The 57671-nt window shown below is 68.0% G+C and carries 54 protein-coding genes and 2 tRNA genes (2 of these 56 cut by a window edge); 37 read left to right on the top strand and 19 right to left on the bottom strand.

What is annotated here, in order from left to right:
* Positions 1-177, bottom strand: partial view of a mechanosensitive ion channel family protein gene (locus EV651_RS00475; RefSeq protein ID WP_238156564.1) — the 5' portion only. It extends 552 nt beyond the left edge of the window; only the first 177 of its 729 coding nucleotides appear in the window; it begins with the start codon at positions 175-177; the stop codon falls past the left edge of the window.
* 103 nt (positions 178-280) lie between these two features.
* Between EV651_RS00475 and EV651_RS00480 the strand changes: the two genes are divergently transcribed.
* The 7 genes from EV651_RS00480 (at position 281) to EV651_RS00510 (ending at position 6170) form a co-directional block, all read left to right on the top strand.
* Positions 281-1285, top strand: a complete 1005-nt coding sequence (locus EV651_RS00480) for a DUF2157 domain-containing protein (protein WP_133780781.1) — start codon at positions 281-283, stop codon at positions 1283-1285.
* Positions 1286-1338: 53 nt separating this feature from the next.
* On the top strand, positions 1339-3456 hold the full coding sequence (gene malQ / locus EV651_RS00485; protein ID WP_166658451.1) for a 4-alpha-glucanotransferase: 2118 nt from the start codon (positions 1339-1341) through the stop codon (positions 3454-3456).
* Positions 3457-3573: 117 nt separating this feature from the next.
* Positions 3574-4173, top strand: coding sequence for a lytic polysaccharide monooxygenase (locus tag EV651_RS00490; protein WP_133780783.1), 600 nt, complete (start codon positions 3574-3576; stop codon positions 4171-4173).
* Between the two features lie 81 nt (positions 4174-4254).
* The gene (locus EV651_RS00495; protein ID WP_133780785.1) at positions 4255-4758 is read left to right on the top strand and encodes a hypothetical protein; all 504 of its coding nucleotides are present in this window, start codon (positions 4255-4257) and stop codon (positions 4756-4758) included.
* Between the two features lie 141 nt (positions 4759-4899).
* The gene (locus tag EV651_RS00500; RefSeq protein ID WP_133780787.1) at positions 4900-5190 is read left to right on the top strand and encodes a hypothetical protein; all 291 of its coding nucleotides are present in this window, start codon (positions 4900-4902) and stop codon (positions 5188-5190) included.
* Positions 5177-5578: a DUF5130 family protein gene (locus EV651_RS00505; RefSeq protein ID WP_238156565.1), complete on the top strand. Its 402-nt coding sequence runs from the start codon at positions 5177-5179 to the stop codon at positions 5576-5578. Before EV651_RS00500 ends, EV651_RS00505 begins: the two co-directional genes overlap by 14 nt.
* Position 5579: 1 nt before the next feature.
* Entirely contained in the window at positions 5580-6170 is a 591-nt protein-coding gene (locus tag EV651_RS00510) for a GNAT family N-acetyltransferase (protein WP_133780791.1), read from the top strand.
* Here EV651_RS00510 and EV651_RS00515 read toward each other — a convergent pair.
* Positions 6152-6775 carry a hypothetical protein gene (locus tag EV651_RS00515; protein ID WP_133780793.1) on the bottom strand — a complete coding sequence of 208 codons (624 nt, stop codon included), beginning with the start codon at positions 6773-6775 and terminating at the stop codon, positions 6152-6154. The genes EV651_RS00510 and EV651_RS00515 overlap by 19 nt on opposite strands.
* A gap of 370 nt (positions 6776-7145) precedes the next feature.
* On the opposite strand from EV651_RS00515, the gene EV651_RS00520 reads away from it, so the two are divergent.
* Genes EV651_RS00520 through EV651_RS00530 form a run of 3 tightly spaced genes read left to right on the top strand, consistent with a single transcriptional unit; the run spans position 7146 to position 10363 of the window.
* Entirely contained in the window at positions 7146-8504 is a 1359-nt protein-coding gene (locus tag EV651_RS00520; RefSeq protein ID WP_166658483.1) for a substrate-binding domain-containing protein, read from the top strand.
* Between the two features lie 37 nt (positions 8505-8541).
* The gene (locus EV651_RS00525; protein ID WP_133780797.1) at positions 8542-9474 is read left to right on the top strand and encodes a carbohydrate ABC transporter permease; all 933 of its coding nucleotides are present in this window, start codon (positions 8542-8544) and stop codon (positions 9472-9474) included.
* Between the two features lies 1 nt (position 9475).
* Positions 9476-10363 (top strand): carbohydrate ABC transporter permease, encoded by an 888-nt coding sequence (locus tag EV651_RS00530; RefSeq protein WP_133780799.1) that lies wholly within the window; start codon positions 9476-9478, stop codon positions 10361-10363.
* Positions 10364-10389: 26 nt separating this feature from the next.
* Here EV651_RS00530 and EV651_RS00535 read toward each other — a convergent pair whose 3' ends face one another.
* Positions 10390-10920, bottom strand: coding sequence for a hypothetical protein (locus EV651_RS00535; protein ID WP_133780801.1), 531 nt, complete (start codon positions 10918-10920; stop codon positions 10390-10392).
* A gap of 79 nt (positions 10921-10999) precedes the next feature.
* Complete coding sequence (pepN, locus tag EV651_RS00540) at positions 11000-13573, bottom strand: aminopeptidase N (protein WP_133780803.1); 2574 nt, start codon at positions 13571-13573, stop codon at positions 11000-11002.
* 111 nt (positions 13574-13684) lie between these two features.
* On the opposite strand from pepN, the gene EV651_RS00545 reads away from it, so the two are divergent.
* The 13 genes from EV651_RS00545 (at position 13685) to EV651_RS00605 (ending at position 23892) form a co-directional block, all read left to right on the top strand.
* Complete coding sequence (locus EV651_RS00545; RefSeq protein ID WP_133780805.1) at positions 13685-14299, top strand: DsbA family protein; 615 nt, start codon at positions 13685-13687, stop codon at positions 14297-14299.
* An 81-nt stretch (positions 14300-14380) separates the two neighbouring features.
* Positions 14381-15148 carry a hypothetical protein gene (locus EV651_RS00550; RefSeq protein ID WP_133780807.1) on the top strand — a complete coding sequence of 256 codons (768 nt, stop codon included), beginning with the start codon at positions 14381-14383 and terminating at the stop codon, positions 15146-15148.
* Between the two features lie 10 nt (positions 15149-15158).
* Positions 15159-15626: a ribose-5-phosphate isomerase gene (locus EV651_RS00555; RefSeq protein WP_133780809.1), complete on the top strand. Its 468-nt coding sequence runs from the start codon at positions 15159-15161 to the stop codon at positions 15624-15626.
* A gap of 156 nt (positions 15627-15782) precedes the next feature.
* Positions 15783-16610, top strand: a complete 828-nt coding sequence (locus EV651_RS00560; protein ID WP_133780811.1) for an Fpg/Nei family DNA glycosylase — start codon at positions 15783-15785, stop codon at positions 16608-16610.
* 63 nt (positions 16611-16673) lie between these two features.
* The gene (locus EV651_RS00565) at positions 16674-17768 is read left to right on the top strand and encodes a PP2C family protein-serine/threonine phosphatase (RefSeq protein ID WP_133780813.1); all 1095 of its coding nucleotides are present in this window, start codon (positions 16674-16676) and stop codon (positions 17766-17768) included.
* Positions 17769-17892: 124 nt separating this feature from the next.
* Complete coding sequence (locus EV651_RS00570) at positions 17893-18813, top strand: hypothetical protein (protein WP_133780815.1); 921 nt, start codon at positions 17893-17895, stop codon at positions 18811-18813.
* A 180-nt stretch (positions 18814-18993) separates the two neighbouring features.
* Positions 18994-20037 carry a hypothetical protein gene (locus EV651_RS00575; protein ID WP_133780817.1) on the top strand — a complete coding sequence of 348 codons (1044 nt, stop codon included), beginning with the start codon at positions 18994-18996 and terminating at the stop codon, positions 20035-20037.
* A gap of 45 nt (positions 20038-20082) precedes the next feature.
* Complete coding sequence (locus EV651_RS00580) at positions 20083-20742, top strand: class F sortase (RefSeq protein WP_133780819.1); 660 nt, start codon at positions 20083-20085, stop codon at positions 20740-20742.
* Between the two features lie 11 nt (positions 20743-20753).
* Entirely contained in the window at positions 20754-21215 is a 462-nt protein-coding gene (locus EV651_RS00585) for a hypothetical protein (RefSeq protein ID WP_238156566.1), read from the top strand.
* 17 nt (positions 21216-21232) lie between these two features.
* A complete protein-coding gene (locus tag EV651_RS00590; RefSeq protein ID WP_133780821.1) occupies positions 21233-21652 on the top strand; it encodes an SRPBCC domain-containing protein in 420 nt (139 codons plus the stop codon).
* 49 nt (positions 21653-21701) lie between these two features.
* The gene (locus EV651_RS00595) at positions 21702-22142 is read left to right on the top strand and encodes a nitroreductase family deazaflavin-dependent oxidoreductase (RefSeq protein WP_133780823.1); all 441 of its coding nucleotides are present in this window, start codon (positions 21702-21704) and stop codon (positions 22140-22142) included.
* Between the two features lie 176 nt (positions 22143-22318).
* A complete protein-coding gene (locus tag EV651_RS00600) occupies positions 22319-23041 on the top strand; it encodes a phosphatidylcholine/phosphatidylserine synthase (RefSeq protein WP_133780825.1) in 723 nt (240 codons plus the stop codon).
* Complete coding sequence (locus EV651_RS00605; protein WP_133780827.1) at positions 23041-23892, top strand: hypothetical protein; 852 nt, start codon at positions 23041-23043, stop codon at positions 23890-23892. The genes EV651_RS00600 and EV651_RS00605 overlap by 1 nt, the downstream gene beginning before the upstream one ends.
* Here the strand turns inward: EV651_RS00605 and EV651_RS00610 are convergent.
* A complete protein-coding gene (locus tag EV651_RS00610) occupies positions 23889-25040 on the bottom strand; it encodes an AAA family ATPase (protein WP_133780829.1) in 1152 nt (383 codons plus the stop codon). The genes EV651_RS00605 and EV651_RS00610 overlap by 4 nt on opposite strands.
* A 107-nt stretch (positions 25041-25147) precedes the next feature.
* Between EV651_RS00610 and EV651_RS00615 the strand changes: the two genes are divergently transcribed.
* Together EV651_RS00615 and EV651_RS00620 are read left to right on the top strand one after the other, a co-directional pair.
* The gene (locus tag EV651_RS00615; protein WP_133780831.1) at positions 25148-26080 is read left to right on the top strand and encodes an NAD(P)-dependent oxidoreductase; all 933 of its coding nucleotides are present in this window, start codon (positions 25148-25150) and stop codon (positions 26078-26080) included.
* Positions 26080-27006 carry an RNA polymerase sigma-70 factor gene (locus tag EV651_RS00620; protein WP_133780833.1) on the top strand — a complete coding sequence of 309 codons (927 nt, stop codon included), beginning with the start codon at positions 26080-26082 and terminating at the stop codon, positions 27004-27006. The genes EV651_RS00615 and EV651_RS00620 overlap by 1 nt, the downstream gene beginning before the upstream one ends.
* 43 nt (positions 27007-27049) lie before the next feature.
* Here the strand turns inward: EV651_RS00620 and EV651_RS00625 are convergent, their stop codons facing one another.
* From EV651_RS00625 to EV651_RS00645, 5 genes are all read right to left on the bottom strand, one after another.
* Positions 27050-28936: an ABC transporter ATP-binding protein gene (locus EV651_RS00625; RefSeq protein ID WP_133780835.1), complete on the bottom strand. Its 1887-nt coding sequence runs from the start codon at positions 28934-28936 to the stop codon at positions 27050-27052.
* The gene (locus EV651_RS00630) at positions 28933-30597 is read right to left on the bottom strand and encodes an ABC transporter ATP-binding protein (protein WP_238156567.1); all 1665 of its coding nucleotides are present in this window, start codon (positions 30595-30597) and stop codon (positions 28933-28935) included. The genes EV651_RS00625 and EV651_RS00630 overlap by 4 nt, the downstream gene beginning before the upstream one ends.
* 312 nt (positions 30598-30909) lie before the next feature.
* Positions 30910-32139: an MFS transporter gene (locus EV651_RS00635; protein ID WP_133780839.1), complete on the bottom strand. Its 1230-nt coding sequence runs from the start codon at positions 32137-32139 to the stop codon at positions 30910-30912.
* A gap of 63 nt (positions 32140-32202) precedes the next feature.
* The gene (locus EV651_RS00640; protein ID WP_238156568.1) at positions 32203-33999 is read right to left on the bottom strand and encodes a hypothetical protein; all 1797 of its coding nucleotides are present in this window, start codon (positions 33997-33999) and stop codon (positions 32203-32205) included.
* Positions 33992-35053 (bottom strand): AAA family ATPase, encoded by a 1062-nt coding sequence (locus EV651_RS00645; protein ID WP_133780841.1) that lies wholly within the window; start codon positions 35051-35053, stop codon positions 33992-33994. Before EV651_RS00645 ends, EV651_RS00640 begins: the two co-directional genes overlap by 8 nt.
* A 139-nt stretch (positions 35054-35192) precedes the next feature.
* On the opposite strand from EV651_RS00645, the gene EV651_RS00650 reads away from it, so the two are divergent.
* Together EV651_RS00650 and EV651_RS42885 are read left to right on the top strand one after the other, a co-directional pair.
* Positions 35193-37055, top strand: a complete 1863-nt coding sequence (locus EV651_RS00650; protein WP_133780843.1) for a hypothetical protein — start codon at positions 35193-35195, stop codon at positions 37053-37055.
* 343 nt (positions 37056-37398) lie between these two features.
* A complete protein-coding gene (locus tag EV651_RS42885; RefSeq protein WP_202870141.1) occupies positions 37399-37638 on the top strand; it encodes a nitric oxide synthase oxygenase in 240 nt (79 codons plus the stop codon).
* A 268-nt stretch (positions 37639-37906) separates the two neighbouring features.
* Here the strand turns inward: EV651_RS42885 and EV651_RS00660 are convergent.
* Positions 37907-37977 (bottom strand) — tRNA-Gly (locus EV651_RS00660).
* Between the two features lie 110 nt (positions 37978-38087).
* Here EV651_RS00660 and EV651_RS00665 point away from each other — a divergent pair.
* The 6 genes from EV651_RS00665 (at position 38088) to EV651_RS00690 (ending at position 44499) form a co-directional block, all read left to right on the top strand.
* Positions 38088-38160: transfer RNA gene (locus tag EV651_RS00665), tRNA-Pro, on the top strand.
* A gap of 78 nt (positions 38161-38238) precedes the next feature.
* Positions 38239-39639: a trigger factor gene (tig, locus tag EV651_RS00670; protein WP_133780847.1), complete on the top strand. Its 1401-nt coding sequence runs from the start codon at positions 38239-38241 to the stop codon at positions 39637-39639.
* A 387-nt stretch (positions 39640-40026) separates the two neighbouring features.
* Complete coding sequence (locus EV651_RS00675) at positions 40027-40650, top strand: ClpP family protease (RefSeq protein ID WP_133780849.1); 624 nt, start codon at positions 40027-40029, stop codon at positions 40648-40650.
* Positions 40651-40679: 29 nt separating this feature from the next.
* The gene (locus tag EV651_RS00680; RefSeq protein WP_133780851.1) at positions 40680-41291 is read left to right on the top strand and encodes an ATP-dependent Clp protease proteolytic subunit; all 612 of its coding nucleotides are present in this window, start codon (positions 40680-40682) and stop codon (positions 41289-41291) included.
* 212 nt (positions 41292-41503) lie between these two features.
* On the top strand, positions 41504-42802 hold the full coding sequence (clpX, locus tag EV651_RS00685; RefSeq protein WP_133780853.1) for an ATP-dependent Clp protease ATP-binding subunit ClpX: 1299 nt from the start codon (positions 41504-41506) through the stop codon (positions 42800-42802).
* A 104-nt stretch (positions 42803-42906) separates the two neighbouring features.
* The gene (locus EV651_RS00690; protein WP_133780855.1) at positions 42907-44499 is read left to right on the top strand and encodes an alpha/beta hydrolase; all 1593 of its coding nucleotides are present in this window, start codon (positions 42907-42909) and stop codon (positions 44497-44499) included.
* Here the strand turns inward: EV651_RS00690 and EV651_RS00695 are convergent.
* The 7 genes from EV651_RS00695 to EV651_RS00725 are packed head-to-tail and all read right to left on the bottom strand — an operon-like array spanning position 44462 to position 53156.
* Entirely contained in the window at positions 44462-45763 is a 1302-nt protein-coding gene (locus EV651_RS00695; protein ID WP_166658453.1) for an aspartate aminotransferase family protein, read from the bottom strand. The two genes, EV651_RS00690 and EV651_RS00695, sit on opposite strands and share 38 nt — an antisense overlap.
* Before the next feature lie 29 nt (positions 45764-45792).
* Positions 45793-47160, bottom strand: a complete 1368-nt coding sequence (locus EV651_RS00700) for a hypothetical protein (RefSeq protein WP_133780859.1) — start codon at positions 47158-47160, stop codon at positions 45793-45795.
* Positions 47157-47963, bottom strand: coding sequence for an amidohydrolase family protein (locus EV651_RS00705; RefSeq protein WP_133780861.1), 807 nt, complete (start codon positions 47961-47963; stop codon positions 47157-47159). Before EV651_RS00705 ends, EV651_RS00700 begins: the two co-directional genes overlap by 4 nt.
* Entirely contained in the window at positions 47960-48718 is a 759-nt protein-coding gene (locus EV651_RS00710) for an amidohydrolase family protein (protein WP_133780863.1), read from the bottom strand. The genes EV651_RS00705 and EV651_RS00710 overlap by 4 nt, the downstream gene beginning before the upstream one ends.
* Positions 48711-50828: a heparinase II/III family protein gene (locus EV651_RS00715; RefSeq protein WP_133780865.1), complete on the bottom strand. Its 2118-nt coding sequence runs from the start codon at positions 50826-50828 to the stop codon at positions 48711-48713. Before EV651_RS00715 ends, EV651_RS00710 begins: the two co-directional genes overlap by 8 nt.
* Positions 50825-51859 (bottom strand): Gfo/Idh/MocA family protein, encoded by a 1035-nt coding sequence (locus EV651_RS00720; RefSeq protein ID WP_202870104.1) that lies wholly within the window; start codon positions 51857-51859, stop codon positions 50825-50827. Before EV651_RS00720 ends, EV651_RS00715 begins: the two co-directional genes overlap by 4 nt.
* A gap of 1 nt (position 51860) precedes the next feature.
* Positions 51861-53156 carry an ABC transporter substrate-binding protein gene (locus tag EV651_RS00725; protein WP_133780867.1) on the bottom strand — a complete coding sequence of 432 codons (1296 nt, stop codon included), beginning with the start codon at positions 53154-53156 and terminating at the stop codon, positions 51861-51863.
* Between the two features lie 190 nt (positions 53157-53346).
* Here EV651_RS00725 and EV651_RS00730 point away from each other — a divergent pair, with 190 nt between their 5' ends.
* The 4 genes from EV651_RS00730 to EV651_RS00745 all read left to right on the top strand — a co-directional run bounded on the left by EV651_RS00730 (position 53347) and on the right by EV651_RS00745 (position 57522).
* Positions 53347-54228 carry a carbohydrate ABC transporter permease gene (locus EV651_RS00730; RefSeq protein ID WP_133780869.1) on the top strand — a complete coding sequence of 294 codons (882 nt, stop codon included), beginning with the start codon at positions 53347-53349 and terminating at the stop codon, positions 54226-54228.
* Positions 54228-55076, top strand: a complete 849-nt coding sequence (locus EV651_RS00735) for a carbohydrate ABC transporter permease (protein WP_133780872.1) — start codon at positions 54228-54230, stop codon at positions 55074-55076. Before EV651_RS00730 ends, EV651_RS00735 begins: the two co-directional genes overlap by 1 nt.
* A 104-nt stretch (positions 55077-55180) precedes the next feature.
* Positions 55181-56698, top strand: a complete 1518-nt coding sequence (locus EV651_RS00740; RefSeq protein ID WP_133780874.1) for a hypothetical protein — start codon at positions 55181-55183, stop codon at positions 56696-56698.
* Positions 56695-57522 (top strand): fumarylacetoacetate hydrolase family protein, encoded by an 828-nt coding sequence (locus EV651_RS00745; protein ID WP_238156569.1) that lies wholly within the window; start codon positions 56695-56697, stop codon positions 57520-57522. The genes EV651_RS00740 and EV651_RS00745 overlap by 4 nt, the downstream gene beginning before the upstream one ends.
* 91 nt (positions 57523-57613) lie before the next feature.
* Here EV651_RS00745 and EV651_RS00750 read toward each other — a convergent pair whose 3' ends face one another.
* On the bottom strand, positions 57614-57671 hold the 3' end of the coding sequence (locus EV651_RS00750) for an SDR family oxidoreductase (protein WP_133780876.1). 794 nt of this gene lie beyond the right edge of the window; the window shows 58 of its 852 coding nt (coding positions 795-852); the start codon falls outside the window, past its right edge; it ends in the stop codon at positions 57614-57616.

Consider the following 57671-nt stretch of genomic DNA (forward strand, 5'->3'; position numbering starts at 1 on the left):
GTTGCCGGTGCGCCGGGCGAACCGCCGGATCACCTTGTGCAGCAGCCAGCGGAGCACGAAGAAGCCGATGATCAGGCCGGCGATCCGGGCGGGCACGACCACGACCTGGTCGGTCACCTCCAGCTTGCCGTCGTTGCCGGTCCGGAAGAACGTCGGAAACGAGTCTGGCAGGCTCACCAACGGTGAAAACAGGGGGTGACTGGTCAAGGACACAAGGTAGCTGGTCAGAATAGGCATCTCGCCGCCTGATGTTAGTGGGCAGACAAGGAGACGGAAAAGCATGTCGAGCCGGCTGGACGACGAGCTTTCCAGGCTCGTGAGCGCTGGTGTGTTGCGCCAGTACCAGGCCGACTCGATCCGGGATGCTGCCGACGCGGAGATCGACGCGGCGCTCGCCGACCCGGGCCGGCCGCGCCCGCCGCAGGAGCCTGAGGGGCCTGCGCCGGCCGACGCGGAGCCGCCGCCCGCGGTGGGCCACACCAGTGCGCTGGTCGAGGTGTTCGGCTACATCGGCGGCGCACTGCTGCTCGGTGCGGTCGCGCTCCTGACCTTGGCGAACTGGGGTGAGATGGGTCGCGCCGCGCGGATCACCACCGGTGCGGCGGCCGCGGTCGCCCTGCTCGGTTCGGCCGTGGTGCTGGCGCTGCTACGGCGGCGGGAGCAGCTGAGTTCGGCGCTCGCCGCCCTGGGGTGTTGCGTGGCCGGGTTCGCGACGTTCGTGGCGATCGAGGGGGAGGCCGGGCGGGTCGTCGGGGTGGCGGTCGCGCTCGCGCTGGCTGCCGGTGGATTGTGGTGGCTCAAGCAGCCTTCGTTGCTTGTGGCAACGTTTGGGATCCTGGCCGTGGGTGTGTTGGTGATCACGGCAGATGTCCTCACTCCGGACACCGGATCGGCCGCCAACAGCGCAGGGATCGCTGGGACCGGTTTCATCCTCGTGGCGTTCGTGTTCGCGATGCTGGGTCTGGTCCGCGATCAGGTGACGTCGTGGTCACTGGCCGGAGCGGCCATGTTCAGCTCCTCGATCTGCTGGCTGGTGCAGGAGCGCGGCGAGATCATGGCGCTGGCTGTCGGTACGGCGGGACCGGCGGCGTTGCTGGTCGCGTACGGGCGGACACGGCGTTCGGCGTACGCCGTGGTGGCCTGCTCGATCCTCCTCGTCATCTGGCCGACCGCCCTGTATCAGCTGACCGACAACCTGGCCGGCGTGGCCATCGGCCTCGTCGTAGCCAGCGGAGTCCTCCTGCTCGCCGTACTGATGCTGAGCCGCCGCCCGTCGAACGAGTAACGCAACGCGCGCCGTTTGGCCGTTGGCGTGGTTGATGCGGCAGACTCGCTGGGGTGACTGCTCCCACTCCGGACCTTGTCGAGCTAGCGGTCGCCCATGGCGTGGCGACGGAGTACTGGAACTGGCAGGGCGAGCATGTGATCGTCTCCAGTGAGGTCGTGGCCGACGTGCTCGCGGCACTCGGTGTGGACGCGTCGACACCGGAGAAGGCAGCCCTGGCGCTGGCGGAGCATCAGCAGGCGCGCTGGCGTCGTACGTTGCCTGCCACAGTGGTGATGCGGGAGGGCTGGACCCCGTGGTTCGCCGTACACCTGCCACACGGGTCGTCCGCGGAGGTGTGGGTCGACCTCGAGGACGGCGGTCAGCGGCGGGACATCCCGCAGCAGGACCGCTGGGTCGAGCCGGAATGGGTCGACGGCGTACAGGTCGGTGAGGCGACGTTCCAGCTGCCGGGGGACCTGCCGCTCGGTTACCACCGGCTGTGTGCGCGGATCGGTACCAACCCGGAGATTTCGGTCAGCACGCTGATCGTCACGCCGGCGAAACTGGAGCCGGAGAACCTGCACCGCACCTGGGGCTGGGTGCTGCAGCTGTACTCCGTTCGCTCCCGGCGCTCCTGGGGCATCGGCGATCTGCACGACCTGGCCGACCTGGCTGCCTGGTCGGCGCATGATCTGGGTGCCGGTTTCGTACTGGTGAACCCGCTGCACGCTGCGGAGTTGGCGGGCCGCATGGAGCCCTCGCCGTACCTGCCGGCGTCGCGGCGGTTCGCGAACCCGATCTACCTGCGCATCGAGGACATCGAGGAGTACGGCGACCTAGCCCCGGCGGAACGGGATCGGGTCCGGACGCTGGCCCTGCAGGCGCGGGCGCTCAGTGAGGACTCGACGGCGCTTGACCGGGACACGGTGTGGGCGGCGAAGCGTGAGGCACTACAGGTGCTGTTCCGCGTACAGCCGTCGGTCGGGCGGATTGCGGAGTACGGCGCGTACTGCGACCGGGAGAGCCAGGGGCTGATCGACTTCGCCACCTGGGCCGCGATCGCCGACGTCCACGGGCCGGAGTGGAGCAAGTGGCCCGAGGAGCTGCAGGAACCGGCGACACCGGAGGTCGTTGCCTTCCGCAACGAGAACCCGGATGCGGTGGAGTTCCACTGCTGGCTCCAGTGGCAGCTCGACGAGCAGCTCGCGCGGACACAGGCCCGTGCGAAGGCGGCCGGCATGTCCCTGGGCGTCGTACACGACCTGGCCGTCGGTGTGCATCCGGACGGCGCGGACGCGTGGGCGCTGCAGAACGTGCTGGCGCCGAACATCCATGTGGGTGCGCCGCCGGACGCGTTCAACCAGCAGGGGCAGGACTGGTCGCAGCCGCCGTGGCGGCCCAACGCGCTGGCTGAGACCGGGTACGCCGCCTGGCGGGACCTGGTGCGTGCGGTGATGCGGCACGGTGGCGGGTTGCGGATCGACCACATTCTCGGGATGTTCCGGCTGTGGTGGGTGACGTCGCCGGAGCGGCCTACCGAGGGCACCTACGTGCGGTACGACCACGAGGCGCTGATCGGCATCCTGGTGCTGGAGGCGCAGCGGGCCGGCGTGACGGTGATCGGCGAGGACCTGGGCACCGTAGAGCCCTGGGTGCGGGACTACCTGACCGAGCGCGGCATTCTCGGTACGTCGGTGTTGTGGTTCGAGCGGGATGCCGACGGGAAGCCGCTGGCGCCGGAGCGGTGGCGGGAGCTGTGCCTGGCCACTGTCACGACCCACGACCTGCCGCCGACGGCCGGGTACCTCGCAGGCGATCACGTGGAGCTGCGGAACCGTCTTGGTCTGTTGACTCGCCCTGTGGAGGAGGAGCTCGCGGTCGACGAGGCGGACCGTGACGCCTGGCTCAACGCGCTCCGCGAACGCCATCTGCTCAGCAACACCGACGGCGACGTCGCGCGGATCGTCGAGGCCCTGCACCGGTACGTCGCCCACACGCCGGCCAAGCTCGTCGGTGTCGCGCTGACGGATGCGGTCGGGGAGCGGCGTACTCAGAACCAGCCCGGCACCACGGACGAGTACCCGAACTGGCGGGTGCCGCTCGGCGGGCCGCAAGGCGAGCCCCTGCTGATCGAGGACCTGCCGAACAACCAGCGCCTCCGTCGGCTGATCGGCTCGCTGAATATCTAGCGTTCCGTATTCACCCGCTCACGAACCGTTGACAATAGATTCGAACGGTTGTTTTCTATTGAGCAGGAGAGGCGCCCTTCCTTCACTGTCCACCGCCCCAACAGTGCAGGAGTTCGCATGCTGCGACAACGGAAACTCAGCATGGCCGGAATTGCCGTCGGAGCATTCGCCCTGACGGTGTGTACGTCGGTTCCGCTCGCCTACGGCCACGGGTACACCACCGGGCCGGTCAGCCGGGCCAAGAACTGTCAGGACGGGGTCGTCGCGAACTGCGGGCAGATCCAGTGGGAGCCGCAGAGTGTCGAGGGCCCCAAGGGGTTCCCGCAGAGCGGGCCAGCGGATGGGAAGCTCTGCTCGGCAGGGCTCGGTCAGTTCGCTGAGCTCGACGACCAGCGCGGCGGGGCCTGGCCGGCCACGCAGCTCCAGGGTGGCCAGGGATTCACGTTCTCGTGGCACCTGACCGCGGCGCACTCGACCACCGACTTCAAGTACTACATGACCAAGCAGGGCTGGGATCCGACGCAGCCGCTGACGCGGTCCGCACTCGACCTGAATCCGTTCCTCACGGTCTCGATGAACGGCGCCCGGCCGCCGAGCGACGTGTCGCACCCGGGAACGATCCCGACCGGTCGGTCCGGGCGGCACATGATCCTTGCGGTCTGGACCATCGCCGACACCGCGAACGCCTTCTACCAGTGCTCGGATGTTAATTTCTGATTCAACCTGAGGTTTCGCCAATAACTTTCTTGGGCAGTGCACTCCTTGAAATAACCGCCCCATATTTCAAGGAGTGTCCCCATGAAGTCATTGCTTCGTCGCGTCGCCGTACCTCTCGTCGCCGTCGTCGTCGGCCTGCTGCCCGGCGTGGTGGCGGTCGAGCAGGCGTCCGCCCTGACCAAGCTGACGCACTCGCAGGCGACCTCGATCTTCCGGGCCGCCGGCATCACCTGGTCGTCCAGCGGTGGCTGCTCCGACCGCTACAACTCCACTTGTACGTCGTTCGAGCAGATCAACGACAGCACCGTGTACGGCGTGCGCACGCTGAAGACCTCCAGTGGGTGCGCGGTCAACATCACCGGTGGTACCGAGGTGGGCCACGCCAGCGGCACGTACAGCCACTGGAACGGGTACAAGGTCGACATCTCGAAGTACACGTGTGTCGGGAACTACATCCACAACACGTTCACCCGGATCGCGAACCGCGGCGACGGCGCCGCCCAGTGGCGCTCGGGCGCCGGCAACATCTACGCCGACGAAGGAAGCCACTGGGACATCACCTACTACAACTGCGGCGGCTGCTGACAAGAACAACAAGCACCGCGCTCCGCGCGGGTTGTGGTGGAGGACTGCGGCGGCTGCTAGCCGCTGTGCTTGTTGGGAGGGGTTGCTGCTTGTGGCGGCCCCTCCTGCAGGGTCAGGTGTGGAGGTACTAGGCTTCGGGCCGTGATTGTCGAATTGTCCGGGCACTCGTTGCTGGTGTTCGTCGGGATTCCTGTGCTGGTCATCGCCGTGCTGGCGCTGCTGGTGTTCGCGTCGTCGATCGCGAACGGGCCGCGGTACCGCCCGGGCCTGTCGTGGTGGGCCCCGCCGGTCTGGATCAACGGACCGTCGGCGACCAAGCCGGACCCGGCCAACCTGCCCGAGCTGCCTGAGCTGAACAGCGCGCCCGGTTCCACCGCGACTGCCGCCACCGGCGTCGCCCGCACGCTCGGAGGCGCAAGTGCCAGCTGGTGACGCATTCACCCCGGACCAGCTCTACGACATCGAGAAGGCCGTCCGGTACGCCGAGGAGACCTCCGGCCTGCACTTCTCGGTGTACGTCGGCGGCGCGGACTCGGAGACCCGCCCGTTCGCCATCGAGCTGCTGAACGAGCTGGACGACCCGGACCGCTCGGTCCTGGTGTACGTCGACCCGGCCGGCCGGCGTCTCGAGATCGTCATCGGCGAGCTGGCCAAGCGGCAGCTGTCGGACTCGTCCGCGGGTCTGGCCGCACTCACGATGCAGACGTCGTTCGCCACCGGCGACCTGACCGGCGGCCTCGTCACCGGTGTGCAGCAGCTGGGCACGCACGCGCATCAGCCGCCGATGCTGCACGCCAACGACGAGGCGCACAAGCTCTGACGTGCCTGCCCTGGAGCCGCATCGCATCGACCTGGGCGACGTAGTACTCCGCCCGTTCGTGGCGTCCGACGAGCCCGCGGTGGCGCTGGCCCTGCAGGACCCGGGGATCCTGCGCTGGACCGCGGGTACGGCAGTGATCAGCTCACCCGCCGACAAGCGTGCCCGCCGCTGGCTGGAGCCCCGCATCGACGGCTGGGCGCGCGGCAACGCGATCTTCGCGATCGCCGACGCCGAGACCGATCAGGTGATCGGCAACGTGGCACTCCGGGACGTCCACCGCGTGCCCGACCAGGCCGTCGCGGCGTACTGGGTGAGTCCGCTGGCCCGTGGCCGCCGGCTGGGCGCCCGCGCGCTCGACGCGGCCGCGCGGTGGGCCTTCACGAGCGGCCTACGGCTGCACCGCATCTCGCTCGACCATTCACTGGTCAACGAGGGGTCGTGTCACGTCGCACTGCGCGCCGGGTTCCAGTTGGAAGGCGTGATGCGCGACTACTACGTCGAGGTGACGGGGCAGCGCCATGACTCGCACCTGCACGCCCGGCTGGCGACGGACCCAGCACCTTACCTAGGAACTCAGCCTGCTGGTTCGTAGGTCGGGCAGGCGCTCTGGTACGCCGCCTGCGTGCGCGGATCCAGGCACAGGTTGAGGATCTGCTCCGAGGACGTGCCCGGGCCGAGGTACACCACCCAGGTGCCGGTGACCGGCGCCAGCGAGCTGTTGGTGATGCCCGGGTAGTGACCGTCGACCAGCATGGCCTTCGCCGGGATACCGGCCCGCGTGATCTTGGCTGCGGTGTCCTTGGCCGTCTCACCCGCGTCGGCCGGGTACTTGTCCAGCATCGCGATCCACTGGCCGTGCTTGAACTTCGGCGAGGTCGGACCGGTGTTCACAGGCGGCGGTGTGGTCGGCTGAGCCTTCGTCGTCGGGTTCGGCGCCGCAGCGGACACCGGCGGCTTGCGGTCCGCCTTCGTGGCGCTCCCAGTGGCGCTGGTGGTCGGCTCGGCCGGTGCGGCGGCGCCGTTGTCGGTGCCCGAACCCATCCGGAGCCCGTCGGCCGGCGAATCCGACGCCGTACCGCGGGTGAGGATGAACGCGAACACCGCGACCATCGCCAGGCCGGCCACGATGGCCGCTCCGATGGCACTGTGCGAACGCTGTGCGCGTGCGCGTGGCTTGCGGTGGTCGACGCGTGTCACGGCAAGGGCCCCTCCCCAGACACCCTGGATGGATATATCCGGTGCAGCTTAAACCCAAGGGCGGAAGAAATGAGGCTCTTTCACGTGGCGAGAATCTCCTTCTCCACAAGGGAATCGCGTACCGCGTATGCCGTCTCACTGCCCGTCGACAAACAATCGCTTGAACTCACAGGGAGCGGTCGAGCCGCCACTGTTCGGAGCCAGGGCTTACGTTCCGGTTCACCGATCGAACGGAGAAGTACCTGTCGTCCGGCTTGGCCCTCCGCCCAGCCGGGTACCTGCGGGTGCACAGCGGCATGGAGCAAATGTGGGCACTCACCTGGTGGTGCGTGAACGCCTCCTGATCGCGTCCTCACTTCGGAGGTGGCGCATGGGTAGGCAGGATCAAAATGGCTGGCGGCCGACACCTTCGATGTCCCGCCGGAGCCTCCTGAAGGGTGCGGTTGCTGCGGCGGGCGGATTGACGGTGGCCGGCTGCAGCACGCTGAGCGCCGGCCTGGCCGGCTCCGACGTCGCACCGGGCACCGTCGACTACTGGAACCTGTTCGGTGGCGGCGACGGGGTCCGGATGCAGCAGATGCTCGACCAGTTCCAGCAGACGCATCCGGCGCTCGGACTGCAGGCGGTCACCCTGCAGTGGGGCAATCCCTATTACACGAAGCTCGCGCTCGCGACGGTCGGTGACAAGCCACCAGATGTGGCGGTTTCCCACCTGTCACGGGTCCCGACGCTCGTCAGCGCCGGCTTGGTGCAGAGCCTTGAGCCGTCCGATCTCGAGGCGCACGGCATGACGCCCGACAAGTTCAGTCAGAGCGCGTGGGAAGGCTGCCAGGTCGACGGCAAGACCTATGCGATCCCCCTCGACACCCATCCGTTCGTGCTGTTCTACAACACCGACATCTGCAAGAAGGCGGGCCTGCTCGGCGCCGACGATCAACTGGTCTCCTTGAACAGTCCGGATCGGCTGGTCGATGCTCTGACCAAGGCGAAGCAGGTCTCCGGCGCGTGGGGTGGCGTGACCGCGGTGAACGGGGACACGGCCACGAACTGGCGGATGTTCCAGTCCTGGTACGCGCAGCTCGGCGGAGAGGTCCTCAAGAACGACGGGACCGAGGTCGTCCTGGACGACGACAAGGCGCTGCGGGTCCTCGAGTACCTGAAGCGCTTGTCGGTGGACACCAAACTGATGCCGAGCAGTGTCGACTACCAGGGCGCCGTCGCGCTCTTCGCCAGCGGCAAGGCCGGGTTCTACATGCAGGGTGAGTGGGAGATCACGACGTTCCAGACGGCCAAGACGCCGTTCTCCATGACGCTGTTCCCGAATGTGTTCGGCGGTGACAGGTACGCCGTGCAGGCCGACCGGCACACGCTGATCGTGCCCAACCACGGGGGACGCGAGCCTCGACGTACGGACCGAGCACTTATTCTTGTCCGATCGCTCCTCGACCAGAGCCTCACCTGGGCCAAAGGCGGCCACGTGCCGGCTTGGCTGCCGGTCAAGGACGGCACTGAATACAAGGCCCTCCGCCCGCAGTCCAACTACGCCTCTGCCGCGGACGCCGCGGTCCTCGACCCGCCGGCCTGGTACTCCGGATCAGGTTCGAACTTCGAGATCGTCGTCGGCTCGGCCGTCGCCACGGTGCGCAGCGGTCAGGCCGCACCGGACGCCGCACTCAAGAAGCTCAGGCAGGACCTTCAGGTTCTCGCCGACACCCCGCCGCCCACGTGATGCGCGGCCGCCTCCATCCAGCACAGGAGGACCTGTCATGACAACTCAGACAATCGCCCGGCCGGAGACAGCCGAGCCGGCCGCCCCGACCCCGCGGCCTCGTGGGCAAGGCCGGGAGGCCTGGTGGTTCCTTGCGCCGTTCCTGGTGCTCTACGCCCTCTTCGTGATCGGGCCGATGCTGTATGCGCTCGTCATGAGCTTCTTCAACTCGAGCCTGGTCAGAGGGGGCCTCGGCAAGTTCCTCGGCCTCCGCAACTACGCAGAGGCCTTGAGCAGCGACGCTTTCTGGTCGTCGTTGTGGCACACGATCTGGTTCACGATCCTGACGACCCCACCGCTGGTCGTGCTGGCGTTCGTCTTCGCGCTGCTGGCCGACCGCATGGGTCGCAGCCGCTGGTTCTTCCGCTTCGCGTTCTTCGCCCCGTACGTCGTCCCCTCGGCCGTCATGGCACTGATCTGGACCTGGATCTACACCCCGGCGATCGGGCTGGCGAGTGACTGGTTGACCAGGATCGGAGTGACACCGCCGGACTGGCTCGGCGACCCCAAGTGGGCGATGATCTCGATCGCCGTCGCCACCGTGTGGTGGACCTTGGGGTTCAACTTCGTGCTCTACCTCGCCGGTATGCAGGACATCCCCCGCGATCTCTACGAATCCGCGTCGATCGACGGTGCCGGACCGTGGCGGCAGATCACCGGCATCACGATCCCGATGCTCGGGCGGACCACGACCCTGGTCGCCGTCCTGCAGGTGATCGCGTCACTGAAGATCTTCGACCAGATCTTCATCATGACCCAGGGCGGACCGGACTTCAGTACCCGTCCGGCCCTGGAATACCTCTACGACGTCAGCTTCACGGACCTCCGAACCGGCTACGGCGCCGCCGTGTCGATGCTGTTCTTCGTCGTCGTGCTGATCGTCTCCTTCGTCTGGCTTTCGATCGTCCGCCGGCAGGAGAGGAGCGCCTGAGATGGCCACGGATACTGCTGCCACCGTCGGGACGCGCGCAGCGCCCGCCCGATCGGCCGCGTACGACCGCCGGTACAGGTTGTTCAACTGGATCTGCTTCGCTGTGCTGCTCGTCTTCGCGCTCATGTGGCTGGTGCCGTTGGCGTGGGCGATCGACACGTCGCTCAAGCCCAACGCCGAGACGACGAAGGTTCCTACGACCTGGTTCATCGAGAACCCGACGTTCGAGTCGTACCGGACGACGCTGAACCAAGGGGACATGCCGAAGTGGCTGGCTTCGAGCTTGATCACGTCCGTCGCGGTCGCGGCGGGAACCGTGATCACCGCGAGCATGGCTGCCTACGCACTGTCCCGCCTGCGGTTCCGGGGCCGTCAGTTCGTCTTCGTACTCATCCTGGCCGGCATCATGATCCCCGGCCAGGTGCTCATCGTGCCGCTGTTCCGCGAAATGGACGCGTTGCGCCTGCTGAACACCTACTGGGCCGTGATTCTGCCCCAGATTCCGACGGCGATCGCCGTGTTCATTTTCAAACAGTTCTTCGACGGACTCCCCAAGGAACTGGAGGAGGCGGCCCGGGTGGACGGCGCGTCAGCCTGGCATGTCTACAGCCGGCTCGTCCTTCCGCTCGCGCGCCCGGTGATCTCCGCGGTCGCGATCTTCACCTTCATCTGGGCCTGGAACAACCTGCTCTGGCCGCTGCTGGTGCTCACCAACCCGAACCTGATGACGGTCCCGGTCGGTCTGGCCACGGTGCAGGGCACCTACGGGATCCGGTACGCCGATGTGATGGCCTCGTCGGTCCTCGGTGGGCTTCCCCTGCTCGCGGTCTTCCTGCTCTTCCAGCGCAGGATCGTCGAAGGAATCGCAGGAACCGGCCTGAAGGGATGACGCTGCCGCGGAACGTCGCCCGGAAACTAGGTGCCGGAGGGGATGCCGTTGGGGTGCGGTTCCGGGCGGGTGTCCAGGGCGTCGTCGAGCCAGGAATCGACGTCCACGTCGGCGGACAGGATGTGCTTGACGTACGACGCGCGCTCGTGGCTGAGCACCTCCAACTCCCACACGCACGGAGCAGCGCCGATCGGAGCCGGCCGGAGGTCGTCGGCGTCCATGCCGCTGAAGATGCTCAGGCGGGACTGGAAGTCCTTCGCCCAGCTCTGCACCACCAGGTAGACGCCGTCGTCGCCGAGGTGCAGTACGACGACGCCCAGTCCGACGGACCCCATCGCGTCGTCGAACTCGAGTTGCCGCGTGGCAGTTGTACGGGCGATATCGACCATCTGGTCGTCCCACTGCCGTCCGCGTGCTGTGACGACGTACGGCTTCACGAGGCGGTTGGCGTAGCGCCAGGGCATCAGCGGGGTGACTGGACGCGGTCGGTACGCGTCTGCGAGTCCGGTCAGCGCAACAGCTGCCGCACCGGCCAGGGCGGGGTCAGAGGCGGGCACCGGTCCAGTCTTACCGCACTGCGAGGTTCAACGCGACAGGGCCGGTCTCGGATGAGACCGGCCCTGTCGGAGACGTCGATCAGGCGACGCTGTCCTGCGCCTGCGCGGCGATCGCGCGGGTCAGGTCCGCCTGGGCCTCGGTGACGTACCGGAGCGTCGGAGCATCCACGGACGACGACTCCGCGGCCAGCCAGCCGGTCAGCGCGTCCAGCGCCGTCTGGTCGGCCAGGTGCCGCGGCGACAGGTACACGAGCACGTTCTCGCCCATCGATGAGCCCAGCCGGGTGTACACGTCCTTGGCCGCGTTCAGGTACTTGTCGACGTACGGCCGCAGCAGGTCCTCCTGGCCCGGCTGCTGGAAGCCGAGGATGGTCCGGAACTGGGTCTCGTTCGGAGTGTCCTCGGACTCGACGGCGATCCGCCAGGCCTCTTCCTTCGCCTCCGCGGTCGGCCGGGCGGCGCGCGCCTGGGCGGCCCGCTCCTGACCGGTGATCGTGGTGTCGCGGGTCAGCTCGTCGTCGATCTCGGCCGCACCGATGCGGCCGAGCCGGGACAGTGCAACGATCAGCGTCCAGCGCAGGTCGGTGTCGACGGCCAGACCCTCCGGCAGGTCGCGACCCTCCAGCCACCCGGCGAGCCGGTCGGCGCCGGCGTCCGAGAACACCGCCGAGCTGTAGGCCCGGACGAACGCGAGCTGGTGGTCGCTGCCCGGCTCGGCGTCGGTGACGAGACCGGCCAGCGCCTCCTCGAACTGCGCGCGCAGGGCGGGCCGGTTCTGCGGGGCGGCGTACTGGTTGATGGCGCTGCTCGCCTGGTTGAGCAGGGAGCGGACACCGGTCAGGTCGGTCTCGGCCCGGATGCCGCGCAGCACGATGCCGACGTACTGGCTGGCCGGCATCTCCGCGTCCCGGGTCATGTCCCACGCCGAACCCCAGGCGAGCGCCCGCGGCAACGACTCGGTGAGCTGGTCGATCGACTCCACCAGCGTCGCCCGCGACCGCTCGTCCAACCGGATCTTCGCGTAGGTGAGGTCGTCGTCGTTCAGCAGCACCAGGTCCGGCTGGGTCGCGCCGGTGAGCTCGGGGAGCTCGGTCCGCGGCCCGTCGATGTCCACCTCGAACCGCTCGGTCCGGACCAGGCCCTCCTCGGTACGCCGGTACAGGCCGACCGCGAGCCGGTGCGGCCGCAGGACCGGGAACTTCTCGTTCGCGGTCTGCTCGATCGCGAACGAGGTGAACGCGCCCTGGTCGTCGACGGCGAAGTCGGCGCGCAGGGTGTTCACCCCGGCGGTCCGCAGCCACCGCTCGGTCCAGTCGTCGAGGTCGCGGCCGGACGCCTTCTCCAGCGGCTTCAGCAGGTCGGCCAGCTCGGTGTTGCCGAACGCGTGGTCGTGGAAGTACTCCTTCAGTGCGGTGACGAAGGTCTCCTCACCGACGAACGCGACCAGCTGGCGCAGCGTCGACGCGCCCTTGGCGTAGGTGATGCCGTCGAAGTTCACCTCGACCGCGTGGAAGTCGATCATGTCCGCGGCGATCGGGTGCGTCGACGGCAGCTGGTCCTGCCGGTACGCCCAGTTCTTGCGGGCGTTGCAGAACGTCGTCCACGCGTCGGAGTACTTCGTCGTCGCGACCACCTGGGCCCAGTGGCTGGCCCACTCGGCGAACGACTCGTTCAGCCACAGGTCGTCCCACCAGGTCATCGTCACCAGGTCGCCGAACCACATGTGCGCCAGCTCGTGCAGCACGGTGTTGGCGCGGGCCTCCAGCTCCGCGTGCGTCGTACGGCTGCGGAACAGGTACTCGTCCCGGAGCGTCACGCAGCCCGCGTTCTCCATCGCGCCCATGTTGTACTCCGGCACGAAGGCCTGGTCGTACTTGTGGAACGGGTACGGCGTACCGAACGCCTCCTCGAACAGCGCGAAGCCCTGCTTGGTGACCTCGAACAGGTCCTCGACGTCCAGCGCCTCCTTCAGCGACGGACGGCACAGCAGCGACAACGGGTACGTCCCGTGCGGACCCTCGTACACGTCCGTCACGACGTGGTACGGACCCGCGACGACGGCGGTGATGTACGTCGAGATCCGCTCGGTCGGCGGGAACTCCCAGCGGGCCAGCTCCTCGCCGTTCGGACCGGCGTACGGCGTGGGCTCCGGGGTCGGGGCGTTCGAGATGACGACCCAGCGGGCCGGTGCGGAGACGGTGAAGGTGAACGGGGCCTTGAGGTCGGGCTGCTCGAAGGTGGCGAACACCCGGCGGGCGTCCGGCACCTCGAACTGGGTGTAGAGGTAGGTCTCCTTGTCGGCCGGGTCGACCGAGCGGTGCAGCCCTTCACCGGTCCGTGAGTACAGGCAGTCGGCCACCACGGTGAGCTCGTTGCGCTCGGCCAGCCCGTCGAGCTGGATGCGGGCGCCGTCGTAGACGACCTCCGGGTCGAGGGCGACGCCGTTCAGCGTCACCTCGCGAACCTTGTCCGCGATCAGGTCGGCGAACGTGCTCGCGCCGGCGGTGGCTGCGAAGGTGATGGTGGTCACCGACGGGTACGTCGGGGCGCCACTCGGGGCGTTGGCCAGATCGAGCTCGACGGCGTAGCTCACGTCACTGACCACGCCCGCACGGGAACGCGCCTCGTCGCGCGTCAGGTTGGTTCCAGGCATGTCGGCATCCTATGCACCTGGCTGACGGCTTGGGTGCGGGTTTCCCCCCGACCCTGGGTATTGGATACCGAGTCGGTATAACCGTTTCTTCAACTTTGTATGATGGTGAATATGACTGCCTCTGCCGATTTCTGGTTCGACCCGGCCTGCCCCTGGGCCTGGATGACGTCCCGCTGGATGCTCGAGGTCGAGCAGGTCCGGGATGTGAAGACGACCTGGCACGTGATGAGCCTGGCCGTGCTGAACGACGGTCGCGACGAATTGCCCGACGAGTACAAGAATTTCCTGGCCAACGCGTGGGGCCCGGTCCGCGTGCTGATCGCGGCCGAGCAGGCGCACGGCAACGACGTACTGCTGCCGCTCTACACCGCACTCGGCACCCGCATCCACGTCGAGGGCCGAGGTGTCGGCGACGGCAAGGGCGACGTGGTGAAGGAGGCGCTCGCCGAGGTCGGGCTGCCGGCGTCGCTGATCGACGCGGCCGACACCGACCGCTATGACGACGCGCTGAAGAAGTCGCACCACGCGGGTATGGACCAGGTCGGTATGGAGGTCGGTACGCCGGTGATCTCGGTGGAAGGCACCGCGTTCTTCGGCCCGGTGGTGACGCCGGCGCCCAAGGGCGAGGCGGCCGGCAAGCTCTGGGACGGTGTCCGCCTGGTGGCCGGCACCGAGGGCTTCTTCGAGATCAAGCGCACCCGGGACCGCGGCCCGATCTTCGACTGACGGTTCAGGGCTTGAACTGGAGCCGCGCGGCCGGTGAAAGTTGCTCACTCAGGAATCCGTCCAGTTGTGAGTAGGTTTCAGATGACCGTGCCCCAGACCCTGACCGCCGGCGTCGCCGTGTTCGATCGCGAGGCAGGGCAGTTCGTCCACCAGCAGGACGCCGACCGGCAGTTCAGGTCGGCGTCGGTGGTGAAGCTGCTGATCGCGCTGGACTTCCTCTGGGACCGCGGTCCGGAGTACGACGTACCGCCCGGGGACCAGGAGCGGCTCGGCGTCATGCTGCGGAGCAGTGACGACGACGCGGCGAGCTACTACTGGGAGCAGCTCGGCGGTGCGGCCATCGTCGACCGCATGGTCGAGCGACTCGGTCTGACGCACACGGCAGGGCCGCCGGCCACTCACCCGGGCTTCTGGGGGTACGTCGCGATCACGGCCGCTGACACCGTCCGGATCTACCGCTACCTGCTGGAGGAGGCTCCGGTGCCCGTGCGCGAGTACGTGATGGGACAGCTGCACCAGGCGACCCGCCACGGCACCGACGGCTTCGACCAGTACTTCGGGATCGCATCGGTCTTCGAGCCGGGCTACAGCATCAAGCAGGGCTGGTCCGGGTTCCATGGGTCCAGTGGCTACCGGTCCGACAAGGAGAAGCCGCAGTCAGTGGTGGACCTGGTCAACGACGCACTGCACACGACCGGGACGGTCGGAGCGAACGACCGGAGCATCGTCGCAGTGTTCACGCTGCACCCGAGCGGTACGCCGTACGAGCAGGCCTATGCCGCTGTGACGCAGCTGACCGCGGGCCTGACGGTGCCGGGCGGCGTACGCGCGCAGACGGCTGACCAGTAGATTGCGGGCCATGCGAGTGCACATCGGCTCCGACCATGCCGGCTTCGAACTGAAGAACCACCTGGTGCAGCACCTGATCGCTGCCGGGCACGACGTCGTGGACCACGGTCCTCAGGCGTACGACGCCGTCGACGACTACCCGCCGTACTGCCTGCGCACCGGAGAGGCGGTGGTCGACGAGCCGGGCAGTCTGGGCATCGTGGTCGGCGGCTCGGGCAACGGGGAGCAGATCGCCGCGAACAAGGTGAAGGGCGTCCGGGCGATCTTGGCCTGGAGCACCGACACCGCACGGCTCGGCCGCGAGCACAACAATGCCAACGTCATCAGCGTCGGCGCCCGGATGCACTCCGAGGAGGAGGCGACCGGGTTCGTCGAGACGTTCCTGGCGACCGACTACTCCGGCGAAGAGCGGCACACCCGCCGGATCGAGATGCTGTCCGGTTACGAGTCGACCGGCGAGCTCCCGCCGCTGCCCTGATCGTCCTGCTCGTCCGCGTCGGTCTTGGGCAGCACCGGCCGCCGCACGACGGGCTGACGAGGCCGGGACACGTCACGAGCCCGCATACTCCGCCCCGTGCCGACTACGGCCGGAGTGGGTGCCTTGGAACTACCTGTCGTCCCCATATGAGGAACTATGCCTGAAGGTCATACGCTGCACCGGTTGGCGAACGACGTCTGGGATGCGTTCGGCGGCCGTCCGGTACGGACGTCGAGTCCGCAGGGGCGGTTCGCCGAAGGCGCCGCGCTGCTCGACGGGCACCTGCTGCGTCAGACCGAGGCCCATGGGAAGCACTTCCTCGCCGACTTCGAGGGTGCGGGCTGGCTGCACATCCATCTCGGGCTGATCGGCAAGATGGACATCCGTCCGGCGCCGGTGCCGGAACCTGTAGGCCAGGTCCGGCTCAGGCTGCAGAACGCCACGTCGTACGCCGATCTGCGCGGCGCGACCGTGTGCGAGGTGATCACCGACGAGGAGCGTGACAAGCTGCTCGGCCGGCTCGGTCCGGACCCGCTGCGCGATGACGCGGATCCGGACCTGGCATGGAACCGCATCCACCGTAGCAAGCTGCCGATCGGTCAGTTGCTGATGAACCAGGACGTGCTGAGCGGTGTCGGCAACGTGTACCGCGCCGAGGTGCTGTTCCGGGCGAAGCTGAACCCGATGACGCCCGGCAACGTGGTGAAGAAGCGCGAGTGGCAGGGCATGTGGGACGACCTGCTCGCGCTCATGAAGTACGGCGTGGAGACCGGCCGGATCGACACCGTGGCCGACGACCACACCCCGGAGGCGATGGGACGTGACCCGCGCCGGGACGACCACGGCGGTGAGGTGTACGTGTACCGGCGCCAAGGGCAACGGTGCTACGTCTGCCAGTCGGTGATCCGGACGAAGATCCTCGCGGGCCGTAACTTGTTCTGGTGCCCCAAATGCCAGCGAACCGGACTCACGCGCAAGAGCTGAAAGCCATCGGTTGTGTTGCGAATTGATGCGCGGACCGATCGGTACCGTTATGTTCTTCACACCATGAGGAAGAGCGGCGGTGTTGCGCTGGCACGACGCATCGGCCGCCGGGTCGAAGCGCTGGGCCGTCGTGCCCGCCGTTCCCATCGGGTGGCGTTCGTCGCCCTCGTGCTGGTGCAGCTGGTCATCTCCGTCGCGAGCTGCATCTGGACGGCTGTGATACCGGAGTCGTTCCTGCTCGTCCCGCTGGTGGTCGGCGGCGTGCTGCTGCGGTTCGGCGAACTGGTGGCACTGACCGGGATCACGACGGCGTTCGGTGCGTACGTCGTCCTGTCGCGGGGACTGACGACCTCCCGGATCGGCTTCGTCCTGGTGCTCCTGGTCATCGGCTGGATCATGATCACCAGCGCCAAGGTGCGCAGCCGGCTGGGCGTCGCCGGCACCCGGAGCGAGTCGATGCTGATGGAGTTGCGGGACACGCTCACCGCGCAGGGGGAGATCCCGCCGTTGCCGCCCGGCTGGCGGGTCGAGGTCGCGATCCAGTCCGCCGGCGGGTCGACGTTCTCCGGCGACTTCGTGGTGTCGACGATGCACGACGACCTGCTCGAGGTGGCGCTGGTCGATGTCTCCGGCAAGGGAATCGACGCGGGGACGCGCGCGCTGCTGCTGTCGGGTGCGTTCGGCGGGCTGCTGGGCGTCGTACCGGTGGAGGATTTCCTGCCGTCGGCGAACCGGTATCTGCGGCGCCAGGACTGGGACGACGACTTCGCGACCGTGGTGCATGTCGTCGTGGACCTGCGGACCGGCGACTTCGACGTACGGACTGCCGGGCATCCGCCGGCGATCCAGTTCGACGCGTGGTCGGGGCGGTGGCAGACGCGGGACGCGGACGGTCCGCTGCTCGGGCTGATGGAGGGGCCGGAGTTCGAGGTGAACCGCGGGCTGCTGCGGCTCGGGGACGCGTTGTTCCTCTACAGCGACGGGATGGTCGAAACGCCACGGCAGGACATCGGCCGCGGCACGGACCGGCTGACCGGGTTCGCGGAACGGCTGGTCGGGCAGGGTTTCGTTGGGGCCGCCGACAAGCTGGTCGCCTCGGCCGGCGGACCGGGAGACGACTCGGCGATCGTCATCATCCACCGCACGGCCCATGCCTGAGGCAACAAAGTCTCTCGTTGTCATTCCCCTGTTTTGTTGACTTGGGCAACGAGAGGGTCATACTGCAGATAGATGTCTGCCCGGTTGTGACCGCAGGTAGAACAGGGGACTGGGGATGCTTGTCATGGGGGTTCGCGCTCGGGCTGCCGCAATGGTGGCGGCCGCTGGAGCGCTCACGATTCTGATCGGTGCCGGTGCGATGCTGGTCCGGCCGGGCGAGGTCTCCGGGCCGGCCGGTGCGGCGATGGCCGCGCCGCCGGGGAACAACGGGACCATCAAGATCGACGGGGTGGAGGTTGGCGACAGGCCGCCGGAGAACAACCCGCACCAGGGCTGTTCGTTCACTGTCGAGTTCTACAACTTCGACCAGGGGCCGTACAACGCGCAGGTGATCTTCCAGGACCAGGCGCCGACGGCCGACGGCGGGCTACAGGTCGTGTCCGGTGACCTCACGCCGTTCATCGGCGGTGATCCGGCGGGTGGCGGCAACGATCTCGACGCTCGGCAGGTCTACACGCTGAAGTTCACCGGCGAGCCGCATCCTGTCCAGGGCTACCACGTCAAGGTGACCGTGCACGCCCCTGGCTCGCAGGGCAACGACACCAAACACAAGGTCTTCTGGGTCAAGGGTTGCGACACCCCACCCACCACGCCGCCGACCACGCCGCCGACGACACCGCCCACTACACCTCCGACGACGCCGCCGACGACACCGCCCACCACGCCGCCGACTACACCTCCGACGACGCCGCCGACCACGTCTACGACAGTGCCTCCGTCGAGTACGGTGCCGAGTAGCGCGCCGCCTACGAGGCCGCGTTCGAGTGCGCCGTCGACGAGCTCGACGCACCGCACGAGTTCGACGACCTCCGGCCTGCCGACCGCGGTGGATGCCGGTCTGCCCGGTCCGCCGACCCGCGCGGTCGCGGCAACCAACGACAGCCGGCCCAGCGAAACCGGCGGCATTCTGATGACACTCGGCGGCATGCTCCTCGCTGGTGGGGCGATCGCGTCCCTCCGCCGCCACGGCCGCCACGCCAGGTAAGCCGAATCCCGCCCCGGCAGTCACCACGATCGATCGTGCGGTTGTCCACAGGCTTCATCGCGAAGGCCTGTGGACAACCGCACGGACACGACGCCAATCGTTACCGAACAACCTTGACTGCTGTAACGGAACCGAAATACTTCTCTAGGCTTACCCCTGCACTCTCGTACGAGGACGGATATGACCCACACGGGCGTTCGCTCCAGGGCCGCCGGCATCTTTGCCGGCGCCGGAGCACTTTCCCTGCTGCTCGGCGCAACGGCACTGCTCGTCGCGCCCTCCGCCAACGCCGACCAGACCGCCGGTCACAACCCGCCGGGCAACAACGGCACGGTGAAGATCGAAGGTGCCGACATCCAGAGCGGCCCGCCGGACAACAACCCGCACCAGGGCTGCACGTTCACCGTCGAGTTCTACAACTACGACAAGGGCGACTCGTACAAGGCCAAGGTGACCTTCGAGGACCAGGCCCCGACGGCGGACGCCGGACTGCAGGTTGTCTCCGGCAACCTCGACCCGTTCATCGGCGAGGACGCGGCCGGCGGCGGCACCGACCTGGACGCGCGCGAGGTCTACACGCTGAAGTTCACCGGTGAGCCGCACCCGAAACAGGGCTATCACGTGAAGCTCACCGTGAACGCGCCCGGCTCGATCGGCGCCGACAAGAAGCACAAGGTGTTCTGGGTCAAGGGTTGCGACGCCACGCCGCCGACCACCCCGCCGACCACCCCGCCGACGTCGACGGACACTCCGCCGACCACCCCGCCGACCACCCCGCCGACGTCGACGGACACTCCGCCCACCACGCCGCCGACGACGCCTCCGACGACCACGGACACTCCGCCGACCACTCCGCCGACCACGACGGACACCCCGCCGACCACTCCGCCGACCACGCCGCCGACCACAACGGACACTCCGCCGGTGAGCCCGTCGGAAACCCCGTCCACGACGCCGACCTCGCCGGGTGCGTCGACCAGCCCGTCGGACACGACCCCGACGGCGACCGAGTCGACGCCGGCCTCCGACGTACCGAGTGACACCCCGACGGCCGGTGTGCCGACCGCGGTCGATGCCGGTGCGGCCGGACCGGGCTCCAACTCGGTTGCTGGCAGCAACAGCCCGTTCGGTCTCGCGGGTGGTCTGCTGCTCGCGGCCGGCGGTGCGATGCTTGCCGGTGCCGGAATCGTGTCGCTCCGTCGACGCGGGACGCACAGCGCCTAGCAGGACCTTGTAGGACCCTTGTAAGGACCCTTGTAAGGACCCGGTATGACCTCTGCCCGTCGACGCGGCCGCCCTGCTCCACTTCGGTGGAGTGGGGTGGTCGCGCTCGTGGGTGTCGGCGTACTCGGGGCCGGCGCCTATCTGCAGTTCGGCGGTAGCGAGCAAGCCGGTGCGACCCCGTCGGTGACGTCTGCGTCGCCTTCAGCAGCAGGCTTGGGCAGGCCTGCAGTCGTTCCGAAGTCGTCGGCCGGCCGTACGGCGACAGCACGTGCCGGAAGGCCCACGGGCATCGACATCCCGCAGTTGGGCGTTGTCGCACCGGTGGTGGCGATCGACGCCGTACATGCCGCGTTGACCCCGCCTTCCGACGCATCCACGGTCGGCTGGTGGTCCGGAGGAGCGCAGCCGGGGAGCAAGCGCGGTTCCGCGGTCATCACCGGCCACACGGTTCACAACGGCGGCGGCGCGTTCGACAACCTCGGCAAGTTGGTGCCCGGATCCGTTGTGCGGGTGTCGACGGCTCGTGGCCAGTTGGCGTACCGGGTTGCCACTGTGACGACGTACCGGAAGGCCACGCTGGCGAAGCGTGCCGCGCAGTTGTTCGACCAGAGCGTTCGCGGCCGGCTCGTTCTCGTGACGTGCGAGGACTGGAACGGCGAGGTCTACCTCAGCAACGTGGTCGTGGTCGCCCTGCCGATGGCGTAGCCTGCTCCGTCGTGACGATCGATGGGCTGGGCGACACCTTCGGCGCTCGCGCGGATCGGGCGGCGCCGGACGTCTCGTTCGAGGAACTGGTCGCGATGATGCCGGAGGCGTTGCGGGAGGTGTTCCCGCCGTACCGCTGGCAACTCGCGAAGCTGTGGGAGCTCGAGCTGAAGGTCGAGCCGGTCGAGATCGCGGACCTGGTCTGGATGTTCGACCTGCCGCTGTGGCAGCTCGAGGGCGAGCGGTTCAAGGTCACGCCGCATCAGGTCGCGGAGACGCCGATGAACTTCCGCGCGCACTACCAGCGGGTGATGGACGCGGATCTCGACTTCCCGATCAACCTGGTCGCGTACCGCGGCCGGCTGGTCGTGCTCGACGGCGTACACCGGCTCCTGAAGGCGCACTTCCTGCGCCGCCGGTGGATCGAGGCGACCATCGCGACCGCGACGCAACTCAAGTCCTGCGCCGTTTAGTTGGCAGGATGGTCGGCATGCACAGCGTTGAGCGTGAGGTGTACGTCGAGGCCCGGCCGGAGACGGTCTGGGCCGCGGTGACGCAGCCCGAGGTGTTCGCCCGGTGGTATGCGTTCGGCGGCGCGGAGATCGACCTGCGGCCGGGCGGGCGGCTGGTGATGCGGTGGGACGAGCACGGGGAGTTCCTCGGATTCGTGGAGAAGGTCGAGCCCGGCCGGCGGTTCGCCTACCGGTACGCCGTCGATCCCGGAGTGGAACCGGCGCCGGGTAACGCGAACCTGGTCGAGTTCACCCTCACCCCGGAAGCCGAAGGCACCCGCCTGCTGGTCGTCGAATCGGGCTTCGACCGCCTGGACGACGAGCAGAATCCCGACCGGTCCGCCCAGGCCTGGGACAAGGCCCTCACCGCCCTGACCGCCGTGGCCCCGACACTCTGAGCACGCCGCGAGGTGTCGATGTTGATGTGTCACCATTATCATTGGTGACATGACATCGAACAACGACGACTACGCTCCGAGCCCCACCGGCTGGGTGCGGGACCAGGTCGAGAAGGTCACCGCGGCCGGGACCACCGAAGTGGTCGACATCCAGGGTATGAAGGTCGTGCTGCTGACCATGCGCGGCGCCAAGTCCGGCAAGATCCGGAAGGTCCCGCTGATGCGCGTCGAGCACGACGGCGTTTACGCCGCGGTCGCCTCGCTCGGCGGCGCTCCGAAACACCCCGTGTGGTACTTCAACCTCAAGGCCGACCCGAAGCTCACCCTGCAGGACGGCGAGACCACCAAGGAGTACGTGGCCCGCGAGGTCGAGGGCGCGGAGTACGACGAGTGGTGGCAGCGGGCCGTCGCCGCTTACCCGCCGTACGCCGAGTACCAGACGAAGACCAGCCGGAAGATCCCGCTCTTCGTGCTCGACCCGGTCAAGTAGTTCCCCGCCTGCCCTGTGACTGACTAAGAGCTTGCAAAGATCTGCGGGAGATGACGGTCGGTCACTGGGGCGGGACCAGGCTTGTGAGACGCTGGCGGAGGCTGGGTCCACCTCGACCCGGCCCGACGCGCTGCGTCGCCTGAGTTCTGGGAGTTGTCCTGACCACACACGACGCGGTGCGGGAACCGTTCGTCGGGTCGACGCGGCTGCGTCTGGCCGGACTTGCACTGCATGCCTATACCGCGAGCGGAACGGTGCTCGCGTTGCTGATCGTGATCGCCGCCATCGACGGCGACGCCGTCCGGGCGCTCTGGCTCGGGCTGGCGGCCCTGGTGATCGACGGAACCGACGGGATGCTCGCGCGCCGGCTGCGGGTGAAGGAGACCATCCCGTGGTTCGACGGCGCGATGCTGGACAACATCGTCGACTACCTGACGTACGCCTTCGCCCCGATCGTGCTGCTGTGGACCGGAGGCTACCTGCCGTCCGGGAGCTGGGGTGCGGTCCTCGGCGCGCTGCCCCTGCTGGCCTCCAGCTACCAGTTCTGCCGGGTCGACGCGAAGACCGAGGACCACTTCTTCCTGGGCTTCCCGAGCTACTGGAACGTCGTTGCGTTCTACGTGGTGGTGCTCGGCCTCAGCCCGGTCAGCACCGGCATCATCCTGGTGGTCTGCTCGATCCTCGTCTTCATCCCGGTGAAGTACGTGTACCCGTCGCGCACCAGGGCGTTCCGCTCACTGAACCTGTTGACGACCGCGATCTGGCTCGCGTCGTACGCCGTACTCCTCGCGCAGATGCCGAACCCGAACGCGATCGTGGTCGCGATCTCGCTGGCCTACCTCGTCTACTACGGCGGCCTCAGCCTCTACCTCACCTGGCGCCGTAGGGCCGTAGCGTAGTGGTCCTCGGTCTCAGCGCGGCGCTCGGCGCCGCGGTGCTGTTCGGTGTCGGAGCGATCCTGCAGGCCGTCGGTTCGCGGAAGGTGCCGACCGAGTCGGAGCTGGATCCGCGGCGGCTCGGCGGGTTCGTGGTCGCGCTGCTCAAGCAACCGGCGTTCCTTGGTGCGCTGGCGCTGAACCTGGCTGGTTTCGGGCTGCATTTCGTCGCGCTGCGGTTGCTGCCGTTGTATCTGGCGCAGGCCGGGATCGCGGTCAGTCTGGTCGTGACGGCGTTGCTCGCGACCCGGTTGATGTCGGACAAGCTGAGTACGCTCGAGTGGTCCGCGGTGATCGGCGTGTGCGTCGGGCTCGGTCTGCTCGCGGTGGCGGCCGGCGATGCGGGCGCCGGCGCGGAGCATCACGGGCTCACGATCGGCATCATCGTGGGACTCGTCGTCATCGCCGGACTCGGTGCCGTTGCCAGTCGTTCGCAGCACGGTGTCTCCACGGCGCTGCTCGGGATGCTCGCCGGTCTCGGGTACGCCGGGGTTGCGATCTCGGCGCGCTTGCTGGAGGACGGGTCGCTGAGCGAACTCGTCCGGAGCCCCACGCTGTACACGCTGCCGATCAGCGGCGCGCTCGCGTTCATCCTCTACTCGCTGGCCCTGCAGCGCGGTTCGGTGACGCTGGCCACCACGCCGATGATCGCGTTGCAGACCATCACCCCGGCCGCGGTAGGCGTGTTCGTCCTCGACGACGCCGTACGCGCCGGATGGTGGCCGGCCGCCATCGCAGGCTTCGCCCTGTCCGCGGCCGGATCAGTGATCCTCGTCCGCTTCGAGAGCGTCAAACCTCCCGAAGACAAGCCCTAGCGGGTCGGCCATTTCCACGGCGGCTCGTCCAGGGGGCCTTGGCCGGTGATGGTGGTCGCGCCTTTCTCCTTCACGAGTTCGATCGTCTGGAGGTCGGGGGAGAGGGCCTCGATCGACGCGATGAACGGGCGGGAATGGGTGACGACGATGACCTGGGTCTCCTTCGCCGCGGTCACCACCAGGTTGGCCAGCGCCGGCAGGAGATCGGGGTGCAGGCTGGTCTCGGGCTCGTTGAGGACGAGGAGCTCGGGCGGTCTCGGCGTGAGCAACGCGGCGACCCACAGCAGGTACCTGAGGGTGCCGTCGGACAGCTCGGCGCCGGACAGCGGACGCAGCAACCCGTGCTGGTGAAAGGCGATCTCGAAACGGCCCGCGGTGTTGGTGATCTGGACGCGGCTGCCGGGGAACGCGAGCTCGATCGCCTCGTCCAAGGCTCCTCGAGGACCTAGCTCCCGAACCGTCTGCAGGGCCGCAGCCACGTCCGCGCCGTCCGCGGAGAGTACGGCGGTGCGCGTGCCGACCTGAACCCGGCGAGCCGGCGCTGTCGCGTCGGTGCGGAAGTGGTCGTAGAACCGCCAGCCCCGCAGACGTTCCCGCACCAGGAGCAGTTCGGGTGCGCGCTCCGGGTCCGCGAACTCGCTCAGCATGCTGTCGAACGTCTGGAGCTGGTGCCCGCCCCGCTGCCATTCACCACTCGCCGTACGAATCCGCACCTCGTGGTTGGTGCGCTCGACCAGCAACGCCGCCGGCCGCAGGAACGGCCCGGCCCACAAGGCTTCCCGCTTGATCTCCGGATCCAGATCGAACTCCGATCCGTTCGGGATCGGCAACCCGAGATCCATCAGATAGCCGTAGTCGTCCCCCGCGAACCCCATCCGCAACGTCACCGGACCGGTCCTCCGGGTGCCTTGCGTGGGCCGGTCCTTCCGGACATGCTCAGGCCCCGCCCACAGCGTCGACTGCAGCCCGCCCTCCCGCGCCAGCGCCGCGACCGCACCGTTGCGCGAAGCATCAGCCAGCAACCGAAGCGCCCGGTAGAGGCTCGACTTGCCCGTTCCGTTCGCCCCGGTCACGACATTCAGACCACGCAACGGCATGACGACCCGCCGCAGCGACCGGTAGTTCTCCACCGCCAGCGTCGTCAACATGCCCTTCACGGTACCGACGCCTTGCGACAGTTCTTCCTCGTTGTCATGTCACAGACGGCAGTGCTGTCTCGTCTCGGGAGCGAAACCGAACGAGGAGTGTGTTGACGATGCGGGTGTTCGTGGCAGGTGGAAGCGGTGTGTTGGGCCGGCGGCTGGTGCCGCAGTTGGTGGCTCGTGGGCATCAGGTGACGGCTAGTACGACGAGTGCGGTGAAGCTGGATCTGATCGCGGCGGCGGGTGCTGAAGGCGTAGTGATGGACGGGCTGGACGGGGCCTCGGTCGGCGAGGCTGTCGCGCTGGCGAGGCCGGACGTGATCGTGCATCAGATGACCGCGATCTCGATGACGCACGCGGGGAAGCCGGACATCAAGCATCCGGACCGCTGGTTCGCGAAGACGAACAGACTGCGTACCGAGGGCACTGACCACCTGCTGGCCGCAGCCGAGGCAGTAGGCGTCCCGCACTTCGTTGCGCAGGGCTACGCGAGCTGGAACGGCATCCGCGAGGGCGGCTGGGTCAAGACCGAGGAGGACCCGCTGAATCTCATGGAGGGAACAGCGGCGTACGTCGGCCTCAAGGCGCTCAGCCGCATCGAGGACCTGGTGCTGAACATCGGCGGGGCTGTCATGAGGTACGGCGCCTTCTACGGGCCGGGGGCCATCGACGACCAGGTGGAGCTGGTGCGCAAACGCCAGTACCCGCTGGTGGGACGCGGGACTGGCTACAGTTCCTGGGTGCATCTCGATGACGCTGCGAGCGCGACCGTGCTGGCTGTCGAGCAGAAGGTCACTGGTGTGTTCAACATCGTCGACGACGATCCGGCGCCGGCGAGCGAATGGCTGCCGTACCTGGCGGAGTGCGCCGGCGCGAAGTCGCCGCTGCGCGTGCCGGTGTGGCTGGCGCGGCGGCTGGCGGGAGACCAGGCTGTAGTGATGATGACCGAGGGACGCGGCTTCTCCAACGCCAAGGCGAAGCGGGAGCTCGGCTGGGAGTTGCAGTACCCGTCGTGGCGGCAGGGCTTCAGGGCAGAGCTGGCGTGATGCGCACTCGCGACGAGGAGTTCGAGGAGCTGCGTCCACTGCTGTTCTCGATCGCCTACCGGATCCTCGGCAGCGTCAGCGAGGCAGAGGACGCCGTACAGGACACGTGGCTCCGGTACGCCGGGTCGCGAACGGATCCGGTGTCGCCGAAGGCCTTCCTGTCCGCGGTCGTCACCCGCATCTCTGTCGACGTCCTGCGGTCTGCTCGTCGCCGGCGGGAGGAGTACGTCGGGCCGTGGCTGCCGGAGCCGTTGCTGTCCGACCCGTACGAGGACCCGGAGCGGGCGGCTGAGTTGGCTGACTCGGTGTCGATGGCCGCGCTGCTTCTGCTGGAGCGGTTGTCCCCGCTGGAGCGGGCGGCGTTCGTGCTGCGGGACGTGTTCGGGTTCGGGTTCGCGGAGGTGGCGTCGGCCGTGGGGCGCTCGGAGGCGGCGTGCCGTCAGCTGGTGGTCCGTGCCCGTCGCCACATGGATGCGGGGCGGCCGAGGTTCGCAGCTGACCAGCGAGCGCAGGAGGAGCTGGCGGTGCGGTTCTTCGAGGCGTTCAAAGAGGGTGCCGTCGGCAACTTGATGGAGTTCCTGGCCGCGGACGTGCAGCTAGTCGGCGACGCAGGCGGCAAGGCGCCGCAGTGGGGCCGAGGTGTCGTTGCCGGCGCCCGCAACGTGGCAGGACTGCTGGCTGCGCTGGCTGGGCCGTTCGCGCGGATCGGCGGCGTCGTGGAGCCGCAGCTGGTGAACGGTCAGCCGGGAGCGATCTTCCGCGACAGCGACGGCAGAGTGGTCAACACGTGGACGCTCGACATCGTCGACGGGCAGATCCAGGGGATCCGCGCGGTGGTGAACCCGGACAAGCTCCGGCACGTCGGACCGGTCGCCGACGCGTGGGCCGTCGTACAGGAGACGAATGCGGCCCGCCGTAGGACGTAGAACGGAGTGGGCGCGTGGGGAGGTCCCCACGCGCCCGGTGCCGTCAGGCCAGTGAGTCTTCCCAAGCCTGGTGGAGTCCGGCGTAGTGGCCGTCGTCCATGGTGATGAGGTGGTCGGGCGGGCCGTCCTCGATGATCCGGCCGTGTTCCAGGACCAGGACGCGGTCGGCGGTCTCGACGGTGGACAACCGGTGCGCGATGACGATCGCCGTACGGTCGGCCAGGATCGTCTTCAGCGCCCGCTGGATGAGGCGTTCGCTGGGGATGTCCAGGCTGGACGTCGCCTCGTCCAGGATCAGTACGGCGGGGTTCGCCAGGAACGCCCGCGCGAACGCGACCAGCTGCCGCTGACCCGCCGAGAGCCGGGAACCGCGCTTCTCGACCGCGGTCTCGTACCCGTTGGGCAGCGCCGTGATGAAGTCGTGCGCCCCGATCACCTTCGCGGCCTCGACGACCTCCTCCATCGTGGCATCCGGTTTGCCGAACCGGATGTTGTCGGCGACCGAGCCGGTGAACAGGAAGTTCTCCTGCGTCACCATCACGACCCGCTCGCGCAGGTCGTCCTCGGCCAGGTCCCGCAGGTCGACGCCGTCGAGCAGCAGATGCCCGCTCGTCGGGTCGTAGAACCGCGCCACCAGTTTGGCGATCGTGGTCTTGCCGGCACCCGTCGTACCGACCAGGGCCAGGGTCTGACCGGCCGGCACGTCCAGCTGCAGACCGGGCAGCACCGGTACGCCGTCGACGTACTCGAAGCGCACGTTCCGCAGTTCCAGGTGACCGTGGGCCGGGCCCGGCTTGGCCGGCTTGATCGGCTCCGGCACGTCCGGCGTCTCGTTCAGCACACCGGACAGCTTCTCCAGCGCCGCCGACGCGGACAGGAACGTGTTGTAGAACTGCGAGATGTCCTGCAGCGGCTCGAAGAACTGCCGCAGGTACAGCAGGAACGCGGTCAGGACGCCGACCGTCACGTGCCCGTGGTACGCCTGGTAACCGCCGTACCCCAGGATCGCGACGATGGTGATGTTGCCGACGCCCTTGATCGACGGCATGAAGATCGCGTTCAGCTGGAACGCCTCGAGGTTCGCCTTCCGGTAGCGGTCGTTGACGCCGTGGAAGATCTCCTCGTTGCGCGGCTCCCGGCGGAACGCCTGCACCGCGCGGATACCCGTCATCGACTCGACGAAGTGCACGATGACCAGGACGACGGCCTCACGCGTCTGCCGGTACACGAGCGCGGACCGCTTCCGGAACCACGCCGTCAGGATCAGCAGCGCCGGGAACGACAGCAGTGCGATCAGGCCGAGCTTGATGTCCAGCGTGAGCAGGATGATCGCCGTACCCACCAGCGTCAGGAGCGCGGTCACCAGACCGTCGAACCCGTTCGCGAGCATCTCGTCGATGACCTGTACGTCGGACGTCAGCCGCGAGATCACCCGGCCCGAGGTGAACTTGTCGTGGAACGCCGGGCTGAGCCGCTGGAAGTGGTCGAACACCCGGCGCCGCAGACCGAGCAGGATGGTCTGGCCGAGCCGGCCGGAGCGCATCAGGAACAGCTGCCGCGCCCAGGCCTGCAGGAGCGCCGACGCCAGTACGGCGATGACGATCGTGATCAGCTCCTGGGAGCCCTTGCCGGCCAGGATCGGCGGGATGCCGTTGTCGATGCCCAGGTGGACCAGGTACGGCACGGCGAGCCGGGCGGCGTTCTCGACGATCACGATCACCACCAGCAGCCAGATCAGCTTCTGGTAGGGCCGGAGCAGCTCACCGAGCAGCTTCCGGGAATCCTCCTTCAGCCGGATGCTGGTCGCGCGCGAGACCTCCCGGTCGGGGTCGTCCTCGAAGACGCCCCGCCACTTCTGCTCCTTCGGCTGCTGCTCGTCCTCCTGCGCCTCAGAGGCCTCCGGAGGTGTCTGCTGGGTCTGGGTCGTCATGCGTGCACCTCCTCTTCCTCCGCTGCGAGCAGGTGCCGGTACGCCGGGACCGTTGTCAGCAGCTCGTGATGGGTTCCTACGTGGGTGACCGTGCCGTTCTGCAGCAGAGCGACCTGGTCGGCCAGCATCACCGTCGACGCGCGGTGCGCGACCACGATGCCGGTGGTCTCGGAGAGCACGTTCCGCAGTGCTTCCTCGACCAGCGCCTCGGTGTGTACGTCGAGAGCGGACAGGGTGTCGTCCAGCACCAGTACGGCGGGCTTGGCGAGCACTGCACGGGCCAGTGCGAGCCGCTGCCGCTGACCGCCCGACAGCGACATGCCCTGCTCACCGACGCGTGTCTCCAGGCCCCACGGGAGGTCATTGGCGAACTGCGCCTGGGCGACCTCCAGCGCCTGCTGGACGTCTGCCTCGGATGCGTCCGGACGGCCGAGGGTCAGGTTCTCCCGGACGCTCATGGAGAACAGGGTTGGGTCGTCGAACGCGGACGCGACAGCCGTCCGCAGCGACACCAGGGACAGGTCCCGGATGTCGTGCCCGTCGATGGTGATCCGTCCGGCGGTCACGTCGTACAGCCGGGGGACCAGTGCGGTCAGGGTCGTCTTCCCGGACCCGGTGGCGCCGACCAGTGCGAGCGTCGTACCAGGGGTCAGGTCGAGGTTGATGTCGTGCAGCACCTCGGTGGAGTCGTCGGAGAACCGGAACCCGACGTGCTCGAAGCGCAGGTGGCCCCGCGGGTTCTTGAGCTCTTCCGAGCCGTCCTTGATCACCGAGTGGGTGTCCAGGATCTCGCTGATCCGGTCCGCCGCGGTCATCGACTCCTGCGCCATCGCCAGGATCGCGCCGAGCGAGGTGACCGGCCAGACCAGGGACAGCATCAGCGTGATGAACGCAACCAGGGTGCCGAGCGTGATCGCCTCCCGGCCGACGGCGAGCGCGCCGAGCAGCAGCACGATCACCAGGGTCAGGTTCGGGATGACGCCGAGGAAGCTCCAGAACCGCGACGCGAGCCGGACCTTCTCGACCTCGGTGTCGTACAGCCTGGTCGCCTCGTCGTCGAACTGGCCCTGGACGTGCGGCCGCCGGCCGAACGACTTGATCACCCGGAAGCCGAGCGCCGACTCCTCGATCCGGGTGGCCAGGTCACCTTGCTGGTCCTGGACCTTGCGGGAGATCCGCAGGTACTTCTTCTCGAACTTCAGCGACACCATGACGATCGGCACGGCGGCCACCAGGACCACGAGGCCGAGCGGCCAGTACAGCTGGAGCAGCAGGACCGTGACCACGGCCAGCTGCAGGATGTTCATCACCAGGAAGAGCAGGCCGAAGCCCATGAACCGGCGGATCGTGGACAGGTCGGTGGTGACGCGGGAGAGCAGCTGACCGCTCTGCCAGCGGGTGTGGAACTCCATCGGCAGTGACTGCAGGCGGACGTACAGGTCGTGCCGGAGCGTGGCCTCGAGGTCGCTGACGGTCCGGGACTGCGCCCAGCGGCGCATCCAGACCAGGATGACCTCGGAGATGCTGAGCCCGAGGGCCAGCAGTGCGAGCGGGACCAGCATGCTCAGCTCGCGGCGGGTGACCGGACCGTCGATGATGGCTCGGGTGACCAGCGGAACGGCGAGGCTGACGCCGACGCCCAGCATGGCGGTGGAGAACATGACCGCGAGGCGCCAACGGTGTGGCTTCAGGTAGGGACGGAGCCGCCACAGGTTGCGGCTGCGTTCTGGGGCACGGGTGGTAGGGGCTGCGATCGACGGCGCTTGGACAGTGTGCTCTGAGGGCATCTGGACGGGCGCACTTCCCATCTACTTCGACTCAAAAGGGGTTTTGACGACCGGAAAACGGCGCACTTTCCAGTATCGCTCAGTAGGTAAGCGCTTGTCGCGCCAATTCCATTCCCTGCCAATGAAACGCAATAGCCCACCCAATGCCCAGGCGGGAATCTCCTCCCGACCTATCACGATCCGCGATCAGTCCTCCGCGATCGATCGTCCGACCGGTTCCCCTTCGGGCAGATCCTGCAGTCCGTGGAGCGGGGAGAAGGCGGCGACCAGGAGGCCGGCGAGCATGCCGGCGGTGCCGATCAGGAGGGTGGGGCGGATGTCGAGGGCGGTGGCGAGGACGCCCGAGGCTGCCGCGCCGACGGTCTGGCCGCCGATGACCAGAGTGCGCCAGGACGCGGTGACCTGCCCAACGAGGTGCGGCGGCGCGAGCGCCTGGCGCAGGGTGCGTTGCGGGACGCCGAACAGAGACATACCGAGTCCGGCGAGTACCTGTCCGAGGAGGATCAGCGGCGTCACACCGGTGAACAGAGCGACGCCGTTGAACGAAGCGAGGAACACGCCGGTCAGATAGGAGCGGCCGAGGCCGACCCGGTGGCACCAGGCGGGAGCGATGAGGGTACCGGCCACCGCAGCGGCTCCGAACGCGGTCATGGACAGCCCCACGAACGCCGGTGACTTGTCCAGCTCACGGATCAGGAAGAGAACCACCAGCGGGCCTTGCATCGATCCGGCCATGGCAGCGATACCAGCCGAGAGCACGAGCGGCCTGAGCATCCGGTGGCTGAAGAGCAGCCGCAGTCCCGCGGACAGCCGTACCTCGGACCGCTCGGGTGCAGGTGCGCGGGTGGGCTCGCGGAGCAGGTACGCCGCGATCGTGGACACGACGTACGACGCCGCGTCGACGAGGATCGCGAACGGTGCCGTCAGCACCTGTACGAGGAACCCGGCTACGGACGGTCCGAGCGTGGAGGCGAGGTTGAGATTGAGCAGGGCCGCGCTGTTCGCCCGCATCAGGTCCTCACGTGGCACCAGCCACGGGATCATCGTCTGCGACGCGGTGTCCGAGAGCAGAGTCAGCACTCCGGTCAGTACGGCGACGGCGTACAGCTGCTCGATGTGCAGCCACCCCAGTGCAGCCGCAGCAGGCACCGAGCCGAGCAGGAGGAGCCGTCCGACGTCGGTCCAGATCAGCACGCGACGCAGGGGCCAGCTGTCGACCCAGACGCCGGCCAACAGCCCCAGCACCAGATGCGGTGCGATCGTCAACGCCGACAACGCACCCATCTCCACAGCCGAGGCCCGCAGGGTCACCACAGCCACCAGCGGCAGCGCGACAGTGGTGACCGCACTGCCCGACGCGGACACCAACTGCCCGATCCACAGCTTCCGGAACTCGCCCCTCACAACCCATGCCATGCCGTGAACCTGTCACTCAACAGAGCCACCCAACTACACCTGTTCGCCCCCAGCAGACACGATTCACTCCAGGCGAAACACGGGACCTCTGGCGGTGAAGGGGAGGGATGCGGTGCGGGGGATCAGCCAGGCGTGTTCGCGTCGTACGCGGACGACGTCGCAGTGGCCGTCGGTGATGAGCAGGATGGGGCCGTGGGCGGGGAAGTCGTCTGCTCGCTCCAGCAGATCCACGCCGGGCTGCAGGACGGTTCCGCCGCGACCGTGGACCTTGACGCGGCCGGCGATGTCGTCCACCGGCACGTAGCCGGCGTCGTACGCCGCGGCGTCGCAGTAGACCACCCGCGCGGCCGGTACGTCGCGAGCGCGTGAGTACGACGCGATCGCTCCGAGTGCCTTGCCGAGCAGCTCGCGGTCCATGGAGCCCGAGGTGTCCAGGACGACGCCGTACGTCGGGAGTCGTTCCAGCTCGACCGGGCGGATCCAGCCGGGGCGCGGGATGTCCGGCGTACCGGATTGGCGTCGGGAGGCCCGTGCGTACGTGCGGGTCTTCTCGACCGCGGGGACGTGCTCCTCGAACCAGCGGGCCAGCTGTGCGTCCCAGGCCAGCGGCGGGTGGTCCAGAGCGCGGATCTCCTCGACCAGTCCGGCAGGTAGTGTGCCGCGAGCTGGGTCGTGGTACGCCAGTCCGGTGCTCAGGGCGCGTCGGTAGATGTCATCCAGACCAGCAGCCCGCGCAGGCTCACCGGAGTGCGGGAGCGGGTGGCCGAGGACGTCACCCAGGCCGACGCCGCGGAGTGTCGCCAGCTTGCGGTAGCGGCGGAGGTCCGTGGTGATGCGGTCGTAGACCTCCTCCGCGGACATGCCCTTGAGCGCCGGGTCGTAGAGCCCGCCGTCGGGCAGGGTGCCGACACCCATCTCCACGAGCCAGCCGTTGATCACGAGATCGGCGGCGACGTTCCACAGGTACGCGTCACGGCCGCCGACGCGCTCACCGTGCCGCAGAGCGGCGTGCAGCATCTCGTGCGCCATGACGAACCGCCACTCGCTCAACGTCAGGCGGGCCAGTGGGTTCACGTAGATCTCGCCGGCGGACGCGTTGACCGCCGCGACCCGGATGTCCCAGCCGCGGGCGAGCTCGGCGTCGGCGACGACGGTCATGCTCGCAGCGATCGCCCCGAGCAGCGGGTACGACGAGACGAACCAGCCGAGGGCCAGGTCCCACTTGTCCCGGCCGCTGCTGCCTGCACTCAGCGACGAGCGTGCGCCGCCAGCAACCTCGACAGCCGCAGCAGCCGCGGCGGACAGGCCTGCGGCGAACAACTCGCCCCAATTCGGCGGTGTGCCCCAGCCGTTCCAGCGGGCGGTGTGGACATCAGGCACGTGACCTGCCACGCCCAGACGCTCGTATTCAGCCGGTACGCCGGCGCGCCGCCACAGTCGCGCCAGCGCGTCCTCCTCCATGGCGGGGAAGTCTGGCGGCAGGTCAACGACCGGCGTGCCCAGTTTGAGCGACTGGAGGTAGCGGTTGACCGCCACGTCGTTTGCGGCGCTGGTGGCCTGGTCAGGTGCTGGCAGGTCCCGTTCGGCGTGGCCGAGGCCCAGGTGGATCAGGAGGTGCGCGAAGACCCACGCCCACTCCTCAGCGGTCGCACGCCGCGTCCGGTGCGTGCGGATCTGGCCGTTCGAGTCGATGGTCGCCCAGCCGTCAGCTGTGCCGTTTCCTGGGCAGGTCTCGTCGCGGAGTGGGCTGTGCGTCCAGTCCGCCATCGGCGCGAACAGCGGGTGCCGCGCGATGATGCCCCAGCCGGACTGGATCGCCTCCCACGCCGGGTCCCGCTGCGACTTCTTCCGCTTAGGCACGGGCCGCCACCAGCCGCGGCAGGTCGCGGCTGATTTCGACCAGGAACCACGTCGGCAGCACCGGGCGGCCGTCGTCGTCGGCCGCGATCACCACCTGCGCGACCTCGAGCGAGATCTCCGCGAGCTCGACCAGCAGCGCCTTGCCACGATGGGCGAGCTGACGAGCCGCAGGGCTCGCCGACGCCTTGTCCGCGGCCAGCTCCTTGATCAGACGGGCACGGAACGTCTCGGCCAGGAAGTACAGCAGGTCCCTGTCCTCTGCGGCGGTCGGCCAGCCGGTCTCACCCTTCAGTACGGCGTCCAGCCCGAACGCGTGCCGGACCGTCTTCACATACGCACGGAACGCCGACGCGTGCGCCGCGGACAAGGTGCCGAAGGCAAGGACCCGGAGCGTCTCGTCGGACACGTCGTCGCCGTACGAGTGCAGGGAGTCCGACAGCATGTGCCAGCTGCGCGGCGTGGAGAACGGCTCCTCGGTCTTCGGCGGGGCGGTCCACAGGTGGTCGGGGCGGTTGCGCAGGTAGTCGAGGACCCACGGGTGGATCCCGGCTGTACCGGCCCACTGCAGCCAGTCGGTCGCTGACGCGCGCAGGTGGATGTGCACGAGCCGGTTCACCAGGGCGCTCGCCATCGGCCGGGCCAGGGCGTTGTCGGTGGCCCGGTTGCCGGCGCCGATCACGACAGACCCCTCGGGCAGCTCGTACTCGCCGATGCGGCGGTCCAGGATGAGCGAGTAGAACGCCTTCTGCACCTCGGCCGAGGAGGCGTTCAGCTCGTCGAGGAACAGGCAGTACGGCTCGTCGCGGGCGATCGCCACGGGTGGTGCGAAGCGGCTGCGGCCGTCCACGATCTGCGGTACGCCGATGAGGTCCTCCGGCGCGAGCTGCGTGCCCAGGAGCGTGACGCACTCCAGACCGAGCGATTCCGCGAACGCCCGTACCAGGCTGCTCTTCCCGATCCCCGGTGCGCCCCAGAGGAAGACCGGGCGTACCACTGCCACGTGCAGCAGTACTTCGGGCAGTTCGGCCGCCGATACCGTGATTCCCGCTTGCATCCGTCCCTTTCGTCGCTGGTCAGCCTTTCAGGATCCTCTCGAGGTCTCGGTGTGTCACCCGGTTTTCCACGGCGCTTCCGTTACCGGTGGTTACTGACTAGGGTGCGGCGCGAAGTCATCGGTGTACTGGGGGTCTCTCGTGCTGGGCTTACGTGTCAAGGCGGCCGTGGTGTGTGCCGTCGTACTGCTGCCGTTGACGGCGTCACAGGTGATGGCTGCCGATCCACCGCAGCACCTCGGGGAGGGCGTCGTCGTTCCCGGGCGTACGGCGGTCGACGTCGGCATGTCGGGCGCCCGCGTGGTCGTTTCGAACCCTGTCTACGAGACGAGCAACAACGGGACCACGTGGACCGCCTCTGGCGGCTCGAACGACGGCAAGCCGTTGCAGGTGGAGGGGCCTGCGCTACTGACGTTCGACGGGAGTACTGCGAAGGTCGGTGGGCTCACGTTCCCCGCTGCGGACGACGTGGTGCTCGGGAAGGGTGGCAAGCTCGTCTCGCATCGTGCACCGGCTGCTGCGACCGCTGAGGTGTACAACGTCGCCAGTAGGACCAAGGTGGCCGACGTCGCCCCGCCGTTCGCGATGTCCGGTGACACGGTGTGGAAAGTGACCGAGCCGGGCCACCTGGACGGCAAGAACCTGACCACTGGTGACGTGAAGACCGTCCTGGTCGCCAGCGCGTGCACCGTCGGCCCGGACGACGTCAACGGCCGTTGGGCAGTACTGAGCGGTTGCAACCAGGTTGTAGACGTCAACGGGCCGCAGCCGCCGCGGAACCTGACCGTGGCCGCGGACGCCCAGTTGGGCAACGGATTCACCGTGCAGGCCTCGGGCTCCGACCTGCTGGTCACGGACCTCAACGACCCGGCACTGGGACAGCGCCGCTACGGGCCGATCCGTACCACGACACCCAGCTTCCGGGCAGACGGCTCCGGGCTGGCGAAGATCGTGTACGCCGACGCGACCAGCAAGCCCCGCGTGATCACCCTGTCCTGGCTGACCGCCGACCCGCAGCAGCACCCGGACACCGTCGCGCCCGTGCTGACCAGTGCGTCCGCCGGCGATCGCATTCGCGACAACACCAGCCTGTCCTTCGAGTGGGCGTACGACGACCCGCAGGACCCGAACTCACCTGCGACCGGTGTGGACAGCTACGACCTGCGAATTCAGCAGCGCCCCAACCGCACGTCGCCGTACGGCGCCTGGAACCAGGTGCCCGCGTGGCAGGGGCTCAAGACCACTGGAGCGAGTCTGACGGCACCGATCGGCACGGACACGTGCTGGCAGGTGCGTGCGCGCGACTACGCCGGCAACCTGAGCGCCTGGAGTACGTCGTACTGCAGTGAAGTGGACGGTACGGCGCCCTCACTGGTCACGTGGCGCATCGGCGACCGCGTGCAGTTGAGCGGGTCCGCAACAGTGCGCTGGGCCTACAAGGACGACACCGACATCGCGTCGTACGACGTGGTCTACAAGGTGGCCGCACCGGGTGCCGCGTTCGGCAAGTGGATCTACCCCGCTGTTTGGCAGAGCACGCGCATCACCGGGATCACCTGGTCGCCGCGACTCGGCTGGGACGAGTGTTTCATGGTGCGCGCCCGCGACTACCTGGGGAATCTGTCCGCCTGGTCCGCACCGATCTGCTCGGTGGCACCGGAGGACGACCGTGCTCTGACCTCGGCCGGTACGGTCACGCGTTCCACCAGCACGCTGGCCTTCCAAGGCACCACGACCATCCTCAAAGCGAACGGCGCGTACCTGACCAAGGCCACCGAGGCCGGCCTGCGCATCGCCCTGGTAGCGATTCACGGCCCGGGCCAGGGCCGCGTGGACATCTACCACGCGAACATCAAGATCGGCACGGTTTCTCTGGCCGCAACTACCACCAGCCGCGTCGTCACCTACCTCCCCACAACTCCTTTCCGCACAGGGGCTCTCAAGATCGTCTCCACCTCCACGGCCCCGGCCAGTATCGACGGCATCGCCTTTCTCCGGGCCTAAGAGAAATTGCGGCACGTCTCAGTGCGGTTCGCGGCTTCAAGCCGATGGGCGCGGGTAGGTTGCGGGCGGGAGACACCACGACGGACCGACTCGGGGACTGGACTGGGAGGGAACCCTTGTCAACGCAGTGTCCGTCGGCCGCTTCTGCCGACGACAGGCAATACCTGGTACCCGCTGACGGGGCGACCGCTTCAGTCGAGGAGCTGCCTTCTCGAGCCGGACAGCGAATTCTACGGATGCCAACGCCCTCCAGCGCAGCTGGGACCGGGTGACAGAGCACGGAGAACAGGTACCGCTGTACTTCTACTCGCACTTGTTCGTGTCCTATCCCGAGGTGCGGCCTATGTTTCCGCTCTCCATGTCGCACCAGCGGGACAAGTTCGTCGGCGCTCTCGGCCGGATCGTCAGCCATGCCGGCCGCGGCTGCCCCGCCGACTGGAGCTGGATCGTCCCCCCGATGTCCGGTTCCCAGGCCCCCGTCTTCCACCGCTACTACGAAGCCGACAACCAGACCCCCAACTTCGTCAACGACCCCAAAGCCACCTGCCGCTCCCTAAGAGGCGGCCCCCCAGCCTTCCCCTGAACCAACAGCCTGTTCAACCCCCACCCAACCCACCCCCCGCCCCGCACCGAAGCACCGAACCCAACCCACGCCCCGCGCCTGACGCACCCAACCCAACCCCCGCCCCGCGCCCGACGCACCCAACCCGACCCAGGAGCCGAGCGAAGCGAAGGCGCAAGGGGGTGCGGGTGGCGGAGCCCCCGCCCGCGCCGAGCGAAGCGAAGGCGCACAACAGAAGAGGGCGAGGAAGGCCTGCGCTTTCCGCAGGCATACCTCGCCCTCTCGCCCGAGCGGGTGACGAGAATCGAACTCGCGTAATCAGTTTGGAAGACTGAGGCTCTACCATTGAGCTACACCCGCGTGGTGCTCGGACATGATTCCACATGAGGCCGGTTGGACTCAAAACGGTATGTCCGGGGCCCCGGTGGCGCGAGCACTGGTTCCGGTCGACTACACTCGACCGGTCACTGCGGGGCGTAGCGTAGTGGCTAGCGCGCCTGCTTTGGGAGCAGGAGACCGCAGGTTCGAGTCCTGTCGCCCCGACAAACCCCCTGTAGCACCGCTGCAACGCGGGGTGTCGCGCGTGCTGTGAATGTCACCGAATCAAGGAGAACCGCCACCGTGAAGAGCACCGTCGAGTCCTTGAGCCCGACCAAGGTCAAGCTCATCGTCGAGGTGCCGTTCGAGGAACTCAAGCCGAGCCTCGACGCGGCGTACAAGAGCATCGGCCAGCAGATCGTGGTGCCGGGCTTCCGCAAGGGCAAGATCCCGCCGCAGGTCATCGACCAGCGCGTCGGCCGCGGTCCGGTGCTCGAGGAGGCGATCAACGACGCGCTCCCGAAGCTCTACTCGCAGGCGGTCAGCGACAACCAGGTCAAGGCGATCGGCCGGCCCGAGGTCGACGTGACCGAGTTCAACGACAAGGAGAGCCTGCAGTTCTCCGCCGAGGTCGAGGTCCGCCCGGAGATCACCCTGCCGGACCTGGAGGGCCTGGAGGCCGAGGTCGAGGACATCGCGATCTCCGACGACGAGGTGAACGAGCAGATCGAGTCGCTGCGCCAGCGGTTCGGCTCGCTGAACCCGGTCGAGCGCGCGGTCGGCGACAAGGACTTCATCACGCTCGACCTGTCGGCCAGCAAGGACGGCGAGAAGGTCGAGGAGGCGCAGGCCACCGGCCTGTCGTACCAGGTCGGCAGCGGTCAGCTGCTCGACGGCCTGGACGAGGCCGTCATCGGTCTGAGCGCCGGCGAGAAGAAGACCTTCGTCACCCAGCTGGTCGGCGGCTCGCTGAAGGGCGAGGACGTCGACGTCGAGGTGACCGTGACGGCGGTCAAGGAGCAGGAGCTTCCGGAGTTCGACGACGAGTTCGCGCAGACCGCGTCGGAGTTCGACACCGCGGAGGAGCTGAAGGCCGACGTACAGACCCGGCTGGAGCGCGGCAAGCGGCTCGAGCAGGCCGGTGAGGCGCGCGACGCCGTCCTGGAGAAGATCCTGACGCTGGTCGACGTGCCGGTCCCGGAGGGTCTGCTGACCGACGAGCTGGCCGCCCGCAAGGAGAACCTGGAGCAGCAGCTCGGGTACTCCGGGATGACCATGGAGCAGTTCCTCGAGGGCGAGGAGCAGACCCAGGAAGAGTTCGACGAGGACCTGAAGAAGCGGTCCGAGGACGCGATCAAGGCGCAGTTCGTGCTGGACCTGGTGGCGGAGCAGCAGGAGCTGAGCGTCAACGACCAGGAGCTCAGCGAGCACATCGTCCGGCACGCGCAGCGTTCCGGCGTCAGCCCGGACCAGTTCGCGCAGCACGCGGTGGAGAACAACCTGGTGCCGAGCCTGGTGTCCGAGGTCGTCCGCGGCAAGGCGCTCGCGTACCTGGTGGAGAACGCCAAGGTCACCGATGCCTCCGGCAACACGGTCGAGCTGAAGACCCTGCAGCCGGACGGCTCGTACGCCGACCCGGAGGCTGAGGGTGCGGAGGGCGCCGACGAGGCCGAGGCCCCGGTCGCGGAGCCCGCACAGGCCTGAGCCGGCCAGAGCAACGTCTCGCCGTACGGCCCGGATCCCTTCAGGTGGGGTCCGGGCCGTACGCATGTTCGCCGGACGATCGCGACGCGACCGTGAAAAATCTGGCCTAGCGTGGCCGGTGAAACGATTTCCGGAGCGGTTCGGGTCGAACGCGGAAGGGGGCGGGTGTGGCCGCACTGCTGCAGGAGCCTGAGGTACGGCGGGAGCCGGAGCTGCCGCAACGCCGCGAAGTACCTGACGAGGCAGCCGCCGGCGAGTCCGGATCCGTTGTCCTGTGCGGCTGGTGATCGGGCCTGAATTCGCTCAGAGCAGACGAGCGGTGCGCCGTGAGCGAACACCTCCGGCCCAGCCTTAGGTCTGTCGCCGCCGACCAGTAGTGTCGGGTTCGTGAACGAGACATTTGCAGCCAGCCCCACCGCCGCGGGCGGCAACGGATCCGGCGGACAAGACGACGACATCTACCGCGAGCTGCGGAAAAACCGGATCATCTTCCTGGGCTCCGAGGTTCGCGACGACAACTCGAACGCGATCATCGCGCAGATGCTGCTGCTGAACGCTCAGGATCCCAACGCGGACATCTGGCTGTACATCAACTCGCCGGGTGGCTCGGTGGACTCCGGCATGGCGATCTACGACACCATGCAGTGGATCTCGAACGACGTCGCCACTGTCGGAATGGGCCTGGCCGCCTCGATGGGCCAGTTCCTGCTTTGCGCCGGCGCGAAGAACAAGCGGTTCGCGCTGCCGCACACCCGGGTCATGATGCACCAGCCGTCCGGCGGTATGGGCGGTACGGCCTCCGACATCAAGATCCAGGCGGAGCAGTCGCTGCACCTCAAGGCGCTGCTGTTCAGGCTGATCTCCGAGCACACCAACCAGCCGCTCGAGCAGGTCGAGAACGACGCCGACCGGGACCGCTGGTTCACCGCCGACCAGGCGAAGGAGTACGGCTTCATCGACCACGTGGTCACCAGCGCCGCCCAGCTGAGCCAGGGCAGCCCGAACTCCTGATCTCCCACTCCGTCAGTTAAGGACGCACCATGAACTACTTCATCCCGCAGTGGGAGGAGCGCACGTCGTACGGCATGCGCCGGATCGACCCGTACACGAAGCTCTTCGAGGACCGGATCATCTTCCTCGGTACGCCGATCACCGACGAGATCGCGAACGCCGTGATGGCGCAGCTGCTCTGCCTGCAGTCGATGGACTCCGACCGCGACATCAGCATCTACATCAACTCCCCGGGCGGCTCGTTCACCGCGCTGACCGCGATCTACGACACCGTCCGCTACATCAAGCCGGACGTCCAGACGGTCTGCCTCGGCCAGGCGGCCTCGGCCGCCGCGGTGCTGCTCGCCGCCGGTACGCCGGGCAAGCGGCTCGCGCTGCCGAACAGCCGGATCATCATTCACCAGCCGGCCACCGAGGGCACCTACGGCCAGTCGAGTGACATCGAGATCCAGGCGAACGAGATCCTCCGGCTCCGCTCGCTGCTGGAGACGATGATCTCCGAGGCCAGCGGCAAGGACATCGCGGAGGTGTCCCGGGACATCGAGCGGGACAAGTTCCTCACCGCCGAGCAGGCGATCGAGTACGGCCTGATCGACGACGTCCTGCAGAGTCTCAAGACTCCGGTCCCGGCCGGCGTCTGAACGGGTTCAGTTCGGCCGCGGCCGGTCTGACCGGTTGTCAAGAGCACGACGCGTTCGCCACCGGCGTAGTCACAACCCGGTGGCGAGCGCGGTTTTTCGGCCCCGGACGGGGTACCGTCGAAATCGGATCGGGGTACTGACGACCGTCCCGGTCCCTGCGGCCCACGCCCTCCTGGCCCATGGTTCGACTCGCATAGAAGGGATCTGCCCCGGTGGCACGCATTGGTGACGGCGGCGACCTGCTCAAGTGCTCGTTCTGCGGCAAGAGTCAGAAGCAGGTCAAGAAGCTCATCGCCGGTCCCGGCGTCTATATCTGCGACGAATGCATCGATCTCTGCAACGAGATCATCGAGGAGGAGCTGAACGAGGGCTCCGAGGTCGGTCTCACCGAGCTGCCGAAGCCGCGCGAGATCTACGACTTCCTCAACGCGTACGTCGTCGGTCAGGACGTGGCCAAGAAGGCACTCGCGGTGGCGGTCTACAACCACTACAAGCGGGTCCGCGACGGCCAGGGCGGCTCGAGCGCCGGCCGGCACGCGAAGGACGAGGCCGTCGAGCTGGCCAAGTCGAACATCCTGCTGATCGGCCCGACGGGCTGCGGCAAGACCTACCTCGCCCAGACGCTCGCCCGGATGCTGAACGTCCCGTTCGCGATCGCGGACGCGACGGCGCTGACCGAGGCCGGGTACGTCGGTGAGGACGTCGAGAACATCCTGCTGAAGCTGATCCAGGCCGCGGACTACGACGTCAAGAAGGCCGAGACCGGGATCATCTACATCGACGAGGTCGACAAGATCGCCCGCAAGAGCGAGAACCCGTCGATCACCCGCGACGTCTCCGGTGAGGGCGTCCAGCAGGCACTGCTGAAGATCCTGGAAGGCACCACCGCGAGTGTTCCGCCGCAGGGCGGCCGCAAGCACCCGCACCAGGAGTTCATCCAGATCGACACGACCAACGTGCTGTTCATCGTCGGCGGCGCGTTCGCCGGACTGGACCACATGGTCGAGCAGCGGGTCGGCAAGAAGACCCTCGGCTTCAACACCTCGCGTGAGCCGGAGAAGCCGAAGGAAGCCGGCGGGTACGCCGATGTGATGCCGGAGGATCTGCTCAAGTTCGGTCTGATCCCGGAGTTCATCGGCCGGCTCCCGGTCATCACGACCGTCTCGCCGCTGGACCGCGACGCGCTGATCAAGATCCTGTCCGAGCCGAAGAACGCGCTGGTCAAGCAGTACCGGCGGCTGTTCGAGATCGACAACGTCGAGCTCGAGTTCAACGACGACGCGGTCGAGGCGATCGCGGACCAGGCGTTGCTGCGCGGCACCGGCGCCCGTGGTCTGCGGGCCATCATGGAAGAGGTTCTCCTCAACGTGATGTACGAGGTGCCGAGCCGCGAGGACGTCGCCAAGGTCGTCGTCACCGGCGAGGTGGTGCTGGAGAACGTGAATCCCACGCTGATCCCGCGCGACCAGATCGAGCGCACCAAGCGCGACCGCCGCGAGAAGAGCGCATAAGAGCTTCACGCTCGAGAAGGGGCCGGGTCCGTCAGCAGACGGGTTCCCGGCCTCCTTCTCGTGGTGGACGCGACGGGACGGCCTGCCCGCCTACGGTCGGTGACATGACGCCCAGAATCCTTCGAAGACTGTCTGTCGCCGGCGTGGCGCTCGTGCTGCTGACGCCGATGACCACCGCAGTGGCTCAGGCGAAGTCCGCAGTACCGAAGATCGCGTGGGGTACCTGTGGAAGCGACCCGAAGCTGAAGCCGTTCGAGTGCGCGACCGTCGAGGTCCCGACCGACTACGACAACCCGCACGGACCGACCACGACGATCGCGTTGACCCGGCTGCCGGCCGGCGACCCGGCCCACAAGGTCGGCACGCTGTTCACGAACCCAGGCGGTCCCGGTGGCTCCGGTGTCGACCTGGTGCAGCAGGCGGGTCAGTTGATCTACACCCCGGAGGTCCGCGCGAAGTTCGACATCCTCGGGTTCGACCCGCGGGGCGTGAGCCGTTCGGATCCGGCCACCTGTTACCCGACCGCCGCCGAGGAGTCGGCGGCGCTGGCGAACGTCCCGGCGTTCCCGGTGACCGCGAAGGAAGAACGCAGGTTCATCGTCGACGCGGCAAAGCAGGCGATGAGCTGCCGGACCACGTCGCTGGACCGGCTCGCGCACTACTCGACGGCGAACGTTGCGCGTGACATGGATCTGCTGCGGCAGGCGGTCGGCGACGAGAAGCTGTCGTACGTCGGCTACTCGTACGGCACGTACCTCGGTGCGACGTACGCCAAGCTGTTCCCGAACAAGGTCCGTGCACTGGTCCTCGACGGCACCCTCAGCCCCGAGTGGTACTCCGGCTCGAACGGCGACCCCAACCCGGTCGGTGTCCGGCTGAAGCAGGGCGAAGGCGCGTACGACACGTATGAGCAGTTCCTGGCCGAGTGCAAGCAGGCCGCCGCGAACTGTGCGTTGAACGAGCTCGGCGATCCGAAGACTGTTGTGGAGAGCACGCTCGATCGGCTGAAGACCCACCCGGTCGTCGTCGCGCTGCCGGACGGCTCCACGTTGACCGTGACGTACGCCGTTGCTGTGGCGATGACGTTCTCGAACCTGTACGACCCGATCGGTTACCCGGCGCTCGCCGAGACGTGGGCCCAGCTCGCCGGCCAGAACCGGGCAAAGGCCGCTGCGAAGGCGCCGCAGGCACTCGTCGAGTGGAACCGGCGCAAGGAGGACTACAACTCGATCGGAACCGTGCTGCAGCCATGTGTCGAGGCGAGGCAGTCCGGCCGTCCGCTGGCGTACCCGGCGTACGCCGATGCCGCCGATCGACGCGCTCCGCACTTCGGCCGGTTCCGCGCCTGGGTCGGGATTCACTGTGAGTTCCTGGGGATCCGCGACACCGACGACTTCCGCGGCCCGTGGCAGAACAAGGTGCGGCAGCCGGTGCTGGTGTTCGGCACCCGCCACGATCCGGCCACGCCGTACGCGGCAACGCGGCCGTACGCCGACCTGTACCCGGACGCCCGGATGGTGACCGTCGAGGGCTACGGGCACACCACGATCGGCAAGAGCACCTGCGCCGACGCGATGATCACTGACTACCTCACCCAGCTGAAGGCCCCTGCGGACGGCTCGACCTGCAACCAGGACCGCAAGCCGTTCGACCCTGTGTCTAAAGGGCAGCGAGCACTGAGTCTGCTACCGCAATAGTCTCGTCGACCTGGTCCGCGGTGTGCTCGGTGGACAGGAACCACAACCCGCGCGGCACGATGCTGATACCGGCAGCGAACAGACCCGCGTGGAACCGAGCCATCGCGGCCCGGTCGCAGGCAGCGAACGTGCGGTAGTCGGTGACGGCGGCCTGGTCCGTGATGTATGTCTGGAACACCGGACCGGGCCCGTCCACGAGCAGTGGCACCGCATGCTTTGCAGCTGCCGCGCGCAGGCCGGCCATCAACCGTTGGCCTGTCGCGATCAACGGTGGGTACACGTTGTCGCGGTGCTCGTCGAGATGACGCAGTACCGCGTCGGCGGCCGCCATCCCGACCGGATGGGAGTTGAACGTCCCGGCGTGCGCGACCTTGCCGTCCGCGATCGTCGCCATCACCTCGGCCGAGCCGACCAGCGCGGACACCTGCATCCCGCCGGCCATCGCCTTCCCGAACGCAGCCAGATCGGGTACGACGCCCAGCAGCTCGCCCGCCCCGCCCGGAGCGACCCGGAACCCGGTGATGATCTCGTCGAAGATCAGCAACGATCCGTGCTCCCGAGTCAGCTCCCGGAGCCCTTCGAGGTAGCCAGGAGCCGGTGTGATGCAGCCGGTGTTGCAGAGCAGCGGCTCGAGGATGACCGCGGCGATCTCGTCCCCGCTGCGTGCGAACACCTCGGCGACAGCCGGCAGATCGTTGTAGGGCAGGACAATCAGGTCGTCCGCGTCGTGCCGCGGCTGACCCGCCGTACCGCCGACCGCGGTGGGGTGCCGGGCGTCGCCGGCCAGGGCGAGGTCCGGGTGCACACTGTAGAGGACCGGGTCGAGCCAGCCGTGGTAGTTGCCTTCGAACTTCACGATCTTCGGGCGGCCGGTGTGGCCGCGGGCCAGCCGGATCGCGCCGTGCACAGCCTCCGAGCCGACGCTGTTGAAGCGGACCAGCTCCGCCGCGGGCACCATGCTGCACAGGCGTTCGGCGACCTGTGCCTCCAGCTCGTGCTGGGCGGCGTACGCGACGCCACGGCGTACCTGGTCGGAGACTGCGTCGGCGACGAGCGGTGCGGCGTGGCCGAGGAGGTTCGGGCCTTGGCCGAGCACGTAGTCCAGGTACCTGTTGCCGTCCACGTCCCACAGCTCGGCGCCGCGGGCGTGGTCCACGAACAGCGGCCGGTCAGCTCGGCGGGCATCGCTGGAGACACCGCCTGCGATCACCTGTCGGGCGCGCGCGTACAGGCGGTCTGCGTGGTCGTGACGACGAGTCTGCACAGGCTTTCTCCAGAGGTCAGTCGAGAAGGTCAGTCGAGCTTCTCGGTGAGTAAGCGGAACTGCTGGCGTGGCCGACCGCCGGCGTTAGAGCGAGCCGGTGGCAGTGGCCAGGCGAGACCTGCCTCGACCAGCTCCTTCAGCATCCGGCGTCCGGTGCGCTGGGTGACCTGCATGATCGCGGCGACGCTCTCGACGTCTACGACCACCTGTCGGCCCGGAGCCGAGCTCATGGCAGAGGCGATTGACGTGACGATCTCCAGCGCCCGCTGGTCGATCGGCGACGTCCCGTCGGCCGGTGCGGATTCAGTCGTCGCAGGACCGGGCTCGAGGTCGACGCGGTCGCTGCTGCCGTCCAGGTACACGGCTACCTTGCCGCCTGCCGCTACAGAGTCCTCAACGGCCATGAGTGCGTTTGCCTCTGCAGCACGAGCGGTCTGACCGGTTCCGGCGCCTACAGCGACAGGTACGCCGAGCTGTGCAGTCAACGCGCCTAGGAAGGGCGCAACCGCGAACTGCTCAGTCAGCCGCAGCAGAGCGCCGTACGTCGTGGTGACCAGGAAGAGTGTGTCGGACCGGCGCGTGACCGACGCACCGACCTGGCGGGCCTCGGACAGCAGCTTCTGGTGCGTCGACAACGCCAGCTCCTGCTGCCAGTAGTCACCCGACTCGGCCCGCGACGCACCGGTCGGAATGACCTGTACGGCGATCATCGCGAGCTGATGTGCTCCCATCAGGGTGCCCTGGCCGAGCAGTACGGCGGTCTCCAGTGCATCCCGCACACTCGACCGCGTCGGCGCGATCCGCAGCACCGGTACGCCGTCCGCGCGCAGCTCACGCTCCACGGCCAGGATCGTGGTCAGCGCCAGCGTGGTGTGCTGGCGTTCCCACTTCTCGCGGTGGAACGCAGCGAACCCCGCGACGGACTCGGGGCCTTCGTACGGGATGTCGTACACCTGGGCGGTGTCCAGGCCGATCTCGCTGTACGCCTCCGAGACGTCCGCGAGTGAGAGCGAGTCGATGCTGACCCGGCTCAGGTCGACGTCCTTGATCGTCAGCGAGGCCCGCAGCAGCGCGGCGTACAGCGCGGCGCCGGTCAGCGGCAGGTGGGTCGACGGGACGGTGAGCCAGTGGCCGGTCGTCGCCAGGTCGAACGCCCACGGGCCGGGGAACACCGCCGCGTCGATCCGGTCCCGCAGCCGCAGGTAGCGCTCCTCGGCCTCGGACAGGTCGTCGTACCCGCCGGTCAGGAATCGCACGCCGTTCACGGACCGCTCCGCGACCTCCTGGCCGACCTCCGACATCGTCTTGACCAGCCGGCGTGGGCCGAACAGTCCGACCGTCACCGCGGGCAACCGCTCGCCGGACACCTGTTCGGACTGCTGCATCTCTTCCGTCATTGGCCAACCCCTCGTTCTCCCGGCCCTTCCGGTAACAGCCGCCACCGGAACAGCTTGCGGGCGTTCCCGCTGAGAACATCTTGGCGTTGACTCTCCGTCAGCGGTGCACAGACCACGCGGCCCAGCGACATGCGCTGGTCGATGAAGGGGAAGTCGGAACCGAACAGCACCCGCCCGCTGCCTACCTGGTCGACCATGGCGCAGATCAGCGGCCCGGTCATCTGCGAGCCGCACACCTCCAGCCAGAGCGAGTCGTACCGGCGGGCTGCCTCGATCGCCTCGTCCACCCCGGCCGGTGTGATCCCGGCATGCCCGAGGACAACCGACGTACCCGGATAGCGTTCCGCGACCACCTCGAACAGCCGTGGCGCGTCGTACGGCGACTGGTGCTCGGAGTGACTGAGCACGGGACAGCCGGTGGACTCGGCGAACTCCCACACCGCGGCGTACCGTGCGCCGGTGACCGGGTAGCGATGCAGGCTCGGATGCACCTTGATTCCGACGAACCGGTCGTCTGTCGCGAGCCGCTCGAGCTCGCGCTCCGGCTCCTGCCACGGGTTGATGACCGCGTACGCCGCGATCCGGTCCGGGTAGGCGTCGACGGCGGCGAGCGACTGCGAGTTGCCGTGGTGCGCGTCCTGCTGGATCGCACGGTTCGCCGCGAGCACGGTGACGTCGGTGCCGGTCCGGTCCATCACCGCGACCATCGTCGCGGCGTCCGACTCGGGGATGAAGAACAGCGAGTACGGGCCGAGGTGCGCGTGCACGTCGACGATCCGATGCTGCGGCCGCCGTCCGATCATGCGCGTACTCCCTGGAGCAGCCGGCGCGCGTTCCCCGAGCCGACCAGGCGGACCGTCGCGTCGTCGAGACCGGACCACGCGAGCCGGACGATGCTCTCCCCGGGATCGCGGACCCCGAGGCCGGTCGCGAACAGCAACCGGTCGGCGAGGTCGTTGGCGGCGAGCCACTCGACGCCTTGGTGTGCGGCGAAGTCGACGAGATCGACGAAGACGTTGGAGTGGCCGACAAGCGCGGCCCAGAGTTCGCGGAGCTTGCGGTAACCGAGGTTCGACACGACGATCGGCAGCTCCGGGAAGCGGGCCGCCATCGTGTTCAGATCCGGCCAGGACAGTTCGGCGGCGTCGACGCACAAGGGCAGGCGGTTTGCCTGCAGTGCGTCGTACAACTCGTCGAGCAGAGCGGGGGAGAAGCCGTGCGACGCGGGGTGGATGCGGAAGGCCGCGACCCCGTCGTCCACCGCGCGATCGACCAGGTCGGTCAGCGAGTCGAGCTCACCGGACGTCGCGGGGACGGCGGTCCAGCACGCCACTACGCCGCGGTCGGCCAGGTCGTGGGCGATCGCAGAGGCTTCGGCGTTGCCGCCGATCGGGTCGTGCAACCACGACGCCATCGCGCTCACCAGAGCGCCGGACAGCGCGTACCGGTCCAGATGCGCGGCGATCGCGTCCCGGTCGGTGGGTGGGAGCAGGGAGGCAGGATGCGCGCCGGTGACGATCCGCGCGTCGAACCACCCGCTGGTTACGTCGTCACTCATAGCGAACCCCGTCAACAGTCCACGCCCAAGCGTACGGAAGCGTCAAGTGCGCCCACTCGTCCTCGACGATCGCGTCGATCAGCATCCCGTTGAGCCTGATCTCACCCTGTGCGCGAATCCACAGCCCGCACCGCCCCGAGCAGGTGATCTCGAAGCTGGTCGGCCTGGCCACTACGTCGACGTCGTCAGTCGCCCGTAGCAGGCCCGGCAGCATCCGCACCCGCCACCCGGTTGCCCAGGACAACTGACCGCCGACGGTCCGCGTCCACGTGGACGGCCCGATCCGGTCGATCGTCTCGCCGAAGGCGACCACCAGCTCACCGTCGACCCGATCCACCGACACTGCGGCCGGCTCAGCGCCGGCGTGCGGCACCAGCACCGTCGTGAAATCGCCGGTCGACCGCGTCACCGTGAGCGAGTGCAGCGGGCCGTACTCAGCCGTCCGACGCTCCAGCACCGGATGACGAGCTACGCCCTCGGTCAGCTCAACTGCGGCAGCATCACCGGCGTCAATCAGCAGCAAGCCCGGTCCGTTGGGCGCAGAGGCGTCGTACGCGAGCTGGCCCACCTGACGCCACGGGTGCAGCGCGTGCCAGTGAGCACGGAAGGTGTGCGCGTCCGGCGCGTGGTCGGTGACAACGACGTACGACGGGCTCTCGCGGACCAGTGCGATCGTTCGGGTCTGCTCCACACCGTTGCCGTGGTGACGGCCAGAGAAGACCGCGAGCACGTCGGCGTCGACCAGTGGATCGACGCGCACCCCGCGATCCGTCGAGAGCTCTTGGTCGTCGACGAGGACCGTGTTGTGGCCGCGGCCCGACTGGTACCACGTCAGGTAGTCCGGATCGTCGTAGCTCGGTGGACCGCCCGCCTCCCACAGCAACGGCTGCTGCCACCCGTCCAGCACCAGGTCGAGTACGGCGCGATGTGAGTGCGACTCCAACTCGTGCTCGACATGCGGGCCGTGGTTGATCACCGCGCGCAGTTCTGGACTCCGCAGGATCGTGTACCCCGACTCCGGCAGCACAGTCGCCTGCGGCAGCTCAGGAACCGCGCCTGGCGACAGCCACCGCTCCTCACGCTCCGGCCGAGCAGGAAACGTCGCCACCTCCCCAGCGAGCTCCGACGGCGACATCCACTGCGCGGCGATGCGAGCGAACGCAGAGTCGTTCAGCAGGTAGCTGCCGCGCAGCAACGACGCTGCGGGCCACTCGATCCCACTGTCCTGCAGGTGCGGCAGCCAGCCGCCCGACGACACCAGCTCGCACATCCACGTGTGCATCGCTGCAAAACGGGGATGCGCCACCACAGCCGGGTCGATCCGCGCTGCTGTCTGCAGAGCCGTCAACACCATCCGGTGGTACCCGGGTGAGCGTTCGTAGTGCCCGCCGTCCGGATAGATGTCCAGTAGCAGGTGCTCCTCGATGCGCTGCCGCGCACGCTCGGCCCACGCCTCAGACTCCGCGAGAGAGGGCAGTACGGCGCTGAGGTGCAGCAGCTCGGTCGCGCACACCAGTTGCCAGTTCCCGTGCCGGAAGACGTCATGCTCGTCGTACGACCAGCGGGCTCCGCCGACGAGTGTCGCGAGCAGCCGGCCCCACACGCGGTCGGACAGCGGTGAGGAGGTCAGTACCTCGAGTGTCGGCAGCAGGCTGCGGCAGCGTGCCCACGTGCCGAGCGAGTACCAGATGACGTCGAGACCCGGCCACTCACCGGTCACCGAGTCACGCCGCTCCACCCACTGATCGAGATGCTTCTCGAACGCTTGTAAGTAGCGCTCGTCACCGGTCAGCAGCCACGCCTGCACTCCAGGCGCGAGCCACCCGAGGTAGTGGAAGCCGTACAGCTGCGACCGTCCGAGTCCCTGCCCGGTGACATCAACACCATCCAGTAGCGGAGCAGCAGCTGCCAGTACGGCGTCCGGTGTGGCTCGGATCGCCTCAGCCCACTCCGGCAACGGCCAAGCCGGCCGCCTCAGCTGCTCACCCACAAACGCGCGGAGACCCGCCAGGTCGGAAGCAGGTGAGCCGAACGCCTTGATCAGGTCGTCGGTCCCGATCCGATTGATGCGCCCGTCGATGTGCCGCGGCTTCTCAGGTCCTTCGGTCATGCGACCGGCATGGACACGTCGACGGGTTGGCGTGTTTCGATCGACAGGTGGGCGGCCTCGAGTACGGCGGTGACGTTGCGGCTGCTCTCGATCGTGATGAGCGGTTCCCGGCCGGTGCGGCAGCAGTCGACCCAATGCGCGATCGCGTCGGCGTACGCACCGGACGGGATGCCGTGCATGACCCGCTGCAGCATGTTCCGCGGGTAGCTGTAGCCGTCCGGCTTGGCCAGTACGACGTTCTCCCGCTGTCGGTCCAGCTGCACCACACCGTCGTCCGCGACCACTGCGACGTACGAATCGACTGTCGTCGGGAACGTGTTCGGGTAGATCCACGCGGACTCGAAGGTCGCCACCGCACCGCGCGAGTACTCCGCCTGGATCTGGATCGCGTCCGGCGTCTCGATCCCGAGCGACCGGAGTTTGCCCCAGCGCGCGGTCGCGTAGACCCGGCGTACCTGGTCGCGGAGCAGCCACGAGACCAGGTCGATGTCGTGACTGGACAGGAACCACGCGCAGGTCGTGCGATCCGCCCAGGAGAGCATCTCGGTCGGCACGAAGATCGTGTCGTCCTTGCGGGCGTAGGCGACCGCGGCGTCGCCGAGGTCCGCGAGCAGGTCGTAGGCCTGCGCGTACGCCGGCACCCACCGATGGTTGAACAGGCACATCGCGATCACGCCGTTCTCGCGGATGGCCTTCACCGCCGCGTCGGCCTCCGCGACCGACGTGGTCATCGGCTTCTCCACCAGGATGTGCTTCCCGGCCTCCGCGGCGCGGACCATCATCTCGCCGTGGACATCGTCCGGCGTGGTCAGGACGACCGCGTCCACCGCGGGGTCGGACAGCAGGGCGCCGAGGTCGGGATGGATCGTCGGCCGCGGCGCACCGCGCTCGGCGATCTCGTCCGCGAGCTGTGTGGCGGAGTCGGCGGACCGGCTGGTCACCGCCGTGATCTCGGCGTCGGCCCGGCCGGACAAGGACAACGCGTTGCCGCGTCCCATGATCCCGGCGCCCACGATCCCAATACGCAGCACGCTACTTGCCCTTCGCCAGTGTGTCGTTCCACGCCTTCTCGGCGTCGTCCAGTGCCTGCTTCGCCGACTTGGTCCCGGACATGAACGCCCGCACCTGGTCGTCGAACAGCTGCCGCAATTGCTCGTCGTTACCCGACCCCATCGACGCGTCGATGCTCTGCTTGAAGGTGTCGACCAGGATCTTCCGCGCCTGATCAGCCGGAGTGGTGCCGGAGATCTCGGTGAAGAACGGATCCTCGAGCGCTTTCACCGAGGACGGGTAGATCGGCACCAGCTTGCACAGCGCGAGCTGCTGCTCGGGCGCGGCGACGTACTTGAGCCAAGCGGCCGCGGCGGCCTGGTTGTCCGACTTCGCGGGGATCCCCATCACCTGCTGGCCCGGCATGTAGAACTTGCCGTCGGCACCGGTCACCGGCGGACCGACCGTGATCGACGAGTAGACCGCGGGAGCGTTCTTCTCGACGTTCAGCAGGGAGCTGGACACAGCGGCCGGGTTGAAAGCGATGCCCTTGTTCTCCAGCGACTGCGGCATGTCCCGCGGGTTCTCGCTGAGGCTTCCAGGGGCGATCGCGCCCGAGCTGAAGAGCGGCTTGAACTTCTCCAGCAGTGCGAGGGTCTGCGGTGTGTTGAAGGCGGCCGTCTTCCCGTCCTCCGAGACCAGCGGGATGCCGTTGGCCTGCACGACGCTGGAGTACGCCATGAAGTTGGTCGCCGACTTGCCGGTCGCGTCGTGGTACCTCTTGGCGAGCGTGAGCGCGTCGTCGTACGTCTTCGGCGGCTTGGCCGGGTCGAAACCGGCCTTGGCCAGCAGATCCTTGTTGTAGAACGCCAGTGACGTGCCGCCGTTGTACCACGGGATCGCGATGCGCTTGCCGTCGACAACCAACGGCTCGGCCAGGTTCGGCAGGTACGCGGCGACGTCGTCGGCGCTGAACAGCGAGCCCAGGTCGGCCATCGAGCCGGCGAACAGGCCGGTGGTCGCGGAGGTGAAGTTGACGACGTCCGGCACCTTGCCGCTGGCGATCGCCGCCAGCAGCTTGGTGGTGATGTCGGCACCCGGTACGTCGACCCACTTGATCGAGACCTTCGGGTGCTCCTTCTGGTAGGCGTCGATCCACTTCTGGATGTCCGGCCCGTAGTTCTTCTGCAGGTTGATCGTCCACCACTCGACGTCACCGGAGTAGGCGTCGCCGGACTGTTTCTGGTCGTCGCTCCCGCCCGCGGGACTGCCGGACACGCAGCCGGCGAGGGCGAGGACGAGAGTGGCGACAACAGCGGTGAGTCGGAGTCGGGCCATCGTTGGCTCCTCAGAGGGAAATGTCCTAAACCTGGCTTACAGACATCAGAGTGTTCGCCATCTGTTCGCACGAGTCAACGGAAGATGCCGGAAATTTTCTGTAGTTACCGCTTCCGGGCCGCTGTGTTCTGCGTTACGGTTCCCGTCAGCTTGGTATCTGAAATCCGGGTTTCAGACACGAGGAGCGGGTATGCCGGGTTTGAAGGGCCGCGTGGTCGGTCAGCACTGGTACACGCCGTACGTGTTCATGCTGCCCGGGCTGCTGTTCTACGCCGCGATGTTCGCGTGGCCGGCCGTGATCGCGATCCAGCTCGCGTTCTCCGACTACGACATCGTGCATCCGGTGCGCTTCTCCGGGCTGGACAACTTCGTCCGGCTGGCGCACGACCCGCGGGTCTGGATCGCGCTGCGGAACTCGCTGCTGTTCGTGCTGATGTTCCTGCCGCTGACCGTGGTCGCGCCGCTGTTCCTGGCGATGCTGGTGAACCTCAAGCTGCGCGCGATCCAGGCGTTCCGGATGCTCTACTACCTGCCGGTCATCACGTCGATGGTCGCGGTGGCGGTCGCCTGGCGGTACGTGTTCAACCGCGAGGGCGTCGTGAACTGGGTGCTCGGCCTGTTCGGCGCCGGGCCGACCGACTTCCTGCTCGACCGGCACTGGGCGCTGCCCACGGTCGTGCTGCTGGAGGCGTGGAAGAACGCCGGTCTGTTCATGATGATCTACCTGGCCGGTTTGCAGTCCGTTCCGTCGGACCAGCTCGAGGCGGCGACGATCGACGGCGCGAACGCATGGCAGCGGCTGCTGAACGTCGTCGTACCGTCGCTGCGGCCGACCTTCGCGGTCACGCTCGTGCTCAGCATGCTCGAGGCGATGCGGGCCTTCGAGTCGGTGTACGTGCTGACCCGCGGCGGGCCGCTCGACTCCACTCTCACCCTCGGCTACTACATCTGGTCGAAAGCCTTCGAGGACTACGACATGGGCTACGCGAGCGCCGTCGGCCTGCTGCTGTGGGCGATCATGATCGTCCTGGCCGGCTTCAACCTGCTGGTGACCCGGCGGAGGGACATCTGATGGCCAGGCGGCTCTACCGGCGCACGCCGAGGCTCAACGCGCGCCGGATCGGGCTGTATGTGCTGCTGATCGCGGTCGCCGCGTTGTTCATCGGGCCGTTCCTGATCCTGCTCAGCGCCGCGACCAAACCCGCCGGCCAGGACGTGTTCGGGTTCCCGCCCGACCTGATCCCGCGGCCTCCGGTGGCCGAATGGTTCCGCGAGGCGTGGACGACGATCCCGTACGCGCGGTTCCTGGTGAACTCGGTGATCTACGTCGGCATCACTGTCCCGGTGTATCTGGTGGTGTCCGCGCTGACGGCGTACCCGCTGGCCAGGATCGCTTTCCGCGGCCGTGGCGTGTTTTTCATGCTGTTCCTGTCGATCATGTTCCTGCCCGGTGAGCTGATGCTGATCCCGCGGTTCCTGGTGATGAGCGAGCTCGGGCTGACCGACACGTTCGCGGCGGTGATCCTGCCCGCGATCCTGTCGTCGCTCGGGATCTTCCTGCTGCGCCAGGCGTTCTCGCAGATCCCGGACGAGATCGTCGAGGCCGCGCGCGTCGACGGGGCGAACGAATTCGCGATCTTCTGGCGGATCTGCGTGCCGATCGTGGCGCCGACGCTCGCCGTACTGGCGATCCTCGGGTTCGTGTCGGTGTGGAACAGCTTCATCTGGCCGTTGGTGGTGCTGACCAGCCAGTCCAAGTTCCCGATCGCGCTCGGGATCGCCTACCTGAGCGGTGTCTCCGGCACCGACGTCCGCGGTCTTGCCGCGGGCACCGTGATCTCGCTGGTCCCGGTCATCGTCGTCTTCCTCCTGCTCCAGAAACGCATCCTCAACAGCATGGGCGGCGCCGTCAAAGGCTGACCCACCCTCCCGTCGACCCCCGCCGCCCACCTCCCCGTCCATCGCCCCCCGCCGCCCACCTCCGTCTCTTTCCTCTTCTCTCCTTCCTTTCTTGTGAGGCACAGATGCACCCTGAGCTCAGCCGCCGGACGCTCCTACTCACCACCGCCGCCGGCGGGGTCGCCGCCTGGGCCGGTCTCCCGGCCCTGTCGGCCTCAGCCGATCCACTCGTCTACGACTCTCCAGCCGCGTTCGACGCAGCGCAGGCCGGCTATCTCGCGTCCAACCCCCAGGACAACGAGGCCGGCCTGTACGCCTGGGGCGAGTCCTACTTCCTGCTCGCCCTGCTGCGGATGTACGAGGCCTACCAGGACGAGCGCTACCTGCGCACGTTCGAGGACCGCGCCAGGCACCTGATGAGAACCACTGACCACGCCAGGCACGTCGAGGACTACGCCGGCCGGTCCGGCAAGGTCTGGCGCACAGCCGGCAACTACACCGCCGGCCACGGCGTGCTCCCCGACGGCAACGGCGCTCCGGCGATTCAACTTCGGTGGGCCGGGATCAGATCGGCCGAATCGACCGCCGAGGTCCTGAACGTTGCCGACGGCACCTTCGACCTCGTGCTCCGCAACCCCGCCACGACCACCGTCGTCACGCTGCCCGCCGTCAGCCTCGATCCGGCGTCACCGATGTACGTCGTGACAGCGGTCAACAACGCCTACAACGCGTCGCTGCGCTGGACCGCCGTCGATCTGCGAACGGCTCCCGCGGCTGCGCCCGCGCCGGCGGCGACCACGATCGCATTCAAGTCGCAGTACTACGTGTTCGCTGTGCACACCGGCATGATCGCGTTCCCGTTGGCCCGCTACGCCCGGATGGTGCTGCAGTCGCCGAAGCTCCGACGCAGGCAGGAGTTCGCGAGGGAGGTTCTGGACGCGGCGACCGCGGCGGTGGCGTTCCACGATCCGGAGTGGGTGTCGCGTGCGGACGGCACCGGCGACTACGTGTGGCCGAAAGGTGCGCCGATCCCGTTCGACGGGACCATCCAGCCGTACAACCAGAGCCAGGGCATCGGCCAGGTGCTGGTCGAGCTGTTCCGCGTGACCAAGCAGCCGCGCTATCGGACTCGGGTCCTGCAGATGCTGAAGGCGTACGAGCCCGCGCTACGACTCGTTGGCGACGCCTACGTCTGGACCTACTGGCCGCCGTACAGCCAGCTGTACGCCGGCTACGCGAAGACCGCGGGGATCTCGGAGTACACGCCGTCGTACCCGGCCTCGAAACAGGTCGAGGACCTGAGCCACGCCGCGATCAGCACCGAGTTCGTGCATGCGGCGTACGACGCGGGGATCGCGGGCGGACCCGCCACGGACGTCCAGCGCTTCACGAAGACGTTCACGCAGAACTTGATCCGATCCGCGACCGAGGTCTGGTACCGGGTCGACGGGACCGGCGACGCCGTGCCGGCGAACGCGGTGCAGTGTGCCCGCTGGGGTGCGTACGCCGAGCAGGATCTGCTGGTCTATCAACAGTCATTGCGCGTGTACGACGCCGTACAACTCGTGCCCGTGCAAGGCTCGCACGCATTGGGTATCGCGTACCTGAACTGGGCGAAGAACTCTGGTTGGAGGAACAAGTGAGACTGCTCCGGATCCACACCGACGACGGACTGCGCGACGCCGTAGTCGCCGATGACGGCCGGGTGGTGACGTTGCCGGGTACGTCGGAGGCGTTCGACCCGGACCGTTGGCGGGAGCGGGCCGCCGCGGCAACCGACGCGGCGGTTGAGTTCGAGGCGGTGCGACTCGCCGCACCACTCAACCCCGGGAAGATCGTGTGCGTCGGACTGAACTACGCCGACCACGCGGCCGAGGGCGGGCAGCAGGCGCCGGCCGAGCCGATCCTGTTCATGAAGGCGCCGGACACCGTGGTCGGTGCACATGACGACGTGGTGATTCCGCGCGGCGGCGAGAAAACGGACTGGGAGGTCGAGTTGGGCGTGGTGATCGGGCGTACGGCGTCGTACCTCGTCGATGAGGTAGCGGCGATGGAGCATGTCGCCGGGTATGTCCTGGTGAACGACGTGTCCGAGCGGCACTTCCAGCTCGAGCGCTGCGGGCAGTGGGACAAGGGCAAGAACTCGGCGACGTTCTGCCCGCTCGGGCCGTGGATCCTGACCGCGGACGAGGTGCCGGATCCGCAGGCGATCAAGCTCGGGCTGGACGTGAACGGCGAGGCGCTGCAGGACAGTTCGACGGCCGAGATGATCTTCGGCGTCGCGCACCTGGTGCACTACATCTCGCAGTTCATGACGCTGTACCCGGGCGACGTGATCAGCACCGGCACGCCGGCCGGCGTAGGCGCGGGGCAGAAACCACCCCGGTACCTACGCGCGGGCGACGTACTCCGGGTCTGGGCCGACGGCCTGGGCGAGCAGCACAACCGGCTCGTCGCGGCCTTGTAGCGCTAACGACAGGATGTAGTCGTCTACGTATACGACCTCGGCCGCCTGAGCGCGCCAACCCGCTGGCCCAGGTACCTGATACCTCCTGCCGTTAGCGCATCAGCGCTTCGGCGATCGTGTCCGCGATGGGCGTGGTGGGGCGGCCGATC

Source organism: Kribbella sp. VKM Ac-2571 (genome assembly GCF_004362255.1).
GTDB classification, from domain to species: Bacteria; Actinomycetota; Actinomycetes; order Propionibacteriales; family Kribbellaceae; genus Kribbella; species Kribbella pratensis.

Coding starts and splice junctions, on each gene's coding strand:
- EV651_RS00480 (WP_133780781.1), top strand. CDS start 281: ATGTCGAGCCGGCTGGACGACGAGCTTTCCAGGCTCGTGAGCGCTGGT.
- EV651_RS00490 (WP_133780783.1), top strand. CDS start 3,574: ATGCTGCGACAACGGAAACTCAGCATGGCCGGAATTGCCGTCGGAGCA.
- EV651_RS00495 (WP_133780785.1), top strand. CDS start 4,255: ATGAAGTCATTGCTTCGTCGCGTCGCCGTACCTCTCGTCGCCGTCGTC.
- EV651_RS00520 (WP_166658483.1), top strand. CDS start 7,146: ATGGGTAGGCAGGATCAAAATGGCTGGCGGCCGACACCTTCGATGTCC.
- EV651_RS00525 (WP_133780797.1), top strand. CDS start 8,542: ATGACAACTCAGACAATCGCCCGGCCGGAGACAGCCGAGCCGGCCGCC.
- EV651_RS00530 (WP_133780799.1), top strand. CDS start 9,476: ATGGCCACGGATACTGCTGCCACCGTCGGGACGCGCGCAGCGCCCGCC.
- pepN (WP_133780803.1), bottom strand. CDS start 13,573: ATGCCTGGAACCAACCTGACGCGCGACGAGGCGCGTTCCCGTGCGGGC.
- EV651_RS00545 (WP_133780805.1), top strand. CDS start 13,685: ATGACTGCCTCTGCCGATTTCTGGTTCGACCCGGCCTGCCCCTGGGCC.
- EV651_RS00550 (WP_133780807.1), top strand. CDS start 14,381: ATGACCGTGCCCCAGACCCTGACCGCCGGCGTCGCCGTGTTCGATCGC.
- EV651_RS00555 (WP_133780809.1), top strand. CDS start 15,159: ATGCGAGTGCACATCGGCTCCGACCATGCCGGCTTCGAACTGAAGAAC.
- EV651_RS00560 (WP_133780811.1), top strand. CDS start 15,783: ATGCCTGAAGGTCATACGCTGCACCGGTTGGCGAACGACGTCTGGGAT.
- EV651_RS00565 (WP_133780813.1), top strand. CDS start 16,674: ATGAGGAAGAGCGGCGGTGTTGCGCTGGCACGACGCATCGGCCGCCGG.
- EV651_RS00570 (WP_133780815.1), top strand. CDS start 17,893: ATGGGGGTTCGCGCTCGGGCTGCCGCAATGGTGGCGGCCGCTGGAGCG.
- EV651_RS00575 (WP_133780817.1), top strand. CDS start 18,994: ATGACCCACACGGGCGTTCGCTCCAGGGCCGCCGGCATCTTTGCCGGC.
- EV651_RS00580 (WP_133780819.1), top strand. CDS start 20,083: ATGACCTCTGCCCGTCGACGCGGCCGCCCTGCTCCACTTCGGTGGAGT.
- EV651_RS00590 (WP_133780821.1), top strand. CDS start 21,233: ATGCACAGCGTTGAGCGTGAGGTGTACGTCGAGGCCCGGCCGGAGACG.
- EV651_RS00595 (WP_133780823.1), top strand. CDS start 21,702: ATGACATCGAACAACGACGACTACGCTCCGAGCCCCACCGGCTGGGTG.
- EV651_RS00610 (WP_133780829.1), bottom strand. CDS start 25,040: ATGTTGACGACGCTGGCGGTGGAGAACTACCGGTCGCTGCGGCGGGTC.
- EV651_RS00615 (WP_133780831.1), top strand. CDS start 25,148: ATGCGGGTGTTCGTGGCAGGTGGAAGCGGTGTGTTGGGCCGGCGGCTG.
- EV651_RS00620 (WP_133780833.1), top strand. CDS start 26,080: ATGCGCACTCGCGACGAGGAGTTCGAGGAGCTGCGTCCACTGCTGTTC.
- EV651_RS00625 (WP_133780835.1), bottom strand. CDS start 28,936: ATGACGACCCAGACCCAGCAGACACCTCCGGAGGCCTCTGAGGCGCAG.
- EV651_RS00630 (WP_238156567.1), bottom strand. CDS start 30,597: ATGTTCTCCACCGCCATGCTGGGCGTCGGCGTCAGCCTCGCCGTTCCG.
- EV651_RS00635 (WP_133780839.1), bottom strand. CDS start 32,139: ATGGCATGGGTTGTGAGGGGCGAGTTCCGGAAGCTGTGGATCGGGCAG.
- EV651_RS00645 (WP_133780841.1), bottom strand. CDS start 35,053: ATGCAAGCGGGAATCACGGTATCGGCGGCCGAACTGCCCGAAGTACTG.
- EV651_RS42885 (WP_202870141.1), top strand. CDS start 37,399: ATGTTTCCGCTCTCCATGTCGCACCAGCGGGACAAGTTCGTCGGCGCT.
- EV651_RS00680 (WP_133780851.1), top strand. CDS start 40,680: ATGAACTACTTCATCCCGCAGTGGGAGGAGCGCACGTCGTACGGCATG.
- EV651_RS00690 (WP_133780855.1), top strand. CDS start 42,907: ATGACGCCCAGAATCCTTCGAAGACTGTCTGTCGCCGGCGTGGCGCTC.
- EV651_RS00700 (WP_133780859.1), bottom strand. CDS start 47,160: ATGACGGAAGAGATGCAGCAGTCCGAACAGGTGTCCGGCGAGCGGTTG.
- EV651_RS00705 (WP_133780861.1), bottom strand. CDS start 47,963: ATGATCGGACGGCGGCCGCAGCATCGGATCGTCGACGTGCACGCGCAC.
- EV651_RS00710 (WP_133780863.1), bottom strand. CDS start 48,718: ATGAGTGACGACGTAACCAGCGGGTGGTTCGACGCGCGGATCGTCACC.
- EV651_RS00715 (WP_133780865.1), bottom strand. CDS start 50,828: ATGACCGAAGGACCTGAGAAGCCGCGGCACATCGACGGGCGCATCAAT.
- EV651_RS00725 (WP_133780867.1), bottom strand. CDS start 53,156: ATGGCCCGACTCCGACTCACCGCTGTTGTCGCCACTCTCGTCCTCGCC.
- EV651_RS00730 (WP_133780869.1), top strand. CDS start 53,347: ATGCCGGGTTTGAAGGGCCGCGTGGTCGGTCAGCACTGGTACACGCCG.
- EV651_RS00735 (WP_133780872.1), top strand. CDS start 54,228: ATGGCCAGGCGGCTCTACCGGCGCACGCCGAGGCTCAACGCGCGCCGG.
- EV651_RS00740 (WP_133780874.1), top strand. CDS start 55,181: ATGCACCCTGAGCTCAGCCGCCGGACGCTCCTACTCACCACCGCCGCC.